The organism is Dyella acidisoli, assembly GCF_030160295.1.
Classification (GTDB): Bacteria; Pseudomonadota; Gammaproteobacteria; order Xanthomonadales; family Rhodanobacteraceae; genus Dyella_B; species Dyella_B acidisoli.
Map to the genome: position 1 here is coordinate 1 of NZ_BSOB01000004.1, position 57671 is coordinate 57671.

The window sequence follows — 57671 nt, forward strand, 5'->3', positions numbered from 1 at the left end:
TTCATGGACTCGCCCTCGCTCGTTACAGAACGGTGGATAGTTTTACTCTCCACCGCTGGCCCATGAGGCCTTATTTAGCGCGGGGGCGAGTCCATGTAATTACATGGGCATTTGCGCGTCCCATAAAGCACGAGTCAAGATGCGCTTTCCGGTTGGCGGGAAACTTGGGAAAGTTTCAGGGCTGGAATCCCCATTTTGTGGACATCGTTCCTAGCGTTTGTCACAGTCATCAGCATCCGTCTTCCACGCTCTTGCCCATCATCCGGTGGTGAAGCACCATCCGAATGCTTCGCATGGCTCATCTACCCAGGGGAAAGGAATATGGCGCAACCGATCGTAACTGGCTTGTCCGGAAATGAGATCTATTGCATGCAGCTGAAGGGCTTGAAACCCAGCGGCATCGTGGTGGGCAATAGCGTTCAATCGATGGGATTTCTTGGCGGCGTATCCTCAGCTTTTCGTGGCGCAATAGGAGGCGAGGTTTCTGCTGTTACCTCGATGATCCATGACGGACGCGAGGCGGCCTTCGAACGCATGGCTGACGAAGCGCGGCGCGAAGGCGTGCACGGCGTGGTCGGCGTTTCGTCCGACCTGCGCAATCTCGCGGGCAATTCCGAATTTCTTTTTGTCGGCTCGGGGGTCGTCGGCAGTACAGGCGCAAAGTCGTTTACCAGCGCAGGCGATGCTCAGGAACTCTATTGCCACATGGATGCGGGCTATCAGCCGCTCCAATTCGTGTTTGGCAACATCGCCTATTCCGTAGGCGCGGTGGGTGGAATAGTCGGCAACCTGAAAACCATGGTTCGCGGCGAAATTCGTGAGTTCAGCGACATCTTCAACGCAACCCGTCATCGCGCGTTGGATCGCCTGGTGAGTCAAGCAAGAAAAGCCGGTGCCAATGCAGTGGTCGGCGTCAGAACCAACGTCATGAAATTCGTCGGATTCCACGAGATGTATATGACGGGGACCGCGTCCTTTCATCCCGACCTGCCTGCCGAATGCAAGACCTACCCCGTTACAAGTGATTTGACGGGTGAAGAACTGTGGTCCATGACGAGCCTTGGCTACGCTCCGATCAAGCTGCTTATTTCGACCTCGGTTTATTCCTTGGGCGCTGTCGGCAGCTTGAAGGCCATGTTCAAGGGATTCGTCAAAGGCGAAATTAGCGATCTGACCACCTTGATCTATGACGCGAGAGAAAATGCCTTCGACCGTTTAAGGAAGGACGCGGCAGCGGTTCACGCTGAGGAAATCGTCGGCATCAAGACCTACATCATCGAACTCAATCCGGGACTGATCGAAATCGTTGCAGTAGGAACAGCCGTACAGAAACTATCAGGCGTCAAAGTCGCCACGCCTTCGCTCCCTGCCCAAGCCATCATTCGCGACAAGGACACCTGGCTGAGCGGTGAAAGCGGATTCGGGCTTCAGTCGACACGCGCCGGTGGCTCGGTAAGTTCGTAAGTTGGGATGAGAACCCCACCATCGCGATGTATGCATGGCAATGTTGGGGTTCTCACCCCAACCTACATTGAACTGAAGTGGGTCAGAGTGCGCTTTCCGACATTATCTGTTGGAAGTCCACGTCGCCTCTGTTTTGCCCCTGTCTTGATTCTCACTCGACTGCAAACAAAGCTCCGCTGCCGTCGCGATATACATGGACGCCGTGATCGTCGGGGACATCCGGCAGATGGAGCGGCTCATCGTTCCAGTAGTCATCTTTCGCGAATGTAGGCGATGAAAAGTCGAAGCCGTGATTGCGAGAAACGTAGAACAGTATCGTGTCGTCGTCAGTCGTGATCGTAATGCCCCAAACATCCAACCGATGACCTTCGCGCTTGCTGTTGTCATGTATGGACCAGAATTCTGGAATCAGCATGCGTGAATACTCCTCGGCTTTCGCCGTGACATCGGGAATAGTCACCCATATGTTGTAGAGCATGGGTTCGACTTCGTTGGCGCATGCTTTGCACGCTTCACGATGCTTGCACTGGACCCAGACCAATCTCTGACCGATTTGATATTCGGATCGGAAATAACCATCTTTGTCGGAATAGGTGCCGAGCAGGCCGTCAAGTCGGAGTTTTTCCATATTGAACAGCACTGAGTTCGTTAAAGAGCGGGGGTAGGTTCGCCTACTGGCAAAACTCAACCCACCCCCGTTTTTAGTTATTACCGGTGCAATCGATCAACAAGCTTATTTCAAGTCACCTAGCAGACCATTCATGCCGGGGGTAACCATCCATTCGGCAATGTCCTCGCCCAGCTCCTTATTCACACGATCAAGAACCCCGCAATTTCCCTTGAACTGACCGAAGGCGCCACCCATCGAGACGCGACGGGCCTTGAAGTTTCCGACCAATTTTCCGTCTTGATACAAACTGCCCTTTACTGACATCGATTTGTGATGCCCGATAAAGGCGTTGCCATCGGATACGGCACTGGTGATTTCCATGGTGATGACACGACCCGGAGTACTGGAGCTCAGATCGGCCATGCGCGTAACCGCCATCCCACGCTTTTGCGCATTCTCCACCACGTATTGGGACAGATTTTCGCCAAGATGGCATTCGGTTTTTACCGAGCCGGAAATCTCGGCATCTTCGTTTAAAGGTATGGCCTGCTGAATGGTCACACTGTCTGCCGCGAAAGCGGAATGACAGAAGAGCGGGAATATCACAGCCAGGAAAAGCAATTTCTTCATTTATGTCCCCTTTTTTCGAGACCGTCGTGGTCTCAAGTCCAATTGTGCCAAAACGGAACCAACTCACTCTTACCTCTATTCTGCCAAAAGGGGCTCCCAAAAGCGGCCGAAAAAAAGGCCGTGGGTAGTTAAGCCACTTTAACTACCCACGACCCCTTTTCGCGTTTGGACCGTCCTTGGAAGTGAAACCCGCTCAATCATTAGCGCCAAAACGCATTGTTGAAGTCATGTTGATACTCGTCGACTTCGTCGTTTGACCACACATGACGATCCACCTTATCAATTAGGAGGCTTGCGCCAGGGCGCTCTTCGTTAGGATAGATTTTGTCGAATATCCAGTACATTGGGTTATGTTCGTCATTGCGCCACGAAAAGACGACGGACACTCCTTCTGGCAAGTTCACAGATGAAGCAACTTGTATAGCTTCATCGGAGCTTATAACAGCTTCCTCTCTATATTTCGTAGGTACGCTTAGGGACGGAACGCGAACATCTCTTAACCGCATAACGGCCATCATCGCCTGCATTCTTCTGATATTTAGCCCAAGAAATCCGCTGTAGTCCTTGTCGATATCTACATTAAAATTGATATCGCGAATGATCTTGAAAGCATCCTCTATCACCAAGCCTTTAGTCACCCGCGGAAGATAAATATCGCAGCTTTGATAATTCATAGTAGATAACCTGGTGTTACGGAGTTTTTATGAATACTGCCTGTCCAGTCATAGACTTATCTAGAGCAGAGACAGGAACAGAATATGATGATCCAACCCCTGGTGGCCATGGATCACGGATAAATGCCATTCCGCCAGAGATCTCATCTACTACCACCGCATGAATTGAACCTGCTCCGGTCTTGACGTTGACAATTGCTGTGCTGCCAGCTGCCGTCTCGGCTGCGATGGAGTCAGCTGTTGCCCCCGTCACGAAAGACGAACTTCCTTGATAGCCCAACTGCTGAAGCCCTCCTGGGATACTAGCCAAGCTAGTGCCATCTGTATTGCTCGTTCCAATCGCTGCACGGACGTATGCTTCTGGCATATCTGAGGTAGCCGCCATCCTCACACAACCCGCGACACAAGAATTACTTTCCAATTGCCCTAGCAAAGGCCCTGTAGGCTGATAAATGCCCTTAACTACATTCGGGAACACTTGCTCTCCATTTCCCGCTATTTGACCTAATGCTGCGTCGTAAGTACTGGATGCTGCCCTCCCAACGTCTAGCAATCCACCCTCAAGCGCAGCCGGTCCGAACAACAGAATCGACTGCCCTGCCGCGTCCATATACTTGCCGTCCGCCAGCGACACGCCAATTGAACCGACCGGATTCAACTGCAGAAGTGGTTTGAGGGCCTGCAAATACGCAACTTGATTCAATTCGCTTTCAGTCAGCGTCTGCCCTTGATCTACTTTTCGATACAACGCTGCTAGCGTCGCATTGTCGCGTATCTGATCTGCAATGCTGGCATATTGATCCAAGTCAAAGCTTGCGCCTGTTTGATCTCCCAACCCATATTTGAGCGTCGTAAAGTGTGAAAGCAGGTAAGACGTCTTGTAGGGATCGGCGTAGAGATTCCAGTTAGCCTTTTCAGCGTCAGTCGCGGTGAACACCTGCTCACCATTGGGCAATGCATATTGCGATGCATTAGCAGCCAACCACGCACGCGCCTCACCATCATCCTGTCCCAGCTGCTGGGCCCATTGATTATCCACCTGCCGTAACGCCTGTTTGATTAACATCGTCTCAGCATCCGTTTGATCGATGGTCGCATCTGGATGGGCTGCGTTGTAAGCGTCGACATACTTCTTTGCGAGATCACCGACGATCAATGACAACTCCGCTGGGTGCAGCTGCCGGTTGTACTGATCGCCCTGAATGGCGGTAGCTGCGCCCGCGCCACCACCGACAGATCCGCCGATGATTGCACTACCCAGTTGCATCAGCGCCTTGCCCTCTGACGAACTTGGATCGATATGATTGCTGAGTAGGTAGTTCTGCATGGCGCCACTGGCTATCTCACCAGCGCTTGCTCCCAGCGCGCCCTGCAAAGCGTTGCCGCTACCTAACGCTGCGGTAGCCGCGCCAACCAATCCGTGTAGCAGAACCTTGTCCGCTCCCCCATCACTCCATGCCTGTAAATTTGTTTGTGCGCTGGTGATTGCAGCTTGGTCCCCACTCTTGCTTGCCTGGGCGAGATTTTCCGCTGCCTGCTTTTGCATGATGTAGGCAATATCGCCTACAGCGGTCATGCCAACCTGTCCGGCCAACATTCCCGCCTGCTGGTTCTGCGCAACCTTGTTGGGATCGAAGGTATTGGCCAGCCCATTCGCATCGCTCAAGCTGGGATTGCGGTTAAGGCCAGAGAGATCCTGTTTCGGATTGTCGCGCACAACGACCGTGCCTTGTGCGATGCCTGCCTGTGTCGTGCTGCTCTTGTTACTGTTTTGCGGAATGCCAATACCGCCGCTGAAACCACTCATGCCCGACATGCTGCCCGTGCTCATGCCACCGCCCACGCTGATGCTTTCGGCGCTCGACTTGGCTTGGTTCTGGATATTGCTGTAGGTGAGGCTGCCGGTATCGAGGATGTTCTTGTCCACACTCGCAGTGCTGGCAACCACCGCGCCTTTCAGGTTGGTGTTGCCGCCAACGAGGAGGTCGAAGCCACCGTTGCCGGCTCCGATGCCGCTCATCTGCGTCACACTGGCGTAGTTGCTGTTCGCTTTGCTCGCAGACAGATTTCCGCTGACGCCCACACCTCCGTCGCTCCAGCCATACACCAACGTGATACCACCCTGGATGCTATGACTGGCGTAATCGTTGGTGTCCTGCTCACTGGCAACGTTGAGATTGCCGCCGATGTTGGCGAGCACGGTGTTGCCAGTGGCTTGTGCACCCTTGATGGTGGTGTCGTTGCCGCTGAGCATGGTCAACGTGTTTTGTGCGCTGACGACACTATCTGTGTGCGTGGTGCCGTTGCCATGGGCGATGGCTTCGCCAGCCGCTGCACTGAGGTAAATGCCGGTGGTCTGACCAATGCTGATGCCCACTTCGCCGCTGGCGTTGTGGCTATCGTTGCTTTGGGTGTGCTGTTCGGCCTGGCTGAGCAGGTTGATGTCGTGCGTGGCAGACAAGGTGACGTTGTTGCCATTGATCTGGCTGCCAACCACATTGAGATCGCCGCCGGTGGCGGCAATGGTGACATCGCCGTTGCTGCTGATCTTGCTGCCGTAGGCCACGTCGTCGTGCGTCTTGCCGGTGGTGGTAGAGCTGCCGCCGCCAATACCGATATGCAGGCTGATGCCTGTGGACTTGCCGGCATCTTCAACCCCGCCGCCAACGCCACCGCCTGTGGCTGTGCTGCTATCCGTAAGCCCTTTTTGATAACCGCTCTGGAGAGCTCCAGGCGTATTTTCCAGCGCGTCCAGACCCGTGCCGTTCACATGCATTGCGTTGCCGGCGCCTGGCGAGAACAAGGTCTGCGCGGCCTGCATCGCGTAGAGCGCCTTCAGGCGTGAATCGCTACTGCTGCTGGTTGCGCCTTGCACATCCGCGGCCAAGGTTTGCGCCGTGCCAGCAACGCCACCACTCAGGCCTAGGCTGATGCCGCCCTGGCTTTGCTTCTGCGTCTGCGTGATGTCCTGGCTGCCCAACGCCGCATCGATCGTGACGTTCTTGCCAACGATCGTTGTAGCCGTCTGGCTGAGCACATCACTGCCTGTAATGTGCACGTTGTTGCCGGCAGTCAGTGTAACGGCACCGTCCGTGCTGCCGACCAGGCTGCCGGTGTAGCTCACTTCCTTGTCGATGCTGGTGGTCTTCTCCGACTTGTTGCCGATCAGCACGCTGAAGCCGCCGCCGTTCATCAGGCCGGTGTGACTGGTGCCGGAGGATTGGGTTTCGGTGTAGGTGTCCTGGCCTGCATTAAGCGTGAGGTTGTTGCCGGCGGCCAGCGTCACATCATGCGTGCCGGCGATCTGCACGGCGGTGCCGGTGAGATCGTGGCCGGCGGCCACGGTGACCGTGTCGCCGGACAGCGTGCTGCCGATGCTGGTGGTCTGGTTGATCGTGGTGCTGCTCTGGTTGCTGCGCCATTCCGGATCGACCGAGCCGAAACGTTTGGTGCTGTCGCTGAAGAAGTTGAAGCTGCTGTGCTGGTAGTCGTGTTCTTCGGTGTGGGTCTGCTCACCGGCGCCGAGCGTGACGTTGTTGACGGCACTGATGCTCAGCGCGTTGTTGGCGGTGAGTTGCACGGCCTGCGTGGCGAGGTTGTTGCCGGCCGCCAGCGTCACGTTGTTGCCGCTGATGCTGGTGCCGATCACATTCGAATCGCTGCTCGCGTCGTACGTGTGCGTGCTGCTGCTGGACAAGAAGCCGCTCGTCCTGGTGAGCGTATCGCGATAGCTGCTGTGATCTTCGTTCGCCGCATTGAGCGTGAGATTGTTGCCGGCCGAAAGCGCGACGTCGCCATTCGCGCTATTGAGCTGCCCCGCGGTAATCGTGAGATCGTGATTGGCCGCGACATTGATGCCGTTGCTCCCAGTGAGCGTGGTGCCGCGCACGGTCTGATCGCTCTGACCGGTGCCGACCAGCATATGGCCCTGGAAGCCTTGCGTGTTGCGCGTGACCGAATCGGTGACCGTAGTGAGCGTGGCGTCGTGGCCGGCGCCGAGGTTGATAGTGCCGCCCGTGAGTTGCGCGCCTTGGCTGATGAGGTCGTTGCCGGCGACCAGCGTTAATGCACCGCCGGCGCTGAGCGTGCTGACAGTGTGCGTGGTGGTCTCCACGCCGTTCATTAGCGTACCGACGCGGTTGGTGCTGCCGGTGGCGATCAGGCTGAGATCACGGCCGGCGAGCAGTTGCGCGTTGCCGCCTGCGCTGATCGCAGTGGCGGTGGCGGTAAGGTCGCGGCCTGCGGCAAGACTGAGATTGCCTCCGGCCTTCACCGGAGCAGTGTCCAGTTGCAGATCGCGGCCGGCGTTGATGGCCAGGCTGCCGCCCGCCGTGATGCCGCCGGGCAGTGCGGTGTTGTTGAGTGCCACCGGGCCGATCGCCGTGCTCAAACCGGGCAATGCAACAGCACCCAGGTTCTGCGCCACGCTTACGCCGCTCAGCACATCACCACCCGCAACCAGCGATACGTTGCCACCGGCCTTGATGGTGCCGCCGTTCAAGATGTTCTGCGCAGCGGTAAGGCTTAGATCGTTGCCGGCGCTGATGGTGCCGCTGTTGAGCAGGTTGCTTGCGGTGAGCTGCGCATTCTGGCTCGCCGCAATGGTGCCGTTGTTGGTGATGTCGCCGCTGGCGTTCAACACCACGTTCTTGCCGGCAATGGTTGCGCCGTTTGCGGCGAGGTTCTTCGCATCGCTCGTGCTGAGGTACACCACCGGTTCCAGCACTTGGTGGCCATCTACGTTCACGTTGACCAGCCACACGATGTCTTGCGTGAGGTTGGCCATCTGCGCGGGCGTAAGCGCTACGCCTACCGACAGGTTGAACTGCTGCGCCACCTGCACCGCGTTGTTCATCAGGTCGCGGTATTGATCCAGCGCATCGGTGTCGTCGGCGAGATAGCGGCGGCCGGTGAGATCGGTGATCTGGTCCAGCACTTGCTGTTGTTCGTAGAAACCGTCGCCCAGGCGCTGCTCGGTCTGGTGCGGATCAAGGCCGAGCTTCTGCAGCATGTAGTCGCTGCTGATGAAGGTGCTGTAGCGGGTGAACTGCGGGTTGGTTTCGATCAGGAACTCGCTGCCCGGTTGCACGTCGATGGCGTACAGGCCGGTTTGTGGCAGCTTGATCGTTGCGTTTGGGCCGACCAGCGTGCTCACAACTTGCGGTGATGCTAGCGAAGGGTGTGCACCTGTCGCTGGAGTCGAAGTGCTGTTGACGCCGGGTGTACTCGCAGCACCTGGCGCAAGGCCCTGTGCCACACCCGGTGCATTGACGGTCGAACCGGTGCCGGTACTGCGTGCGCTGGCGACGCTCAACGAGCTGCCATTCGTTTGGTTGGGGGTATTGCCCACCGCAACGCTGCCCACGCTGCCGCTGGCGCCGCTGGCACTACCTACCGTAGTCGCAGCGTTGCCACCCACAGCCTGACCCGCACTATTGCTGCCGAGGCCGATCGCGTTCTGCACAGGCTGACCGTTGGCGCCGACCGTCGTGTTGTTGATGGTCTGCGCGGTGATCGACACGGTGTTACCCGCGCTCATGACGCCCGGTGCGTCGCTGCCCGCGTTGAAAGTGATCCAGCTTGGTACCGATCCCGGTGCCAGCGAGATCGTGCTGCTGGTACTGCTGGTGCCGTAGCTCATCCACGGGCCATCAACCCATGCGCGGGGGTTCGACTGCAGTTGCTGGGTGGCGCTCTCCTCATTGATGCTGGTTTGCACCGTAGCCGTCGGCGCAAAGGCGATGTTCTGCACCGTATAAGTCGAGGTAGCACCGCCGCCAGCGTTGCCGTTCTGGCCGTTGATGGTCAGGTTGTTGCCGGCTGCGATGGTGGATTTGTCGTTGAGCACCGAGCCATTGATGGTGATGTTGCCGCCAGCAAGCAGTTTGCTCTGCGAGCTGATGGCAGCGATTTCCTGCACCGCGGTCACGGTGGAATTGAAAATGCCCTGGAACGTATTGGGTTGGCCGACACCGAACGGATAACCCGCACAACGCTGGTTATTGGTGTTGTTGTTGAGGTTGTCGCAGAACGATTTGGCCACCGCATATTCGGACGAACTGATCACCTGGTCCGGTTGCACATTGGGCACCTGGTGCGTCGGATCGGTGTCGTAATACGCATAGCGCGACAGCGTGACGCTGGTGCTGTTCTGCGCTTGCTCGGCGGCGGTCAGGTTGTACGTGGTGGTCTGGAATACGCGCCGCTGGTTGGTGAACTGCTGCGCATTCAGCGTCACGCTGCCATTGGCTTCGATGTCGCCGGAAAGATTGGTGATCGACGCGCTCAGGCCACCACTGGCATTGCCAGCCAGCGTGAGGTCGCCAGTGGTGAAGATGGTGGCGTCACGGTTGAGCAGTGCACCGCTCACGTACAGCGCGATGCTGTTGGTGGCTGCGATCAAGCCGCTCTGATAGGGATTGTTGCTGGTGCTAGTACCAAGATCCACGCCGTTGGTCAGCGAACCGGCGGTGGCGGTGATGCTGCCGCCGATGATGTTAGCGGTGTTAGTCAGCGCACCGGCGTTGAGCGTGATGCTGCTGCCATCAATATTGCCTTCGTTGCTGAGCGTGCCACCAGTACTCAGCGTGGTGCTGTTGCTATTGAGCGTGGCACCCGCGGCGTTATCGATGTTCGCCGCACTGACGGTGAGGTTGTTCGGCGCCTGTAGCGTAGCGCCCGCGGCATTGCTGAAGTTGCCGGAGACGTTGAGCGTGAGGTTGTTGTTGGCGCTTAGCTGGTTGCCGACGGCGTTGGTGTAGTTGCCACTGAGGGTCAACGTGAGATTCTGACCCGCAGCCACCTTGCCCACGCCGGTGAAACTGCCCAGGCTCAGGTTACCGCTGCCATTGGTGGCCAGCGTGCCACTTGCGTTATCCAGCGAAGCCAGTGCGAATGTGAGGTTGCCGCCGGATTGCAGCGAGCCTTGTGCATTTTCCAGGCTGGCGCTGCCGTCGTTCCAGGTGAGATCGCCGGCCGCGTATAAGGTGCCGCCAACGTTGCTCATGCTGCCAAGGCTAAGCGTAAGTGCTTGCCCGGCCACAATCTTGCCGCTGTTGTTGTTATCGAGGCTCGATGCCGACAGCGTAAACGCGCCTTGGCCGCCCAAGGTGCCACCTTCGTTCACCACGTTCTGCGCCACCGACACAGTGGTCGTGCCCTGGCCGGTATTGGCGATGCGGCCGTTGGTGTCATCCAGGCTTGCGCCGTTGAGGCTCATGCTGGCCACGCTATTGCCACTGCCCGCTTCGATCGTGCCGGCACGATTGCTGAGGGCGCCATTGCTGCCGAGGCTCAACGAGCCGAGCGCTTGCAGTGCACCACCGTCGTTGATCAGGCTGCTTTGCGCGGTAACACCGAGCGCAGTGCCGGCATAGATTTGCCCGGCATTCGTGAGGCTGCCGGCGTTGATGGTTGCCGCGCCGTTGCCGCCGATGAATCCGCTAGCACCATTGGTCAATGCGCCGTTGATGGTGAGGTTCAACGCTTGCGCGTCGGTCACCTTGATGAAGCCGCCGCTGTTGTCTAGCGCATTGGCGTTTGCCGTCAGCGCACCGCCGGATTGGATCGTGCCGCCGGCGGTGTTGGTCAGCGTCTGTGCAACGGTGAGTCCAACGTTGTTGCCGATCAGCGTGCCGTGCACGTTGCTGAAAGTGCCAGCCTTGGTGGTGACGTTGCCGGATACGCTCAGCAGGCCGCCGTCATTCGTCAGTGTGCTGTTCGTTTGTAGCGAGAGCGCGCCGTTACCCTCGACCTTGCCGTTGCCGTTCGCAAAGTTGCCGGACGTAACAACGCTGAGCGTGCCGCTGCCGGCATCCTGCAACGTGCCACCGGTGTTGTCGACGGACGCGGCGTTGATGGAGAGATTCTGCGCGTTGGTGCTGAAGGTGCCGTTGGCATTTTCGAACGCGCCGCCGAAAGTCAGATTCAGATCGCCGCTGCCGGTCTGGATCAGCGAGCCGTACTGATTGTTCAGCGCAGCCGCTTGCAGCACCAGCGTACCTGCGCTGATCTTGCCGCCTTGTGCGGCGGTCGTTCCGCCGTTGATCAAGCTGCCGGGTGTGGTGATGGTAACTGTGCTGTTGGCGGCCAAGTTGCCGCCCGCATTCGTCACATTGCCTTGGTTCGCAGTGAGCGCAATGGTGTTCGCACGCGTCTGACTGCTCGACAAGTCAATCGTGCTGCCGGTAAAGCGCAGATTGCCCGCCGCCAATGCGCGTCCGTTGTCGGCCAGGTTGCCAGTGGTCGTTACGGTGAGATCGCCGGTGTTGCCGAGCGAACCATTGCTTTGCAAGCTAGCTGCGAGTGTGCCGTTGCCACTGAGGCTGGCGGCAGTGAGCGTGGCATTGCCTGCAGCAGCAAGCGTGCCGGTGTTGCTCAGCGTACCGCCGATGTTCCAGGTTGCGTTACCCAGCGCGTAGGCAGTGCCGCCATTGCTTGCATTGCCTTGCGTGGCGACGCTGAGTGATGTGCCACTGCGCAAGCTGCCGGTGCTGACGAGACTTGCAGCGGTGAGATTGAAACCTTGTGCGCCATACACCGTACCAGCGTTGGTCAACGCTCCACCCAACTGCAGCGTGGTCAGCTGCGTGCCGTAGAGTGTGCCGGTTGCTTCATTGTCGACGACACCCGTACCGGTGATGTTGAGATTGCCGCCGCCTTGGATGATGCCGGCGTTGTCGAGCAGCGAAGACGTATCCGCACTCAAGTCACTCGCAGCGAGGATCGAACCGCCAGTCTGGTTGGTGAGCGTGGCATCGTGTTGGAAGGCGAGTGTGCCACCGGCCTGCAAGCTGCCGCTGTTGGTGACACTTGCTGCCTGCACCGTGACGTTGCTGCCACTTTGGATTTGACCGCTGTTGGTGACGCTGGCGCCGGTAAGCACGAGTGTCTGGCCGGTAACCAGTTTGCCGCTGTTGCTCAGGGTTCCCGTGCTGCCCAGTTGCGTGGCACCCGTGGCGCTCAAGGTACCCTGGTTGGTAAGCGCGCTACCGGCGATGACGAGGTTGCCGTTGTCCGCTTGCAGCGTGCCGCTGTTGCTGGCGCTGCTGTGCGCCGTGATGCTGACCGACTGCTTGGCTTCCAGCGTACCGGTGTTGGCGAAACTGTTGGCGCTGAACGATACGTCCTGACCGCTGTAGATATCGCCGCTGCTGGCAGAGCTGAAGCTGCCACCCACCTGCGCGGAAAGATTGCCACCGATGGCGTACAGCTCGCCACTGTTGCTGAAGTCGCCGCTGCTTTGCAGGCTCAGGGTTTGTTGCGCCTGGATCGCACCGCTGCTTACGACGTTGCCGTTGCTGTCGAGCGTGAGCGTGCCCGCGCTGCGCAGCGTGCCAGTGTTGTTCACGCTGCCTGCCGTGAATGTGGCAGTGCGCGTGGCGTACAGCATGCCGGCATTGGTCAGTGCCTGGATAAGGCCAAGATTGAAATCCTGGCCTGCATACATCGTCGCGCCGGCGGTATTATTGAGCGACGCCGCATGCGTCAGATCGAGATCGCTGCCCGCCTGCAGCACGCCCGCATTGCTTACGCCGCCGGTTTGGCCGAACGTAAGCGTGCCGCCCGCGATCCACTGGGCGCTGCCAGCGTTGGTCAAGGCAGTGCCAAAGAGTGCGGCATTGCCTTTCGCGTTGATGATGCCTTCGTTGCTCTGCGTGGCCGCCGACAATGTCAGATCAGCACCGCTCTGCACCTGGCCACCGGCCTGGTTGTCGAAGCCCGTCGCCGTCAGGTTGATCGCCTGTCCAGTCACCAGCACGCCGCTGTTCTGTGCGGTGCTGGTCAGCTGTGCTTGCAGGTTGTGAGAAGCACTGAGTGTTCCGGAGTTGGAAAGCGTGGTCGCGTTGAGCGTGATGTCAGACTGATCGGACTGCAGCTTGCCGCTGTTGGTGAACGCACCACCCAGCGTGAGGGTATCCGCTTGCTGCGCTTCGATGCTGCCTGCGTTGCTCAGCGAGGCTGCACTGAGCGTGATGCCTTGGCTGCCGTAGATATCGCCGCTGGTCTGACTGGTGAACGCACCCGTTAGCGTTGACGTCCATGCACCACCAAGTGCATACAGCTTGCCGCTGTTGCTCAGCGTGCCGCCGCTCAACGTCAGCGCGCTGCCCGCCTGCACAGTGCCAGCGGTAGTGAGTTGCGCTGCAGTCAGGCTCACGTTGCTGCCGGCGAGTAGTGTGCCGGTACTGCTGAGGCTGTTGCTTGCATTGAGCGTGGCGCTACCGTTGGCACCCAAGGTACCGGTGTTGCCGAGCGTGCCGGTCGCGAGCGTGAGGTTGCCCGCACTGGTCTGCATCGCGCCACTGTTGGTGAGCGATGCGGCGTACAGCATGTTCAGGTCGCCGCCGGACTGCACCACACCGGCATTGCTGACGTTGCCGGTCTGATTGAGCGCAAGTATTCCGGCGGTAATCCATTGCGCGCCACTGGCATTGGTGAATGCGGTGCCGGAGAGCGTCGCGTTGCCTTTTGCGTTGACGCTACCTTCGTTATTCAGCGTGGCGGTCGACAACGTGAAATCAGTACCGCTCTGGATTTGTCCACCGACCTGATTGTCGAACGCGGCAGACGACAGATTGATCGCTTGCCCGCTGACCAGCACGCCGCTGTTCTGTACGGCGCTGTTCACTTGCGCTTGCAGATTACCGTACGCGCTGAGCGTGCCGCTGTTGGAAAGACTGAATGCGCTGAGCGTGAGGTCGGATTGATCGGATTGCAGTTTGCCACTGTTGATCAAGGCACCGACAAGCTTGATGGCATTGCCCTGCTGCGCTTCGATGTTGCCGGCATTGGTCAACGACGCAGCATTCAACGCAAGGTTCTGGCTGCCGTACACGTCGCTGCCGCTCTGGTTGGCGAATGCGCCGCTCAGTGTGGCCGTCCACGCGCCGCCGAGTGCATAGAGCTTGCCGCTGTTGCTTAGCGTGCCGCCTTGCAAGCTCAGCGCACCGCCTGCCTGCACTGCACCGCTGGTGGTCAGTTGTGCCGAACTCAACGACACGTTGCCGCTGGCGATCGCTTTACCGGTGCTGCTCAGCGCGCTGGTTGCGCCGAGTGTCGCGTTGCCATTGGCGCTCAAGGTACCGCTGTTGCCCAGCGAATCGGCGTGGATGACGAGATCGCCGGCATCGGTCTGCAAGATGCCGCTGTTGTCGGCGTGACCGCCGGTCTGCAAGTTCGCGCCTTGCGCTGCTTCGATCGTTCCGGCATTGCCAAACGATGCGCCGCTCAGATTGATGGCGCTGCCGGCGTAGATGCTGGCCGAAGCAGCATTGTTCAGCGCACCGCTCGCCTGCGCGGTGAGTGCGCCGTTTTGCGCTTCGATCTGGCCGCTGTTGCTTAGCTGGCCGTTGGCGGACAACGTCATGGCGGAGCCGCTGTACAGCGTGCCGCTGTTGCTGAGATCCGCGCTGCTGACGTTCACTGCGCCACCGGCGGCAAGCGTGCCCTGGTTGCTCAACGATTGCGCTGCTTGCACGGTGAGGTTGCCGGTGGCGGTGGTCTTGCCGCCAAGCGTCACCTGGCCTGCGCTGGTCAGCGAAAGATCGCCGTTTTGTGCGGAGATCTGGCCCTGGCTGTTCACGCCAAGACCCGCTTCGGTGCCGATCAAACGGATGGCATTCGCATACATGCCACCGAGTGCCGATACATCCAGCGCCACCGCGGGCGTTGCGCCCGTGCCAGCAATGGATTGCGTGGCCAGCGTGGTGTAATCGATGCGATTGCTGCCGGTGATGACGTTGATCTGGTGCGCCCACACGCCGGCGTTGATTTCCACCGCGCGCGCAAGCAAGTCGACCTGATCCATCTGGCTGCCGAGCAGACCTTGCGCGTTGACCGTGATGGTGCCGCCGCTGACGTTGAAGCCGGACAAGCCGCCGTTCGCATCAAGAATCGGCACACCCGTCACCAGCGTGCCGCGCGGCGCGTTGATGAAACCGCAGCCGCCGCAGGTGATGCCGTTGGGATTGGCCACCACCACTTGCGCTGCGTGGCCTGCCACTTCCATTGCGCCGTTCAACACGCTCGGCTGCGTGGATGTGACTTCGTTGAGGATCAGCGTTGCTGACTGGCCGGGGCCAAGATTCGGATTGCCGGTGATGTAACCCGCCAGCTGCGTATTGCTGATGGCACCGCTGTTGTTGAGGATTAGCCCGTTGCTGCTGACGTTGAACTGCTGATACGTGTTGTGCGACACGCCTGCGTTGTTCGGCGCAGCGATGTTCACCACCGGCACGCCGTTGGGTGCAGCGATCACGTTGGTGTGGGTTGCGCCGTCGGGGACCGTTTGGGCATGCGCATTTGGCAGACCCAATGCGAGCGTGAGTGCTGCCCAAAGTGCTTGGCGGCGCAAAGAGTGACGCCATGCTTTTTGTTCCCTCCCCTGCGGGCAGGGGAGGGTTAGGGTGGGGTTGCTTGCGCTTGCCGCGACATGGGCATTCGTCGCAGAGCTGGGGACTTCACCCCACCCCAGCCCTCCCCTACTGCACGTAGGGGAGGGAGCAAGAATTGTGTTGTTTGTGGCGTGGCGTACAGCAGTGTCCTTCATAGCATCGATCCTCGATGTATCCCCTGCATGCCGTTACCGGCATGTCGTTCGAACTGCGACGCAACGCGTCAGTAGGTGTAGATCCATTGCATGCCGGCGGTGGGGCGCCGGACCGGGAAACCGCGTGGCGTCTGCAGCGGCCACCCGGCAAACAGATCCCAGCTCAGGCCCCAGCGCGAACCGCGCACGCCCGTCACCACGCCGCTCAGGCTATGGCTTGCATAAGTGCTCGACACGTTGCCGCCGACATGGCCCACGTCCACGCCGCCGTACAGCGACAAGCCGCTGCCGCCCACTGGCAGGTTGAGCGTGTTGCGCCAGTACGCGCCGTGGTCACCGCCTAGTACGGTGTTGCCGTCGTAGCCGCGCACGGTGTAGCGGCCGCCGAGCGTGAGGTAATCCTCGGCATAGAGACGATCGCCGGTGGCTTGTGCATGCAATTCGGACAGCCACAACCAAGGCGTAGAGAACATTTGGAACGGCGTGCTGAGGCTCGCGTCGAATACGGCGAGCCCGTAACGATTCGTCGGGCCACCGTGTTCACTGGCCTGCCATTGCCCGCCCATCCACGGCACGCCCCAGCGATAAGCCAGGCGTAGATCCAATTGTGATGAACCGATGTAGCGGCGCTGTATCAACGCGAGTTCCGCAGCGCTCACCTTGCGGCGCTGTGTCTGGATTTCCACGCTGTCGATGTAGCTGTGTTCGTGGCGCGTGGTCATCGTCAGCTGCACCGAAGTGTGGCTGTGCTGATCCCGATGCAGCAGGCGCGTGGCGCTGAAGGCGGTGCTGCTGGAGCTGCCGGTATAAGCGAAGGTTTGCAGCGAGCCGAACACCGATTGCCGGTAGGCGTAACTGTTCGCGGCGAGGCTAAAGGTCCAGTCGCCCCACGGTACGCTGTAATTGAAGTTGTTGCCGTGCGTGCCTTTTGCGTGGTCGTAATCGCCCACGCTGTGCGTGTAGCCGATGCTGAGCAGATCGTTGATGCCCAGCGGCTGATCCACCGCAAACGTCAGCCCACCTTGTTCCTTGCCGGTGTTGTACGCGCCGCTATCGTCGAGGCTGGCGATCAATCGCCAGGGCTTGCCGCGCGTGATGGTGAGCACCAGATCCGAGCTGCCCGGCTGTGTGCCGGGAGCGATATCGATCTTCGCATCTTGCGAGGGCACGCGCTTGAGCTGTTCCAGCCCTTGTTCGATGGCGCGCAGGTTCAACACATCGCCAGGACGAATCGGCAAGGCACTCTGCCAATCGGCCTTGGCCGAACCCGGCGCGAAACGCACCGCGCCCAGCGTGCCAGCAAGCAGCACCACACGCAGATGGCCGATGGCGAGGTTCTGCTCCGGAATGACCACGCGACTGGTGATGTAGCCGCGCGCCAGCAGCAAGTCGGACGTGCGATGCGCAAGCAGACGCAAACCTTCCTGGCCGATGCATTGGCTGCGATAGGCATCGAGGTACTTCTGCACGAAACCGAATTCGTGCACGTGCGCGCCTTCCAGCGCGATTGCATCGATGTGAAAGCACGGCGTTTCCGCCGGCACCGTGGTGATGTGATAGTCGGTCTGCTGACCGGTTTGCAGGCGCACGTCAGGCGCCGTGCGCAAAGCTTCGCGCTGTTGCGCCTGCTTTTGCGCTTGCTCGCGCTGTGCCTGGTCGACTGCGGTGTTTTGCGCGCGGGCCACGGGCATATGACCCGCTGCCGCGACGATCAAAGTACACGTTGCCCACGTACGCCACATCGATGTGGCACGGCGTTCGGACGAACGCCGCGTAAATCCCCTGTTTCTACCGCGCATGCCAACAACAACTCCTTGAAAAGCCGTCTCTAGCCCCTGTTCACCGCATTCCTTAGTTCCTGCGGTCTATCGACGAGCCTTGTGCTGACATGGCCGGTCGGTACGCGCTTATTGTAGCGTGACGTGTGTCTCACTCCATCAGACTTTTCCCAGCGACAGCGCAACGCAAGGTTCGCGTAGGTTGACGGTGGATCCTAACGTTTGCGGTACTGATGCATGTCATGTTGGTGTGGTAAGGCCTGCGGCGCTTTCGGCCGCTGGAACGTAGGTTGAGGTGCAAACCCCAACATCGCGATGTGTGCATGCATGGCAATGTTGGGGTTGTCATCCCAACCTGCGCATCGTGCATGACCCTATTGCGATGCGGCATGCTTGCCCTCTAGCCAACTGCTAATGTCCCTGATATAGATCGATCTAAACAGGGACATACCGCGATGTGTCGTCGCTCCTGCGCCAGCGCAGGATTCCATCACTCATATAAATACGGTTGAGCAGCATGCTTGAACGAATCCGTTTGTCCGCGCGCGCACTGCGGCGTCTTCCGAAAATCACCGCGCTGTCGCTGCTGCTGTTACCACTCGCGACCAGCGGCGCCTGGGCCCAGACCACCTCGCAAAATTTGGATAGTGGCTGGCGCTTCCGTCTGCAGGAAGGCGATGCGCATGCGAAGGAGCATCACGACGCCACGCGCTGGCATGCCGCGACGGTGCCTGGCACGGTGCAGACCGATCTGATGGCGGCCAAGCTGCTGCCGGATCCCTACTATCGTGACAACGAAGCTCGCGTGCAGTGGGTGGGCCTGTCCGACTGGCAGTACGAAACCACCTTTACGGTGGACAAAGCCACGCTCGCGCGCGACCACGTGGAACTGGTGTTCGACGGACTCGATACATTCGCGGACGTCTATCTCAACGGTCAGAAGCTGGTCTCGGCGGACAACATGTTCCGGCGTTGGCGGTTGCCGGCGAAAGCAGCGCTGCACGAAGGAAGCAATACGTTGCAGGTGCGGCTGTATTCGCCGATCAAACGCCTGCTGCCGTGGCTGCTCAAGCAGCCCTATGCGTTGCCCGGCGAATTCGATTCCGCTTTTGGTGACGAGCCCAAGGGTAAGCAGACGGCCAATTATGTGCGCAAGGCTGGCTATCAATATGGCTGGGACTGGGGCCCGCGCATCGTTACCGAGGGTATCTGGCAACCGGTGCACCTGGATAGCTGGAACAGCTTGCGCGTGGATGATTTCCATGTGCGGCAGAACTACGTGAGCAGCGAGGCGGCACAAGTAGCTGCTCAGCTGGATGTGATCGCCGACAGCAGCAAGACATTGCACGTCAGCGTGGACGCGATCGATCCGGATGGACAGACAGCGGCACACGTGGAGCAAGACGTGACGGTCGATCCCGGCAGCAATGCAGTCAGCGTGCCGTTGCGTATCGCGCATCCCAAGCGCTGGTACCCGGTCGGCTACGGCTCGCAGGACATGTATACGTTCAAGGTCAGCGTGCGCGACGGCAGCAATGAGTTGTACAACATGCAGCGCGCGACCGGTCTTCGCACTGTGGAACTCCGCCGCGAAAAGGATGCCTGGGGCCGAAGCTTCGCGTTCTTGATCAACGGTATTCCGGTGTTCGCCAAGGGCGCGGACATGATTCCGTTCGACAGCTTTCCACCGCGCGCAACCGATGCGCAAATGAAGCGTGTGCTGCAGTCGGCGCGCGACGCAAACATGAATGCGGTGCGCATTTGGGGCGGCGGTTATTACATGCCGGATTCGTTCTACGAGATGACCGATCGGCTCGGCCTGATGGTGTGGCAGGACTTCATGTTCGGCGGCGCGATTCCGCCGAGCGATACTGCTTTCGTTGAGAACACGAAACAGGAAGCCATCGAACAAGTGAAGCGCTTGCGAGATCATCCCAGCATCGTCTTGTGGTGCGGCAACAACGAAGTGCAGACCGGCTGGGATTCCTGGGGCGATCGCGTGGCGCTGAAGAAGGCGATCTCGGGCGATGAGCGCGAGAAGCTGGTGATCGGCATGGTGAACCTGTTCAGCAATACGCTTCGCAATGTGGTCACCGAATACGATCCCAGCGTGCCGTACTGGGCCAGCACGCCGAGCACGGATTACGAGGGCCCGGCGAACGTGCCGGACGATGGCGATTACCACTATTGGAACGTGTGGTCCGGCGAAGCGAAGCCGGTCACCGAATACCTCAACATTGCGCCGCGCTTTCAGTCCGAATATGGGCTGCAGTCTTTCCCTGAAATGCGCACGATCCGCGCATTTGCCGACCAGAGCGATCTGCAGCCGGAGTCGCCCGTGATGCGCGCGCATCAGAAATTCGACAGCGGCAACGGCAACAAGCGCTTGCTGTTGTACATCACGCGCAGCTATGGCGAGCCAAAGGATTTTGCTTCGTTCGTTTATCTGAGCCAAGTGATGCAGGCCGAGGGCATCCAGCTCGCCGCCGAGCATCTGCGCGCGTCGCGCCCGCAGGCAATGGGTTCGATGTATTGGCAGCTCAATGATGTATGGCCCGGAGCATCGTGGGCGAGCATCGACTACTTCGGTCGCTGGAAGGCACTGCAATACCATGCGCGGCGATTCTATGCGCCGCTAATGATCGCAGCATTACGCAACAACGGCACGACGACTGTGTCGCTGGTTTCGGATCGCACGGCGCCGGCAACGCTGCATTGGCGCATGCGCACGATGGATTTCTCCGGCAAGGTGCTGAGCGAGCATCAGGAGTCGGCCGATCTGCCTGCGCTGAGCAGCACGAAGGTGGCTGCTTATTCCGACGCGCAGTTGCTCAACGGGGCGGATACTCACACAACGTTCGCGGTGTTCGAATTGTTGGATGGCGACAAGGTCGTGTCGCGTAATCTGGTGTTCTTTGATGAAGCCAAGACGCTGGCCTTGCCTGTGCCGCAAGTCCATACCTCATTCGATGCGGGTTCGGATGGCTATACGTTGACGTTGAGCAGCGACAAGCTTGCACGCAACGTGTGGATTTCCTTCGGCGATCTGGATGCGGAGGTGTCGGACAATGCGTTTGATCTGTTGCCGGGGCAGAGTGTGACGGTGACGGTGCGTAGCAAGGTTGCGCTGGATAAGTTGAAACGGGCTTTGTTGGTGCAGGATTTGGCGGGTGTGATGGCCAAGCCGCATAGCTGATCTGCGCCACGAACTGGTCCCCTCTCCCCTCCGGGGAGAGGGCTAGGGTGAGGGGACAATCTTGCGGGAAACTTCTCCTCGCACGCAGTACAAGTAACGGTTTCAAGTAATCACAACCTTTAGCGCAAGCCCCACCCCTCACCCCAACCCTCTCCCCGGAGGGGAGAGGGAGCCGGAGCCTCGCAAGGAGATGTTTTAAGCCATGCTCACACGCCGCGATTTCCTCAAGCTTATTAGCACCGCCACCGCTGCAGGCATGGCCGGCTTCTCATTGCCGACATTGGCCAATAGTCAAGCCAGCTACACGAGCCAACGCCCTCCTCTGGCCAAACGCAAGTTCGTCAGCGAAGCCGTCGAACACCAACTTGCGAACGTCAAAGCTTCCATCGCTGATCCAAAACTTGCGTGGATGTTCGAGAACTGCTACCCCAACACGCTCGACACCACGGTGGAGCTCGGCACGCTCGACGGCAAGCCGGACACGTTCGTGATCACCGGCGATATCGATGCGATGTGGCTACGCGATTCTTCAGCCCAAGTGGTGCCCTATATTCCGCTGGCGAAGAACGACAAGGCACTGCAGCGACTGTTCCGCGGCCTGATCCGCCGCCAGGCACGCTGCATCCGCATCGACCCCTACGCCAACGCCTTCATGCCCGATCCGCATGCGCAGCCGCTGATATGGGCGCGTCACGATCTAACCGACATGAAACCCGGGGTAGGCGAGCGCAAATGGGAGATCGATTCGCTGTGCTATCCAATTCGCCTGGCGCACAGCTATTGGCAGGCGACCGGCGACACCGAGCCGTTCGATGATGATTGGCGCGAAGCCATGCATTTGGTGCTCAAAACCTTCCGCGAGCAGCAGCGCAAGCAGGATAACGGGCCTTACCACTTCCAACGCACCTCGGAGGTGCCGACGGAAACGCAGATGCTCGGCGGCTACGGCAATCCTACTCGGCCGAACGGCATGATCCATGCGATGTTCCGGCCATCAGACGATGCTTGCACGTACCCCTTGTTCGTGCCGGCCAATTTGTTTGCCGTGCTCAGCCTGCGCCAACTCGCGCAAATGAGTCGCGCATTACACAAAGATGCAGAGTTCGCCGGGGAATGCGAAGCGCTGGCGAATGAAGTGGAACAGGCCGTGCACAAAGATGGCCGTATGCACGATGCCGAAGGCCACGAGTTTTGGGCCTATGAAATTGACGGTTTCGGCAACCAGGTTTTCATGGACGACGCCAACGTGCCCAGCCTGCTCGGCCTGCCGTACCTTGGCTGCTGCGATCGCAACGATCCGCTGTATCGCCATACGCGCGAACTCGTGTGGAGCCCACGCAATCCGTATTTCTTCCGTGGCAAGGCTGCCGAAGGTATCGGCGGTCCGCATGAAGGGCTGCGCATGATCTGGCCGATGTCGATCATGATGTATGCGCAAACCAGCCGTGATGTTGCCGAGGTGCGGCAATGTTTGAAGTGGCTGCGTGATACGGATGCGGGCACCGGGTTCATCCATGAGACCTTCGATCAGGATGATCCGAAGCGCTTCACACGCAGCTGGTTTGCGTGGGCGAATACATTGTTCGGCGAGTTGATTATTGATGTGCAGCAGAGATATCCGGCTTTGCTGCGCAGCGAGCTTTGATTTTGTAGGTTGGGGTGCAAACTCCAGCATCCCCATGCTATGCCACAGACGGTGTTGGGTTTTCATCCCAACTTAGACGGCTGAGGGGCGTGGTGGTCAGCAGATTAGGTAGCGTGCTGACCGACTTCCAAGGGCTTCTGCGCGAAAGGCCTTGAATAAAAACCGGTGTCAGCCTTCTCTGGTGCATTCGCAGAATATGCATCGACCCTACACATATCCTTCACAAGGATTTCACGGGCTAGACGGTGGGATCGATCCAATAGAGAGCCTTAGACGTCAGCGAGTTAGGGCACCTCTTCACACGCTTTCATCTCTGGCGATTAGGGATAACATGCGGTTCTACTGCGCCATCCCGCGCACAGGGAAAAAAACATAGCGGGTTACTAGGGGGAGGGGGAGCCGTGTTGAAACGACTTATTCCGGCCGGCAGGGTGACCAGTATTGGAGGGATTTTTCTCCTCCTTGTCAGCTTGCCTTTGCTCGCGAAGTCTTCGACGGCAGGCACTTCTGCGAAAGTCGACACGTTGCTGAGCAACGGCTATCTGATCGGTGCGTTGGTGGTGTTGCTGCTGATACTGGCCACGTGGCTTGTGTATATGCAGTGGCGCTTTCATGTGATGCGGACAAAGATGCTCGGGAGTGTTCGTCTGCTCGACGACATCTTTCAACATTCCAATGTGGCAATGAAAGTGAAGGATCGGGATGGCCACATCCTGCGCATCAATGACGCTGCCGCCAAACTCATGGGTCGGCCCGCCAACGATTTGGTCGGCAACACGATCGACGTTGTAGCCACGCCGGAAACCATCGCCTTGATACGCCAACACGATCACGAAGTGATCGAAAGACGGCACGTTACGGCCCGCGAGGAACAAGTCGATTACCTTGGCGGTTCCCACAGGCTTCTTACAACACGCTTTCCCATTACCGACGCACACGACGCCGTGGCCGGTGTAGGCGTGATTTCGATGGACATCACGGACCGCGTGCAAATGGAACAGGCTTTGCGCCTGACCAAGGCGGAGGCGGAGGCCGCCAATCAGGCCAAGTCGCTGTTCCTCGCAAACATGAGCCATGAGTTGCGCACGCCACTTAATAGCATCATCGGTTTGAGTGAACTGACGTTTGAACAGGCCGAAGAGCGTGAAGACAACGAAACGGCCGAGATCATGCAGCGCGTTGTCAATGCCGGACGCCATCTGCTCTCCTTGATCAACGATATTCTGGATATCTCGCGGGTCGAATCCGGACGCATCGAACTTCACGCCGAAGTGGTTCACGTACAGACCCTGGTCGAAAGCGTGATCAATTCCATGCAGACACTGGCCAGAGCCAACGGCAATAAACTGCTATTGGAGGTTGCGCCCGGCGTGGGCATGGCCTGCGTTGACAGCACGCGGCTACGGCAGGTGGTACTCAACCTTATCGGCAACGCGATCAAATTCACCCGCAATGGCGAAGTGAAAGTGGCGCTTTCCAACCGCGGCGACCAATTGCATATCGCCGTTTCCGATACCGGTATTGGTATGACCACTGAGCAAATGGAGCGCATTTTTGAACCGTTCGAGCAGGCCGATCGCTCCATTTCGCGACGTTTCGGCGGCTCCGGACTGGGCCTTACCATCTCGCGGCAGCTGCTGGGCTTGATGCGCGGACGCATCGACGTCACCAGTGACATTCAATCGGGTAGCGTATTTACCGTGACGGTGCCGGTGGGCGACGTCGATAACCCCGAGGTTCGACCCTTGACCAAGGGTGCTCCACCCGCTCACGGGCGTAATCCTGTGGTGCTGATCGTGGACGACGATCCCGATGCGTGCGACCTGGTCCGTAATGCTTTACAGCGCAATGGCATCAACGTGGTCGCCGCTTCATCCGGCCAGGAAGCGCTTGCCCTCACACGCTCGCTGCGACCAGCGGTCATGGTGCTGGATATTCTGCTTGGCGATATGACCGGATGGGATGTGCTCGCTGCCATACGTGCTGATCCGGAACATGCCGAATTGCCGGTCATTCTCTGCACGGTCACAGATCCGGACCAACGCACCGGCGTGCTTGGCGTGGTTGAACATCTCACAAAGCCCTTTGACCGCGATCACCTGAGTCGCCTGGTGCAACGTTTCGTGGGCAGCCCGAAGAGCAGCTCTCTGCTGGTCGTGGATGATGATGATTTCTATCGCGACTCGATTGCCAACGTGCTTCGCCAAGCAGGACACAAGGTGGATACAGCACCCAATGGCGAGCACGCTCTGAACATCATGCGTAACAGTCCGCCTGATCTGCTGCTGCTGGACATGATCATGCCCGGCATGGACGGCCTGGCGGTGATCGAAGCCATGCGTATTGATCCAACACTGGCCCCCGTGCCCATCATGCTGGTCACAGCGGCAGACATTACACCGGAAGTGTCGCGGAATTTGTACGAACGCGCTGTGTTGCTGGTCCGCAAGGGCGAGGCTGATCTCGCGGACGTCGTGCGCGAGGTACACCGTCTGCTGGATCGGTTGCAGATACCGACGAACGAGAGGGAGGTGAAACAAGCGACATGACCACCCTGCTCTACGTCGAGGACGATGACGATAACGCCTTCATGCTGGGTCGGCGGTTGCAGCGGCACGGTATCCAGATACGTCACGTCGAAGATGGGGAAAAGGCGTTGATTGCCGCGGTCTGGAAGCGCCCTGACGCGGTGCTTTTGGACATCAATCTGCCCGGCATCAGCGGGTTGGAGGTCTTGCAGAAACTGCGCACCAATCCACTCACCCGCGACGTGCCAGTGATTGTGCTCTCTGCGCATGTGATGGAGGACGACATCCTCAACGCCATGCAAGCAGGTGCCAATGCATTTGTTCCCAAACCGATCGACTTTCGGCAACTGCTCGATGCCTTGCAACGCGTCATCAAGCGCGACAGCCTGGAGGACAGTACATCGTGAGCCTGGACGCTCGAATCCTCGTCGTAGACGATGACGAAAACAGCCGCTTCATGCTGCGCAAGCGGCTCAAGCAATTGGGCTTTCAGCATTTGGCCGAGGCGCACGACGGCGTGACCGGCCTCGCCGAAGCCCTGCGAGAGCCCCCCGACATCATGCTGCTGGATGTCATGATGCCCGGCACCGATGGTGTGTCGGTCCTGCGTGCCATGCGCGAGGACGAGCAGCTACGCAACATCTCCGTGCTGATGATCTCGGCTCATGACACCCTGGCCATGGCCGCGCAGTGCATCGAACTGGGCGCCGAGGATTACCTCGCCAAGCCCGTTCCCATGCCGTTGCTGCGTGCGCGCATCTCTTCTGTGTTGGAGCGCCGTCGCCTGCGCGCGGTCGAGCATGCATTCCTCTCGCATTTCGACGCGCAAACCGGTTTGCCCAATCGCGCTGCGCTGCTCGAACGGACCGAACGCATGATGGCTTCCGGCCGGCCGCTCGCACTGATTGCAGTCGCCTGTAACAACCACGCCAACATCGCGCTTGGCACGGACGAGGGCCAGGCTGCAGCCATTCTTCGTGAACTGGCCACTCATGTGACATCGCAGTGGGAACAAGTCGACACCGTTGCACGTGTGGCCGAAAACATGCTGGGTTGGTTGATACCGGATGCGCAAACCGGGCAGCAACTCATCCTGGAGGTGCAATCCGCCCTTGGCATGACGCCGCATGCATCGTCGTCCGTAAACAGCTCGATGCATGCACTTACGGCGAGCATCGCCATGTGGTCAACCGAAGGCACAGTGATTGAAGCCGCTGAACTGATGCGCCTGGCCATGAACGAAGCATCCCGTATCGATCCCTTGGGCGATGAGCGTGTAATCCTGGCCGATCCGGCGCTTCGCACGCGTACCCGCACCGCGCTAGCCGTTCATCAGCAACTGGAAGAAGGACTTGAGCGCGGCGAGTTGGAGCTCTATTTCCAGCCGATTTTTGCCGTGCAAAGTGATCCGCGTCCGGTTGGTGCCGAAGCGCTGCTGCGCTGGAACCATCCACAGCGTGGCGTGCTCGCTCCTGGCGCGTTTCTCGATGCCATCGAGCACACGCCACTGATGACTCGCATCGACGCCTGGGTCATGGAACGCGCCATCGCCAGTTTGGCAGCATGGAGCCCGGGGCTGCCATCCATGTTCCGCCTGCATGTGAACATCACTGCGCGCAGCCTGGCATCGGGACGAGTGACGGAGATTCTTACTTCCAACCTGTCCGAGTCGGTGCGCAAGCATCTGGCCGTGGAACTCACCGAACGCCTGTACGTATCGGACATGCCTTCGTGCGTCGCCGCTTTGCAATCGTTGCGTGCGTTGGGCGTGCACGTGGCGTTGGATGATTTCGGCACCGGCTTCTCATCGCTGAGCCACGTGAGCTTGCTACCTTGCGACACGATGAAAATCGACCGCAGCTTCGTCACCGGCATTGGGGCCAATATGCAAATGCGTCGCCTGCTCGAATCCATGGTCAGCATGGCTCGCTCGCTCGGATTGACAGTGATCGTGGAAGGCGTCGAGCGGGACGATGAACTGGCCGTGCTGCGCGAACTTGGCTGTCCGTTTGTGCAGGGTTATCTGCTTGGGCAGCCGCGGCCGGAAGCGGATTTTTTGCAGCACTTGCATTGAGCCATAACCTCCGAGGTTATTGCTTCCCCATAGCGACTTTGAAAACGTAACGCCGATCCCCTTCCCCGCCCTACCGATCCTCAGGAGTCAACGCGTTATGCGATTCGCTTCTCTGTTATGCGGGCTGGTGCTGGCCGCAGGCACGACCGTGCCCGTCGCCGCCTCCGAAGCACCGGCCGCTCAAACCACCCAGATCGATCACATCCTGCTGTGGGGGCGTAGCATTGATCAAATAAATGGTGTCATGTCGGTGAAGCTCGGATTCCAGGTACTGCCGGGACGCGATCCGAACGGCGTTGCCAATCATTTTGTACGGATGCCCGATCGCAGCTATGTGGAATTGCTCGGCATTACGCAGGCAAATCCGAAGTTGGACCCGGGCATGGATTCGGACCAAGCCGTCCTGCATGGCGGGCCGGGTTCGCGAAGCTGGGGTTTGCGGTCGTCGGCGCTTGACCAGATACGCGCCTTCTTGCAAGAGCAAGGCTTCAAACCCACACAGATGTTTTCGGCATCGCCCACGGATCCGGACGGTGCAGGCCCATCGAAACCACCGCGCTGGCGGCTTTTCGCCTTCACTACGCAGCCGCTTTCGACCACTCTTTTCATCATCGACTACCCGCCTGAGGGACTCAAGCCGCACCCGGCGATCGACGACAAGGTCATGCGCGAGCATCCCAATGGCGCAAAAGAAGTGTCTGCCTTCTGGCTACTCTCGGCGAATGCCGACTCAGAGCGCAAGCAATTCGAGCGCATGGGTTTTGCAGGTTCGGTTCCTGTGCGCATGCCTCAAGTAGCGGCGAGCGGCTTTTGTGTTCCCGTCGGCAGCAAGCGCATTTATGTGCTGCAGCCGGATGGCGCAGGCACGGCTGCCGATGCCTTGCACAGCGGTGGCCCGCAAGTGTTCGGTGTAAGCATCGGTGTTGAAGATCTGGCTCTGGCTAAAAGACGTGTCGAGCGTGGATATGAAACGACACTTGCGAATTACAAGGGATTGATGGGCGATTCATTCCTGGCTCCAACGCAGAATGATCTCGGCGTGTGGATGGAATTCCACGCCATGGCCGCCGATAGGCCGTGTGGCTGAAGAAGGTCAGGCAGCGGCCAGCTTTGCGCAAACCGCTGCCGTGTGGGCGTCGGCGGGAAAGGACGATTCGATGCGAAGTTCAGCCAATGTCACATCGCGTGGCATGGAGAACGTTGTAATGGTTTCGAAGAAGCGCAACTCGCCTTCGCTGCTTTGAAAAACGAACGTGAACACGGGTGTTTGCGTTCGCTGCAGATCGCGGAAGCGCCAATGTTCGGGTACGTCGGGATACTGCATCACTTGCTGCAATAGATGCTGCGTTATCTGATCCGATGGCGCCATGGCGATTTCGTCATGCAGATGGCGAATGAATTTCTCTGCAACCTCCGGCCAGTTCAGCATGACGGAGCGAACGTCTTCCGGATCGAACACCTGATGCAACAAGTTCGTATGCTTGCTTTGACGCCCCTGCATCAGCAAATTACCGATCCGGACGGCGGCCTGGTTGGTCATCAACACATTCCAATGGCGATCGAGCACGAACGCCGGATACGGTTCCTGATGCGTGATAGTGAGGTCGACGGCCTGCCGCATCCATTCCAGCGCAGGCGTCGCCAGCGGATTTTCCGGGTATTGCGGCGCATAGCCGCCGGTCAGCAATAACACATTGCGCTCACGCAGCGGCATCTCCAGCACGTCAGCGAGACGACAAAGCATGTCTCGGCTCGCTTGCGCCTTGCCCGTTTCGACATAGCTGAGATGTCGAGCAGACAGATTTGCTCTCAGCGCGAGATCAAGCTGACTTATACGCCGAGCTTCCCGCCATGAACGCAATAGCACGCCGATAGGTGACTTGTTATCGCCTGCGGTTTCTTGTGACTTCATGTACCGTGCTCTCGATCAGGTGAGTTTGCGGCCTGCAACGCGCGCTTGTTGATGCAGACGTCAGCGCGGTCTGCTCACGACAGGTTATTGCCACACGGCTCACCCGACCATGTGACGAAATGCATGTTTGCATGCGTAGACCTTCAAGCTAAAGCGACACAGCTCCAGGTAACTCAGTCGCAAGGTGATCAAGGAAGGCATTGACGGAAGGCAAGCGGCCATGGCGATAGGGCATCAGCGCCGTCAAGGTGGAATCTCGAGCTATCCACTCGGGCAGCACTCGGCGAAGGGCACCGGCTTTCACTTCCGCGCGACATGTATATCCCGGCAGTGCGACGATACCAAGGTCATTCCGGGAACGGATCGAAACAAGCTGATCTTCGCCGGCATCTCGCTGGAAGTTTGCGCCGCATTTCCGGCCATCACCGCGGTGGGCAAAGCACTCGACGCGTACGTCGCCGTCGATGCATCCGGCACGTTCTCCGAAACCAAGCGCCAGGTTGGTCTGATGCGTATGCAGCAGGCGGGTGTGATTCTTTCTGACTACGCGACGCTCATGGTCGAGATCTTGAAGGACAACGCGCGACCGGAAGCTCTCGAAGTCTATGCGGCCATGGATATGGGCTGGGCGAAGCTGGTTGGGCAACTCGCTCAAGCCTATGGCAAGTAACCAGGTGGTGAAGGATGACTAATCATCCTTCATAGCGGCGCCTCGTATGAGAGTCGGCCATTTGAGGTAATGCGGCGTGTTCTTGCTCCATCGCAGAGAAGAGTAGCCTCCTAGCAATCTATGGCCGACCCATCTTGAGTCCACGACCGGTTCGCGATTTGGAATATTGCCTAAAAGCAATCGCCCCATTAGGTGCACCCATTGCGTCTCAGAAATGGGGCGAACTCCGTATGCGTGAAGCGATCGACCGCTATCGAAAAAATCCAGGTCAATACCAAGATAGCGATCAGCCCACCTTGTCACTTCACCAATCTGTCCAGGTTTCACGACAAGATCGGCCATAGGTATGTGTCTTACTCGGCGCCCCTGCGTGAGGATCGAATGCATGGCCAACTCTTCATTGGGAGAAAGTCGGGCCAGCTGATCTCTAAACCACGCATGCGTAACTCCTGCCAGAGGAACTCGAACAGGTGTACGCAGATCCTCAACGGACTGCGGTACATAAACGTACCTTGAAAAGTGAGCGTCCCAGCCATCTCCCACATCGGCTAGCCATCTAGGCACGAGACTGATGGGATGTACGTCTAGATTCATGTCTTTCATATGTATCGAGGGCCGCCGGCATAAAGGCGCTGAAAGCTGGCAATTGCGTAGTCGTCGGTCATACCTGAGACATAGTCAACCAGAAGGTGTGTACGCGCAAACCATTCCCCAAACTCGCGCTCCTCGCTGGTTCCACTATTCACGTCCGTCGCGTACCGATAAGCGAGAACCTGTTTCTTACCCAGGAAACTACATAGGGTTGGAGCAAGGATGTGCTCCGGATTTTTCACATGCTTCCCTGTGATCAGTTCATACGCTTGATTGGATGGCAGATCCAAAAGTGCACCAAACCGGTCAAGAATGCCGGTGATGACCTCAAACGCCAAAAGCTCCCGCTGGCGGACAACACGACTCGTATATAGATGCTCCGTGGAGAAATCTTTGACGGCACCGAGTATCTGTTTCGCCGTGTCACATCTGTCGAGCAGATCAAAGTATAAACCTTTGAGTATGTCTTCCTGATGTTGGATGAATAGATTTGCCGCTTCGTTGACCAACGTGTTAGTTACGTCGGTCCTGAACTTCACGTACCAGGCAAATCGTGATTCATTTTCTACCGTGGCATCGGCGTCTTCAGGAAGATTCGAGAGAATTTTGCTGACAGCTCCGCTTGTTGTTCCACCAAGTTTTTTGCGTAACCAGTCGACAAAATCGTGGCCTCTGATGACGTTCTTTTCGAAAGCATCTTCTATATCGCTGAGGCAATAGGATATATCGTCAGATGCTTCCATCAGGTAAGCGAGAGGGTGTCGCGTACCAACATTCATCTCCAATGCGGAGTACACCCCCTTAATAACCTCTTCTTCACTATAAAAAGCCCCAGCCTTTTTAATGGTTTTGCCATCGCGTTTCTGTCCAACATGATCCGGCGTCCATGGATATTTGAGCATCGCGGCTAGCTGGGTATGGGTCAGATTGTAGCCATGCTCGTCCTTGACCCATTGCAATTTTGTCGCAATTCGAAAACCCTGGGGATTGCCATCGAAGTGTCGAAAATCACGGTAAAGCGATTCGAATTTGGTCCGCTTGTTCTTTGAGAACTTAGCGCAAAACTTGTCCTGGTGATTTTCGAACCAAGCTTGCAGGGTGCTCTCGCCGAAATGGCCAAATGGCGGATTGCCAAGATCGTGCATGAGGCAGGCAACTTCAACAAAGGTCACCACAGCGCTCGACACATCCAATGTCTCTTCATTCCCCAATGGCCCAAGCCAACCTTTTTTCAGCATTTCTCTAGCAGCGACATCTGCGAGATAGCGCCCAACAGATGCAACTTCCAGTGAATGAGTCAGGCGTGTTCGAACCGACGCATTCAACTCTTGATCGAAGACCTGAGTCTTTGATTGAAGGCGTCGAAATGCATTGGAGAAAAGAATACGGCCTCGATCGCTCGCTGCTTCAATCGAAAGCGTCTGGTTGCGATTGGACTGCGATGGTCTGAAGCGGGTGACTTGAAGCAACTTTTGATACCGCGCAGCGATATCCTGCTCTGGATTTTTCTTTGCACGCGCCATCGAATGACCCCTTTGACGTGATAGGCAATGAGTGATTCCACAATTGGCGAAGTTGTACACCCCATCCGAAAATGTCCATTTCAGCGAAGTCGCCAATGACTCTGTTTTTCGGCCAGCACGCACTGCAAAGCTTAACGAATATGACCCTCTTCCGAACGTCTCGTCCAACGCTATCGTTCGGCGTTACGACTTATCAGCCACTTTTTTACCGAATCGCGTCAGGCTGAGCTAAATAATGATGAGACAACATTCCCCCGGGCATTCGCATTCCGACGAAGCCGCTTTCGACGTCCCGTTAACGTGATTTACGCCATACTACAAAAACAAGTGAGTCGCCAAACTCAACGTGTACGGGGTCAACTAAGTTCTATTAGTGGTGCGAAAGGGCTCCCCTTTCGCGGGGTGAGTGAGTGCGCCGGACAATAAGGGATTGTATGTGGCGCTGTAGGTAAGCGAATTTGCGTCCGACGCGCATTGCCTCTAGCGGTCGCTAGAGCTGCGCCAAACGAAGGAGTGCAGATTATGGCCTTCATACTTTCTCCCGCTGTCCAAGTAGAACGCGACTCGACCGGCACCGTGAGGGGCCTCATGCATCTTGGGCAGCCCTATGTTGCTTCAGCACTCGTGCTGAACGCTCAAAGGCTCGCGGAAATATACCTTCAAGACGTAGCAACTATCTTTTCGATAGATCCTTCGTGGCTGACAGCCCTGTCCGCGACACCGTCCGATGCACTTGAAAACGTCGGCACTGAACTGCGATTCGGCCGTCAGGACACGATAACGGGCACGGCAACCGTAAGTTACCAGCAGACCCATTTCGGTCTGCCAGTCTGGGAAGCTGGGTTTACGGTGGCTATGCTGAGTACACCTCTGCGCGCTACATCATCCCAAAGCGCGCTGCATGCAGTCATCGACGCCAGCAAACCGAACGCCGATGCAAAGTGCCTGCGCGGCCGCATCACTCCAGAGGAACTGTCAAAGTTGCTCAATATCGAGCGCGACAAGGAACAGGTTGTCATCAGCGCGGAAAGGCTGTGGATCTATCGCTACGACGCGGCGAAGCGCGTTCCGTCAGCGCCATCCAAGTCCAGCAATGGATTGCGCCCTGAGAAATCACCAACGCTGCCCTTGACTCCTCCTGATCCAGGCCTCGTCGATGGGCGGCATTACGTCGTGAAGGAGCTGCTGTTCGAATTGCCAGTGCTTCCGCGGTTTCCCCGCCTGCTATGGCGCGCGTTCATCGAAGTCACTACATGCTCTGTGGTCTATCTGCGGGCGATGGCCGAGGCTTGGACAGGTAGCGTCTATGTCGCAGATCCGATCACAACAACCGGTGACACGACGATCACCGCCTGCTCCGCTGCGAGCGTTCTGGACCCGTTACGCACCAGTGTGACGTTACAGGGGCTCGTATCCGCAACGCCCCAAGGGCTCAATGGAAACTACGTTACAGTCGTGCAGCTCAGCGGGCCTAGTGCACCGCCGACCGTTACCCCGCCGCCGACCGACTTCACCTATTCGGTGCCAACTTCCGACTTCGCCGCTGTCTGTGCTTACTATCACATCGACGAACTGTTCCGGTTGGTCGAGAGTTTTGGCTATTCGCCAATCACGAATTTCTTCTCTCAAAGAACGACATTTCCGTTGCCTGCAGGTTTCCTCAGCGAAACCGACGTCAATTCGCATTTCGTGCCCACTAGTAACGGTTGGGAGATAACCAGCGGCATAGAGCAGACTGGTTGCCCGGTTGGGATCGCAACAGACTGGCGCGTAACGATGCATGAGTTCGTCCACGGCATGTTGTACGAACGCACGGGGGATGCGGACCTCGGGTTTGCGCACAATGGCGGAGATGGGTTTGGTTCTATCTACATGGATCCGGGCTCGAAAGCACCGGACCGTGGCCTGTCCTTCCCATGGGTTCCTGAAGTTCCTCGGCGGCACGATCGCGATGTCTCGCTGGGATGGGCGTTTGGGGGGACGCAGGACGATGGTGCGGGTGGGTATCAAGCCGAAGAGATTCTGGCAACCGCGCTATTTCGCTTGTATCGATCGACTGGTGGTGATTCGCCGTATTTCGACAAGCAGACGCTTGCATCGCGGTATGTGCTGCTGGTGATGACACACGGAATGGCTAGCCTGCCGCTTGCGTCCTCAACACCGACAACTGCCGAATCGTATGCTCAGGCACTGATGAATGCGGACGCAGGCCTCACGATACCGTATCAAACGATCGTATTTGGTGGGATGGTGAGCGTGCCCGGAGGCGCTATCGGAAAGGTCGTGCGCTGGGCCTTCGAGCAGCAGGGTCTCTACCAGCCAACCGGCGCTCCGACGCCGGTGAGTACACCGGGTGCACCGCCCGACGTGGATGTCTACATCGACAACGGTTTTGGTGGTCAATACAACTATCTCGAGGATTTCTGGGAGAACACCAATATATGGAACTTGCTCGCTCCGAATCCCTCAACGACTCCGACTGATCATCAGACGCCCATCGTGGGACAGACCAATTACGCGTACGTCAACATTAGCAATCGCGGCACTCAGCCGGCGAGCAGCGTGGTGGTGAGTGGGTACCATTGCAAACCATCAGCCGGCTTGCTTTGGCCAGATAACTGGCAGGCGATGACGACTACCTCGATCACGGTACCGGGAACCATCGCGCCAGGGGCGACGGTACTTGTGGGACCATTTGAGTGGACACCTTCGGAAATCGGCCATGAGTGCATGCTCATGTCTGTCTCCGCATCGGGTGACCTTAGCAATGCTGATCCCGCTTCAGGCCTTCCTTGTGCGACAGGACCGACACCTCATTGGCGGCTGGTGCCATTCGACAACAACATCGGACAGCGCAACGTCGCGCCGGTCGCGGGAGGCGGCGGCATCAAGGGCCTCATCGATTCTTTCAATCCGCGCCACTTCTGGGTGAACAATCCGTACGGTTTTGAAAGCAGGATGCAACTCGAAACCTTGATTCCGGATTGGCTGAGTCGACGTGGCTGGAGTTTTGCCTACGAAAACCCAGGTGGCAGTTCATTCTCGCTGCCATCGTACGGCAGCCGTGAGGTGCTTTTGCGGTTGCGAGCTGGATCGGATTTCTCTCCGTCAGACGTACCTCGCACAGGAACCGGGTCGCGCATCGTCGTGCGCTTGATCGCCAATGGCATTCCAATTGGTGGGATGTCATATCTGATCGATCCGAACCTTATATCTCCCCCGCCCGAGACAAAAGGCAAAGGGGACAAGTGTTGCGCAGAAGAGGCGGAGGAGTTACTGAAGTGCTTGCGGATTTCAGCCCATGATGTCGAATCAGTTCGGATCAAACGAATCACTTTGGACATCAAGTTACGGGACGATTGCGATTGAACCACCAAAACTTATCTAAGATTCTTGTGCAATGCGTATAAGCCGGTGAAATTGGCTACGTGATGTGCAACAGCGATGCGCTTAGAGAACGAATCCAGGGGCACCTTCTGGAAAAGGGCATCGCTTAGGATCGAGATTGGTACTGCGGTCAATACCCGCAACGCCACGCACTCAATTTGATGCGTTGGATCTCGAATGTCGGTGTGCAATGGCAGGTGTTGCCGCACCGAGCCGAAGCAAATGGCACGTCTTGTTTGCGCGTCCTCGAAACTACGACACTGCGTTGGCTTTGGCACTAGTGGAATGGTCGACCCTGACCCCAGCTTCCATTCGCTGTATTTACGAGCATTGAGGGACTTCCCTTTGTTTAACATGTAGCAAAATGCCGATTTCTTCGGTTTAGATGCCTGCTTCGAAATCCGATCATGACAATCACCGTGCGTCCTGCCATCGCAGACGATCTGCCGGCATTGCGAGCGCTGTTCTTGAATTCACGTCGTGAGACCTTCGCCTGGCAGCCGCCGGACGTGTTCCAGCTCGCTGATTTCGACACACAAACCCAGGGCGAACTGCTGCTCGTCGCTGAAGACGGCAGCGGGCGACTCTCCGGCTTCATCTCGGTATGGGAGCCTGACGGTTTCATACATCACCTGCACGTCGACCGGCAATTTTTTCGGCGTGGTGTCGGCCGTGCGCTGCTGCGCGTGCTGCCAGGCTGGCCTGAAACACGCTACAGGCTCAAGTGCCTGCGTTTGAACGAAGTGGCGCTGGCTTTCTATCGCACATGCGGCTTCGTCGAGATCGGCTCAGGCATGTCGGGCGACGGCGAGTACCTGCTACTGGAGTCGGGTAGCGAGAGCGATTCAATTGTCTGAAAGCCAGTGGGCGATCCACCGTTGGAGTGAACGCAGCGCGCCGTGATGGCGTTACGCAGTTGTCCGTGTCGTCTTACCTTGTCGCACCAACCAATACCTTGATCTACAAGGAAAAACTTTCCGAAGAATGCTCTCGCTTGTCAGTCTGCGACAGGGTTATGGGGTTTTCTACGCTCCGCGACAAGGACAGATGACAAGAATGGTCAGATGCCCGGCCTCTCCTTGGCTATGCAGGCATCACTGCCAGGCGGACATACTCAAAGCTTAATTGTGGAGAGGACCAATTCCTGAAGGATTTTGAGCACGACTAGGCGCAGATGAAGCAAGCGCGGCCTCTGAATTGGCCAATGATTGAATAATCGACTCGCTTTATCTCTTTCTCCAAGAGAATCTATGGCACGCACGACTAATAACACAAAATACCGTTGTTATATTAACTATATTTTACCGGCGGATTCACATCGAAGCAGGATCTTGTGTGATACCTAACTCACAGGCTTGACGTCAGTCTCGCCGGAGGGGAGTTATCAGTCTCAATTGCTATACGCGTTCCGACATCCCGTCGGAGGCAGATTGATGCGGCTGCATCCTTATCCAAAAAGGGGAAGGAAATGGCTACACGGCGAGACTTCTTATCCTGGTCAGCGTTTGCATTTGGCGCATTTGCACCACCCTTTCGCTTCGCAAACGCAGAAGCACATTCCAATCACGCATCTACCCGCGTCCCTGATCCAGCATCATTCCAGGCTGGTGACCTGATTTGGCCACGAAAGCCGGACGAATGGATTCCCTACGATTCGGATTACTACGAAGAGGGACAGGATGCCGCCAAACAATGGCAGCAAGCTCGTGACGAATTTATCGATTCAATAAAACGCAAAGGACAGCTGGCCACACCACAAGAACGAGCCGCGGTAAACAACGTGAGCGATTTAACTTATGAACAATTTACAAAACTTTACTTGCAAGCGCAAAACAAAGATGATTTTTATAAACGGGGCTCATCTTCGGCTTTCTCTGTCGGCCATGTTGCGATCATTACAGAGACGAAGCGAGACCCTATCGTTGTAGAGGCTCTTTGGGGCAAAGTTAATAAGGTACACACTGTTCAATATAGCAAGTGGATAGAAGGACGCGCCAATGAACTTGTCTGGCAAGGACGTTTGAGAGGATTCAATTCGGACCAACGTACCTCTTTCGCAAAAGAAGCGCTGGGACACGAAGGGACACCCTATGATTTCTGGAATTTCGATCTGAATGATCCGAGTGGATTCTATTGCTCAAAGTTGGTTTGGCTCTCAGTATTTCGATCACTTCATGTCGCACTTGATGGAAATAACGAACCAAGAAGATCCATCTGGTTCTCGCCAAAGCAATTGATGAATTCGACCGAAGTCGTACTCATTAATGATCCTGTGAACTATACCTTCGGACATTAGATCAGAGGCAGCGCCATGCACCTTGCATCGCTTAAGGGGCTCGTGTTTATTGCGCTTGGCTTCTGTGTGGTCCTATCCGCCAAAGCGCAAGATTCAAATTTGGCAGCAAGCCTGGTCGCGAAAGACAAGGACGCCATTGTCTATATCGACGCCGCGTTCACACAAGACGACGATCCTCAGGCTGCAGAATCTCACGAGCACGGCATTGGTTTTGTAATCACCGACCAAGGGTACATATTGACCGCTGCGCACGTGATTACGCCGCCGCGAGCAGGGCAAAAACTTAGCGGCATTACGGGACGCATGCGAACGTCTCAAGGTTATCCGCTAACGTTAAGCTTGGTAACACCGATCACGGGGCAAGATGGGGACGTCGCGTTACTTCAGTTGCCCGATGTTCAAGATTCCTTCAAACACGTTGAAGTAGAAAGAGAATTAAAGGGACTTAGCGTGGGAAGCGAATTAATAGCTCTAGCCATCCCGCCTCAACAAACCACAGTAATTCCTATAGCGGGATCAATCAAAAGCATCAACGCAGCGGAATACACTGACATTGCCACAAATATCCCATTTGTTTCTGGTGAAAGTGGCTGCCCAATATTTAATACATACGGTCGAGTTGTAGCACTTTGCGAATCAGGCGCATCAGAGGATCCTTTACTTACCCACATAACTCCAATATTTATGGCCGACCGCCTCGTAGACATTGCGAAAAAATTTACCGAATTGAAGCACGAATCAATGCAAGACACGTCAGCACCCTTGGCGATTCCTACTACAAATGACACGACTTCCTCGAGAACTATCGTGCAAAAGTATTGCTCTAAGTATGCGGAAAAGTTGGTAGTAGATAACATATCTACTTTCCACGATGAAAATTCTGCGACAGTTCAAAACGTGATGGTTGATCCGAATCACCCGAACTGCGTCGACATTGTGGTCTCACTTGCTGGCAATCAGGTATCCATCTCAGAAGGCGATAACTCGTCAAATTTAGATGGCGCTTCGTCTCAGTCCAGCTCTCCTGCGCAAGAAACAAAATCAAGCCCTCAATCAATAGCGCAAAATACAGGTTACACGGGGGAAATCACCGATGGGAATAATTCGCCCCCTGGCAGACCAGTGACCGGCACTCGTGCTTCTTGGATCGGATTAAAAGTACAAGCCACTCGAATCGTTACCGATGATGGCGGAAACGAAATCCACATGCCCGCCAAACACCTAAGCCTCGATCTGTCGCATGCAAATGCAAAAAACTAGACGTTTCAAAATGTGTTATTTGGCATGCAAGCTGGTATCGGATGCGCTCTTGGTGGTGATCTGCTTCTTTTGAGCAACGGACCGCAACATGAGTGAGCGTCACCAATTAGTCACAATCCCACCCAACAATTTCAGTTGCCCTAAGCCACCGGAACCCAGTATGAAACGGTTACCTGCCAAGCTGGTCGTCCTGGTGCTACTCATCTGCGGAGCGCTCTCCGCCATGCCAGGGATAGCGGCTGAGCCGACACGCAATGTGATTCTTTTCGTTGCCGACGGCCTGCGACACGGCATTGTGACACCGGAGACCGGCCCCACACTCTCACGTGTGATGCAAGAGGGAGTCACCTTCTCCAATAGCCATTCGATATTCCCAACGTTCACCACCGCTAACGCCTCGGTCATAGCGACGGGTCACTATCTGGGTGACACCGGGGACTTTAGCAACACCATCTACACCGGCAAGGAGCCGCTGCCCGCCGCTAAGGGCAGCATCACACCCTTCCTTGAAGCAGACCCGATACTCGGCGACATCGACCAACGCTTCAACGGCAACTATCTGAATGAAGAGTCGGTTTTGGCGCTGGCACGAGCGGCCGGCTACGACACCGCCACGATTGGCAAGCAGGGACCTGCGCTAATTATGGATCACACGGATCGCGGCCAGAACTCGATCGTTATTGACGACTCCACTGGCCAGCCAGCCGGAGTACCGTTGCCATCCGCCGTGCAGGAAGCCATGAAGGCGGCGGGTCTGAGCCTGGTGGCCCCCGCGCGCGGGGTCAACGGCGACCATGGTTCGTTCAATGTTGCCGGCACGATGGCTGCAAACGTCAATCAGCAGGCATATTTCGTTTCGGCAGCGACGACGGTGGTACTGCCCTTGTTCAAGCGGCAGAACAAACCCTTCCTACTGGTTTTCTGGTCGCGCGATCCCGATGGCACACAGCACAACCAAGGCGACAGCTTTCTGCGGCTGACGCCGGGTATCAACGGGCCAACGTCGCTGGCCGCGGTGCGCAATGTCGACAACAACTTGGCGACCATCCTGTCGGCGTTGAAGTCGCTCGGTCTGGACGCTACCACCGACGTCATTGTTACAGCAGACCACGGCTTCTCCACGATCTCGAAGCAAAGCGACTCTAGCCCGGCCACCAAGACGAACTACAGCGACGTACCTGCACACATGCTGCCTCCGGGTTTCCTAGGCATCGACCTGGCTACAGCCCTGCAACTCCCGCTCTTCGATCCGGATAACGGGAACGCCGCAGTGCCGGCGGGCGCCCATCCAACGCCTGGCAATGCGTTGATCGGAGTAGATGCCAGCCATCCAAGCGTCGTGGTGGCCGCGAACGGAGGGTCCGATCTCATTTATCTGCCAGGAGAAGATCACGCTGCCATTGCCCCAAAGGTGGTCGACGCGCTACTCGCTCAGGACTATGTCAGTGGAGTCTTTGTCGACGATTCCCTGGGCCGCTTCCCCGGAACGCTGCCACTGTCTGCGGTCAACCTGTCAGGTAAGGCTGTGACGCCGATACCGGCCATCGTCGTGAACTTCAAATCGTTCCATGTAAGCAGTCCGGCGTGCCCTACTTGGCTGACTTGCACTGCAGAAATTGCCGACAGCACACTGCAGCAAGGTCAAGGCATGCATGGTAGCTTCAGCCGAGCGGACACCTTCAACTTCACCGCCGCAATCGGGCCATCATTCAAGCATGCCTTTGTGGATCGTATGCCGATAAGCAACGCTGATGTGGGGCGGACCATTGCTAAGCTGTTGCAATTGCCGATCGCGGAAAATCAAAAGGGTCCGCTGATGGGCCGTGTTCTCAATGAGGCACTGCTAGGTGGCCGCGAGGCTCCCTTCAAGCAGGGACAATTGGTATCCACAGCTGCGACCAACGGCCTCAAAACGGTGGTGCATTATCAACAAGTCGGCGAGACGCGCTACTTCTCGGTTGCCGGCTTCCCTGGTCGCACAGTCGGGCTCGATGCCTCCGGCAAGCCTGAGCATCTAGACGATGCACCTAACAAGAAGAATTAAATTTCCGATCACTGAGCGGGGTACTCACAGCGAGTCTCTGAGCGTGGCCACATCACGCCGAGGCATAAGGAGTATCTACAACTTAGCCAAAGGATAAGCCTCAACCTCAACAACAGGAGTGGCATCCGTGCGGGCATGATTTGGTTCTGTCCAAACCGATCGACGCTGCAACTCGCTGGGAGTGTTTGCCGCTTCTTCCGCTCTTGGGGCGGTGAGGCCGTCTATGTTGGTCATGAAACGGAAAAAAATACTGCTGAAATTCTCGCAACCGTAGGCACGCCAACGATAGTGAAATATGCGATTCCGTTTCCTTGCGATGATCCCTACTAACCGAAATTCGCAGCGCGCTTTCTTTCCTGGCTCATCGCCGACGAAATTGAATATCCGGAGCCGCCAGCATCCTTCGATCTTAATACGAAGCGCAATCTCGAGGGAGCCTAAATGGCATGCAATTGATCATCCCCTTGCTTGACTCAGCGGAGGCAATCAATTCAAACGCCATTGTTCTTAGAATCTTCTTTCCGGGCATTGGAGGCCTCAAGCGGCGATACCTCATAAATAAGGATGAGCTCGGGACGCCCTAGCTGTACGTACTTAAGGCTGTCCGCCATTTCCATTCGATCATCAAACCAAGCGTGAATATCGCGCACGGGTTTTTTAATGATCGAGCTCAAACGGCGAAATAGATTGGTCAGCCACTTCTCCTCACGCGAATTGATGTCCATATTGGTTTTGACTCGCACTTGAGCCAAAAATCCCGTGCCAAAGTCCCTTTCAAATTGGTCCATCAGTTCTGTTGCGTAGCTCATACGCAACATGCCAGACATCAGGTATCTCCAGTCGACACCAAGATCACGACCCCGAGTGACTATTGGAAGGAATTTGGCTATGCGATATATCAGACGTGCGATGAAAGTAGCTGAACGTCTGGAGCGAACCGGCAGCATTGTGCATAGCACGGTAACTGCACCAAGTGCGAGCATTCCCACAGCCGACGAACCATGACTTCCGTCAACAGGAAGCGTGTCACATGCACTAAGTAACACGATAGGAGGCATGCTAACTCTATGCTTCAGTTCCCATACGTCAATTGCATTGCCACCAATTACTATCGAGCCAACGCCAGTTTCTTTATCCCGAGTGCCATGACCATCAAAGATGAGAACAGCGCCGTGAAATGATTCTATTGCGTCCACAAATTGATCGACTGTTGATACATCAACGAACTGGACGTCTGGTAATTGGGTGCCATCTTTATGCCAATTAGGTGAAGTAATCGCAATTTCAAGGTCTTCCGCAATTGGATCGCCATCTTCAAAGCATCGAATGACGAGAATCTTCTGAAAGTCACTTAGACCAAGTCGAATGCGATCGCTCATGGCAGATTGAGCCAACATGACATTACCGGGCGTTGCCGGAACACGACTTACGTCATGAAGCACAGATAGTGGAATGCCATTGATCTCCAGCCATTCAAGTGGCATATCCGTTACCAAACACACCGAACCAACAGCCGCAGTGTTTCGCCTTATCTCATTGATGATCTTTCTGTCTAGCTTCTCTTCAATCGAAGATGATAGACGACGAATCAGCTTCCTAGTTTTGAAATTGTGATGAGGCCCATTTCCGCGCGCGCAATCTGCAATTTGAGCCAGAGATCCTCGGAGTCGATTGAGACCTGGATTTAGCCTAATCGTTGTCGTGAAAGTTGAAGTTGCGAGTAGCGTTAGTGCTGCTGTGAACGCCCTCAACTCGGCCGTTCGAGTACCGACGAACGCTTTCACCTCTGGTGATTGCAGCAGCTGCTGTACGTCCTCTCCTTCTTGAAGGGGAATTTTGCTCTGATATCCATCGCGAAGTATTACAGCATTTACAATGCGCGCTTGCGATTTTGTAAGACCAATTTTCTCGGCAATTTTTTTTGCCCCACTGCGAAAGAAGGGCCAAGTTAGGGAGTCCACAGCAAGAATTAAGTCATGTCTGACTGCACGGAAATTATGTGGCTTTAAAAGCGCTCGCCGCAGCTTCCGAATAGTTTCTGCTGAGCGAGCAACGGCGTCGATGTATTCGATCGTTTTATTCGGATCAATTGACTTTAGCGATCGCTGCTCAATATGCAGCGTTCGTAAGATCTCATCGTTCGGTGTAGTTAAATTGTGCAGATAAATAGGGCAATCCGTCGACATTGGAGCATCTTTGAATAGATCGCTACGTGCGTACCCAGAAAAAATGCGTTTGACTCGTTGATCATTGTTCCTTTCGACCATGTCTCTTAGGAACTGAGCGAAGTCTTCGCACTTCAAGTCTTCGAACGAAATCCGAGCCGCGGTTCCTTTTGGTCCAACGTGCAACCATGGTCGCTGTGATTGCTCAATAATTTTCTCTATCGGATCAACCATGTCTTCGGTCGACAGTATGCAATTGAGAAGGTATGGCGACTCTCGGACCAGGTCGGGTACGGCCTCAATCATTATCGGCCAAACTGACGGCTGCACTATCCCGGCTGCGCGCGAAAACAAGACGTCCGATCGATCGGAATACATTTCACGGATGTCCATCGGCAATTGTGCAGCAAACATCAAGAGATGCGTGGAACGCAAAACGCCGGAAGCGAATCCTTGAATTGGGCTGGCTTCGTGATCAGCACCATCAGCGTGCGGAACCCAATACGCGATGCTCCACATTTTGCTTGAAGCTCCCAATTGATACTGCATCTCTCGTATTGCTCGCGACCTGGTGTGCCTGTTCAATGATCATTCTCCACCTGACCGATATGGGATTCCCGAGCGACATACCTGAGATCGACCTCAATCGACCCGACGTTGCAACGCAGAGCTAGACTATTCCAAAATCGTAAAGCGAAACACCTAAGGAACGCACTCATGGCCAGACTCGAAAAAAGGAAGTCGCCCGAAGCGCGCGAATATTCCATATTCACCAAGTGGTTCTTTGCTGGAGCGGTGTTGTCGGAAACCAAAGTTGTTTTGCATGTCGGAACATTGAGCGTCATGGGGTGCCCCCTCTTCGATAATCTGAGGTGAAGTCGAGTCCGTTTTTGCATCAGCCTGCTGCAACATTTGGGAGGGCCTGGGGACATTCTCGGATTGGGCGACACCTATTGCCCAACTGCCTAACAATCCAGGGACCATGGTGCGCTCTAGCTCCCAGCGAACAACTCCCGCTCAACTGAGCGCGCAAAACAATGGTGCCAGAAACTGTCACTATGGTGACCTAGGCTGAGTTTCCTCACTCAATAGAAGGAAACCGTCATGACCAACACCAACGGCACCGCGCTGGAAATTGCTCGCACTTACGTCGAAGCAATGGCGAACAAAGATGTCGATACGATCGTTTCGATCTCGGCCGACGACGTGGTTTGCACGTCACCCCTTGGACAAACGACTGGTGTTGAACGATTCCGTGCCTTCCAGGACGGCTTCGCCAAGATGATCACTAACCTTGTCACTCTCGCCGTCTATGGTGATGACGAGCAGGCAATTGTGGTCTACGACGTGGAAACCCACCCGGTTCCACACGCCGTCGTCGCTGAACTCATCAAAGTCAAAGACGGCAAGCTCGGCTCCACCCATGTGATCTACGACGCCACGCCGTTCGCTGCTTACGCTGCAACCGTTCAGCCGCACTGATCGGCTAGAGCAGCTTGCCATGAAGCGCATTCAATACAACAAATACGGTGGCCCAGAGTTGATGCAACTCCAAGACTTCGCGCTGGCTGAGCCAGGCCACGGCGAGGTGACGGTGAAGATCAGGTTTGCTGCCATAAATCCCATCGACTGGAAGGTGCGCAACGGGCATCTGAAGATGGTGACGGGAAAAGCGTTTCCACGCGCGATGGGAAGCGATTTCTCTGGGATAGTGATCTCGGTTGGGCCCGGAGTTACACGCTTCAAGCCCGGTGACGCCGTGTTTGGTCTTGCCCGCCTCAAGGAAAGCGGTGCCCTCGGTCATGCCGTAATCACTAGCGAAACCTTTCTTGCCAAAAAACCTGACAACGTTCCCTTCGAAGATGCAGCTTGCCTGGGAACGCCTGGCGTTACGGCGTGGAACGGCTTAGTGGACAAAGCGAAACTAACGGCCGGCAAACGTGTTTTCATCAATGGATGTGCTGGTGCTGTGGGCGAGGCGGCGGTACAGATGGCGCGGATGTTGGGTGCTACCATCTCGGGTAGTTGCAGTGCCGGGTCCATGGAAAGGGCGCGGTCCATCGGCGTTCAAACTGTCTACGACTATCGGACAACCGCTCTACTAGAACTCAGCGAACGTTTCGATGTGGTCTACGACACCGCCGCGACCATGGCGACCGACGTTGGCCTCGGCTTGCTGCGGCAGGATGGCGTGTTCCTGGATATCAATCCAACTCCGGGCAAGTTCCTTCGTTCAATCTTCAACCGGCAGTTGAAGCCGATCGTCTGCACACCGAGCACCGACATTCTCGATGCCCTTGCTCGTGCCGCCGAGGAAGAAAAACTTCGACTCCCTGTCGCGGAGATTGTCCCCCTGAGCGGAGCGATCCGACTGATGACTGCTCTTGAGGCGGGCCGTAAGCTTGGAGGGAAAGGACTCGTAGTGATGGACTGAGCGTGTCGCGAAGCCACCGGCTATTCGATCTCATGCAGGTACTACGCCGACACCGCGGAACGGTGTCCGGCGAAGTGCTTGCGCGCGAGTCTGGCGTGTCACTACGCACCATCCGTCGTGACATCGCTACGTTACAGGCGATGGGTGCCGATATCGATGGCGCGCCCGGCGTCGGATACATTCTGCGGCCGGGATTCCTTTTGCCACCGCTGTCGTTCACAGAGGAAGAGCTGCAAGCACTCGTCGCAGGTGCGCAGTGGGTCAGCCGCCAAACAGATGACGCTCTGGCCCTTGCTGCACACAATGTGCTCGGCAAAATAAGCGGCGTTCTTCCGCCTGAGATGAGACGCGCCCTGGACGACAATGCACTTTATGTCGGCCGCAAAAAAGAGGACACGTCAGGACTCGACCTGGCACGGGTCCGACAAGCTATGCGAGAGCAACGCAAGATGCGCATCGTATACAAGGATCAGAAAGGGGCGGTATCGGAGCGGACCATTTGGCCCATCATGCTTGGTTTCGTCGAATCACGGCGGTTCATTGCCGGATGGTGCGAGTCGAGCAGTGACTTTCGCCTATTCCGCGCGGACCGCATTATCAAGGTCGAATTCTTGAACGATCGCTACCTGCGCAATCGCAGACAGCTCGTCAAGGAATGGCGCACGCAGGAAGAGCTTCGGCGCAAATAGTGAGGGCTGCATGAGTCTGAAGAATCGAGTCAAGATCATGCGCGAGGCCCGTGCGTAGTCTCTTAAATTGCTTGTCTTGCAAAGCGGCACAACAAACCAACAGATCAGTTTGCTCGAGGTGGGTAAACGCCGCCTCACCGTAAAGTGGCTACTTCGTCTGAGTGATGCCTTGAATTGGCATCCTTGGTAAGTGGCTGCGACACAGATATGCAGCGATATGCAGCACCGACATTAAGCAACGCCGGTAGCAGCAGCATTTTGCACCGCCGCAAAATTTGGATAAAAGTCTTTTTAATTAATTGCTTAAGCTCGACAAAGAAAAATTTGGATCGAGGCAAATTTTTCGTTTACAGTCGACTAGTGAGCAAGGTCCGACGCGGGGCCGCTGCTCCCATTTAAGTGAGTGCGTTCCACATGCGATCGGGAAATGTTTCCCGCAAGCATCGCTGACGCATTCGCTTTCACCACAACGAGAAAATCTGGGGAGTAGCAGCAATGGTGTCACGTCGAAGGTTCTTGCAGGGCTTGGGTGCGGCGGCTGCGTTGGGTGCGCCGCTGCCGGCGTTGGCGCGGTTGGCGGATGGTTCGGGCGCTGCGCAAAAAGCTGCAGGTGGTGCGGCGGCCAAGGCGGGCGGTGTGTCGAAGTATGTGGATGTGTTCGTTGGTACGGGCGGTCACGGTCATCTGTATCCGGGTGCGTCGCTGCCGTTCGGCATGGTGCAGTTGAGCCCTGATACCAACGACACCGGCTGGGATGCGTGTTCGGGCTATCACCAAGCCGATGGTTCGATCATGGGCTTTTCGCATACGCATCTGAGCGGTACCGGCGCGTCGGACATGCTGGACGTGCTGGTGATGCCGGCGCAGGGCGAAGTGTTGCTGCAGCCGGGTGATCGCGGTTTGCCGAATGTGAACTATCACTCGCGTTTCGATGGCGCGGCCGGACCGGGACCGCAGCTGACGGAGCACAGCAAAGCGCACCCTGGGCATGGTTATCGCTCACGCTTCACCGCAGAGCACGCGCGCCCTGGTTACTACAGCGTGCATTTGACCGATCACAACATTCTTGCCGAGTTGACGACCACGCTGCGTGCGGGTCTGCATCGCTACACCTTCCATAACGCCGGCAGCGGGCACCTGCTGGTGGATTTCGCGCACGGTTACCACTTCGATTCAAAGAATCCGCTGAAAGTAAGCGATGTGGAATTGCGCCTGATCGGCAATGACACGCTGGTCGGTGGCCGGCGTGCTTATGAATGGGCACCGGGCCGTTATATCTATTTCGCGCTGAAAGCGTCGCGGCCGTTCTCGCAGGTTACGTTGTATTCCGAAGACGTCGCGGCACCCAGTGGCACGAGCGAACTCAAAGGCGTGCATCTGAAGGCGGCCTTGCATATCGACGACATCGCGAAAGAGCCGTTGTTCGTGAAGGTGGGTATTTCGGCGGTCGATATCGACGGTGCGCTGCGTAACCTCGACACGGAAATTCCGGGTTGGGATTTCGATCAGGTGCGCCAGACGGCTGCCGAAACCTGGGAACGCGAGCTGAGCCGTATTCGTGTGGAGTCATCGTCCGAGCGCACGCTGCGTGTGTTCTATAGCTCGCTGTATCACACGATGCTGGCGCCCACGCTGTTCAGTGATGTGGATGGTCGTTATCGCGGCATGGATCTGGGCATTCACCAGTTGCCGCAAGGGCAGAACAACTACAGCACGTATTCGCTGTGGGATACCTACCGCGCATTGCATCCGCTGTTTACGTTGTACCAGGCCGACCGCGTGCCGGATCTGGTCAACGGTCTGGTGCGCATGGCAACAGAAAGCCCGGAAGGTCCGCCGGTATGGCCGCTACAAGGTGTGGAAACCGGTTGCATGATCGGCTACCACTCCGCAGTGGTGCTCGCCGAAGCGCAGGCCAAAGGTTTCACTGGCATCGACTTCGCGCACGCGTGGCCGATCTATCGCAAGCGCGCGATGGACGACGATTACCGCGGCCTGACGTATTACCGCAAGCTCGGCTACATCCCCAGCGACAAGGAAGGGGAAGCCGCCAGCAAGACGCTGGAATATTCCTATGACGATTGGGCGGTATCGCACATGGCGGATGCCGCGGGCGAGAAGGAACTCGCCGAAGCTTTGCGCCATCGCTCGCGCAACTACCGGAACGTGTTCGACACCAAGATGAACTTCATTCGCCCGCGCGGCGAGAACGGTGACTGGCTGGAGCCGTTCGATCCCCGCGGCATGGGCCATTCCGACCAATGGCGCGATTTCACGGAATCCAATTCCTGGCAGGCCACGTTCCTCAACCAGCACGATCTCTATGCATATATGGGGTTGTTCGGCAGCCCGGATGTCTTCGAACGCAAGCTGGATGAGTTGTTCACCACCAGTCCCAAGCTGCCGGCCGACGCGCCACCGGATATCGCCGGCATGGTGGGCCAGTATGCGCACGGTAACGAACCCAGCCATCACGTGGCTTATCTCTATGCGTATACCGGTGCGCACTACAAGACGCAGGCACGCGTACGCATGCTGATGGATACGATGTATCCGCCGGACCCCGATGGCCTGGCCGGCAACGAGGACTGCGGCCAGATGAGTGCGTGGTATGTGATCAGCGCCCTGGGTTTGTATGCGGTCGACCCTGTAAGCACCAACTATGTGTTCGGCAGTCCAGTGCTGGACCATGCGGAAATCGCGCTGCCTGGTGATCGCAAGCTGGTGATACGCACGTTCAACAACGGTGCGAATCGTCCGTATATCAAGTCGATAACGTGGAACGGCACGCCTTGGACGAAGAGTTGGATCAGCCACGCGGAACTGGCTGCGGGGGGCGTGTTGGAGTTCCATATGTCGGAGACGCCGAATGTGGAGTTCGGGTCGAAGTTGGAAGATCGGCCGCCTGCGTTTGGTAAGGCGGCGAGTGACGTGATTGCGTTGTGAGTTGAGCGCGCGACGCAGTTGAGGTTAGAAGCCCGGTACGACGTATGGTCGTGCCGAGCTTTTTGTTTTTCTCCCCAATCCACATTCACCCTCACGACCGTCATTCCCGCGCAAGCGGGAATCCATATTGCTCTGATGTGTAAAAAGCAAAGATGGATTCCCGCTTGCGCGGGAATGACGGCCGTGAGGAGTGCATGGGCTTTCGCGAGATTGGCCCCTCACCCCAACCCTCTCCCCAAAGGGGAGAGGGGGTAAAACGCGCGTGTAGTCGTCCAACTTGTCGAAGCAGGCCACTTGCTTGATGTTTGAGGCCATAGATGCGCACAACGCTTCTTACGCACGAACTTCATAGCAAACTGACCACACTAAGGTCTTGCATCGCATGTGGGGCGATGCAAGGTGACATGATCCCAGCATGTCACCAAACGGGTCTGTTTCCTGCACTCCCTCCAAGAAGGGAAATCCGACCCTTGAAGCCCCGGCAACCAGTCCCCGGTTGTCGGGGCTTCATTCTTTTCATCATTCGCATCGTCTTTGCAAAGCGAAATGAAACGCCGCTTGTCATCGTGAGCCAACAACTTGAGGTCACGGGCCAAAAACGTTAGGCGAAGCGCCGCACGTCATTACGCGCGGTAATGTGAAAAAAACATTCGTCTTACACACGCGTTTTTCAGCACTTGCCGCTGGGCTTTGCCCGGCGTGGCCTTTTACTGCTCATTGTTGGGGAGAAAGTTCGCATGCAGCATCGTGACAATAAGAATTTGCGATACAAGAAAATCGCCTGGGCGATTACGTTCGCTTTCAGTGCAGGAACCGGCGCTGTGCTCGCGCAGAGTACGTCGGGTTCGATTTACGGCACGGCCGATTCCGGCGCGCAAGTATCGGTGATCAACGAAGGCAACGGCTCCACACGTACGGCAACGGTGAGTACCGACGGCCGCTATCAATTCAACTCGCTTCTACCCGGCAAGTATCAGGTCAACCTGATCGAGAACGGCAAAACGTCCAGCCAGGAAGTGGTGGTGCTGGCCGGCCAAGGCGCCAATGTAAATCTCGCGACCGCGGCGGCCGCAAAGAACCTCAGCACCATCAGCGTGACGGCCAATTCCATGCCGTCGATCGATGTGTCCTCGGTGCAGACCAATACAGTGGTCACTGCCGATCAGATGAAGTCGCTGCCGATCGCCAAGAACGTCGAAGCCGTCGCCATGCTCACGCCGGGTGCAGTGAAAGGCGATGCCGCGTTCGGCAATCTCGTGTCGTTCGGCGGCGCATCGGTTGCCGAGAACGCGTACTACGTAAACGGCTTCAACGTCACCAACCAGTTCGACTCGTTGAGCTTCTCGCAGGTGCCGTTCGAGGCGATCGATCAGGAATCGATCCAGGATGGTGGTTACGGCGCTGAATACGGCAACGCCACCGGCGGCGTGGTGTCAGTCACCACCAAGCGCGGTACGAATGACTGGAAAGGCGGTGTGGATATCACCTGGAATCCTGCCGAGACGATGGCCAGTGAGCCGAACGTCTATTTGAACAATGGCAACATGTCGTACTCCGCGCGCGGCAACAAGAATGCGTCGGTCGGCAATAACGGCAGCTGGAATCCGATCGACTTCACCTCGCGCTGGAATGCTTGGGTCGGCGGCCCGCTGATCAAGGACAAGCTGTTCGTGTTCGCCCTGGTCAGCCAGACCAAGACGGATTCCGATTACTACAACCCGATCACCCAGGCCGGCAGCGGCGGTTACCAGCAGCAGACGGAGAAAGATCCGTACTGGCTGTTGAAGGTCGACTGGAACATCAACGACAGCAATATTCTCGAATTCACCGGCTTCAACGACACGCGCCACTACAGCACCGATGTCTACAACTCGGGCTTCACCGCCGACAACACGCCGTACCACTACGGCTACCAGGGCGTGGTGAAGACCAAGTACGGCGGCCAGAACAACATCCTGAAGTACACCAGCTACATCACGGATGACTTCACACTCACCGCGCAGTACGGCGAGAACAAGAACAAGCGCTACAACACCGCCGTAGCGGCGGACGGCACGGTGGAGAGCTACGACGGCACCATCACCAACGAAGCCTCCGGTTGCCCAGTGATCGCGGACAACCGCAATCCGGTACTGGCCGGTACGATTTCGCCGTATACGCATTGCAACTTCGTGCCAGGCAGCTTCCTGACTGCGTACAACAGCCAGGACAGCCGCAAGTCGTTCCGCCTGGATCTGGAGTGGAAGCTCGGCGATCACGACATCACCGGCGGCTGGTCACGTGACGTCACCACGTCTTCGTATGGTCAGGCTTACGAAGGTGGTGCGGAGTGGGAGTACCTGCCGGATAGCTCAACGTCGGGCGCCGCCGCGAACGAGAACTACGTCGAAAAGATTGTGTTCAATACCGGCGCCAAGGTCAGCATCATTCAGCGCGCCGAGTATCTGCAAGACAACTGGCACATCACCGACAATTTCCTCGCGCGCTTTGGCCTGCGCAACGACCAGTTCAACAACAAGAACGCAACGGGCCAGACCTTCGTGCGGCAGGACCACAACCTGCAGCCGCGCCTGGGCTTCGCCTGGGACGTGCACGGCGATTCCTCGCTGAAGATCTACGGTAGTGCGGGCGACTATTCCTTGCCGATTGATGCGGGCGTGGCCATTCGCGGCGCGGCGGCATCGATCTACAGCTATCAGGCTTTCAGCTACACCGGCGTGGATTCCGCGAGCGGCGCACCGACCGGGCTTACTGCTTTGGGTCCAGTGCAATACGCAAACGCTGAGGGTGGCGTGGCGCCGGCGGCTTCGTCTTATGCACCGTCAGGCCTGAAGCCGTTCAAGCAACGCGAGTTCATTCTCGGTGCCCAGCAACAGTGGAACGATTGGACACTGGGCGTGAAGGGCATCGTGCGTCACGTGCTCACCGGCCTGGATGACGAGTGTGATTTCCGTCCGATCGCCAAGTATGCCGACTCGGTGTATGGCTTCGACTATTCCACCACGTCGCTGAGCCCGGCCTTGAACAGTGGCGCTGCGGTGGCTTCCAACCTCAACGGCTGCTTCATCAACAACCCGGGCAGCGGCGCGACGCTGTATCTGCCGTTGGATCCGAACAACCCGAGCAAGCTGTACAAGGTGGTGTTGAGCGGCAAGGACATCGGCGAGCCGGCGTACAAGCGCAACTACTACGCGCTGGAGCTGACCGCCGCACGCAACTTCGGCAACAAGTTCTACCTCAATATGTCGTATACGCTCGCGCGCTCCTACGGCAACACCGAAGGCCTGGTGGATTCCAACAACGGCCAGGCGGACACGGGTACGTCCGAGCTGTTCGACTATCCGGAAATCATGATCGGCAACAATGGCAACCAGACCAACGATCATCGTCATACGGTCAAGGCTTACGGTGCGTGGCGCTTCAACGACGAGTGGCAAGTGGGCGCCAACCTGATCGGCCAGACCGGTCGTCCGAAGAACTGCTACGGTGATGCCCCGATCGATTCGCAAATCAGCGGCTATGGTTCGACCGGCGGTTCGCCGTACTTGTACTGCTACATCAACGGTGTTGGCACTTACGTTGCGCGCGGCTCGGCCGGCACCACGCCGACGCTGTGGCAGCTGGATCTGAGCGGTGCGTACCATCCGCATTGGATGAAGGGCCTGACCTTGCGCGCCACGGTGTTCAACGTGTTCAACAAGCACACGGTGTTGACGGTGAACGAAAACCAGAATGCCAACAGCGGAGCGTCGCTGTACACCACGACGACGTATCTGACGGCGACCGGTTATCAGACGCCGCGGTATCTGCAGTTGAATGCGGAGTATGACTTCTGAGGTTGGGTGACTAGGTCCCTCTCTCTTTGGGAGAGGGACCTACCTGTTTGGTTTCATGGCAAAAAAGGCCGCGGGATGCGGCCTTCTTTTTTGCATCGGAATGTATGGCTTTCGTCGGGAAAATTTGACGTTCGTTGCGTTGCCCCCTCTCCCCTTCGGGGAGAGGGCTGGGGTGAGGGGGCGGATCTCGCGCAATAGTTAGAGCTATACGAGATTCAAAGGGCAAAACTTGTATGTACGCAGGGAGTTTCCCGCAAGCCCAGCCCCTCACCCTAACCCTCTCCCCGAAGGGGAGAGGGGACTGGTTTTCAGCAAGATTGATCCGAGACCGCTTTCAGGTCCCCGTCGACAGCAACCGCGCCCGGTACTTGCTCGGCGACTCTCCCGTCCACCGACGAAACGCACGCGTAAGATTGGCCGGATCCGCGTAACCCATACGCACCGCGATTTCATCCATGCGCAACACCGGATTCAACACGTCGCGCAGCACGGCATCCTTGCGCGCATCGTCAACCAGGCCGCGAAAATTCAGACCCAGGCGTTGCAGTTTGCGCTTGAGCGTGCGGCTGGACATGCACAGCATCTTGGCGGATTCCTCGATACCTGGATAACCGCTGCGTTCGTGGCTTTGCAGGAGATCCATCACGCGCACCACCAGATCGTCCGAGCGGCGCAGACGCGCACGCTCGCGTTCGCATTGCGCTTTGATGTAGCGCAAGGTCGAACCGTTGGCGTTGGTCAGCGGAGTATCCAGGTCCGCAACGGGGAAACGGATCAGGCTGAGATTAGTTTCGAAGCGCGTCGCCACCACGCGCTTGCGATAGCGCGCGTAGTGCAAGGGTTCCAGACCGCGGTGCCAGATTTCCATGCCGGGCAGCAGGCGTTGCGACAGTTGCTCGCACAGACGCGTGGTCATGGTCATCAGGCGATCGACGGCGCAGAAGCGCATCGGTGCGCGCGGTGCAAGATCATGGACGATGAGTTCGGCGAAGCCGTCACGTTCAATCAAGCGCAGGTTGAACGTGGTGGTGCGCAGATCCAGGAAGTTCGTCCACAGTTCGAGTGCATCGCGCAGCGTGGCGCAGCTCATCAGCCCATAGCCCAACATGCCGTGCCAGGTGACCGTGCTGTGCAAGCCGATCTGGTAGCCGATGCCGGGATCGTTGGTCAGGCGTACGGCGTTGGTCAGCAACAGCGCGTCCTGGTGCGTGGTCAGGCGGCCGCCGTCTTCCAGTTGCTCGTCGCGAATGCCGGTGCCGGCCAGCGCCTGCTCGTGGGAAATGCCCTTCTGCTCCAGCAATTGAAGTAAAGCCACAGCGTATTCCACGTGGACATCGTCTTTGTACAACTTGTGCATACCTCTACCCCACAAAAGTGCAATCGCGTTTGAGTCTTAGCGGTGGCGTCCATGCAAGAGCCTGTGATCAGGCTCTAAGGCGCGCTCGCGCCCAATCGAGCGTGGCGTGCATCCATACGCCACAGGTATCCAGTTCGCGCAGTAGCCGGCCGGCCTCGCCCGCAACGACCAGTTCGTCGGCGGTCTTGCTGCCGCACTGTTCGATCGGTGCGTTGAAGTACCAGTCGATGGCCTGGTTCAAATCGCGTCGTTGCAGCTGCGCCGCGTCCAGCACGCTGAGCAACTCGTCCGCGAACTGCTCCCACGACACGCGCACGCCGCGGCGAAGCCAGCGACGGCGCAAGGCGGTTTCGGTCATGCCGAGGCAACCGGCCAGCCGCATGCACGACACGGCGCCGGTGGCCGGGTCATAGATGTCGGCCAGGAACTGCAGAAATTCGGTGGCCAGCTTGCGTTTGCCTGTTGCCATGAGCGCTTGTCCGTCGGCGCCCTGGTGGTGCCGCATGAGGCCACCTTGGAGCAGGACTGTGCAGGAAATTTGGAGATTCCGTGGAATCGCGCGGTTGCGCTTGCAACTGTCCGGACAACCCGCCTTAATTCCAAAAGGGACACCCACATCACAATTTCTTGCCGACACCATGCGACCTGGCCTGACCGCCAAGCTTTTCCTCGCGATGCTCGCCGTCGCCGTATTTGCCGTAGTGGCGATGGGCGTTGCTGCGCGCCTCAGTTTCAACCGCGGATTTCTTGGCTACCTCTCCGAGCAGGAAACCGAGCGCATGCAAAGCGTGGCGTCTTCGCTCGGTACCGCTTATCGCAAACATGGCAGCTGGGATTTCCTGCGCAACAATCCGCGCGCCTGGATGGAGGTGATGCGGCAAGGCCATTTCGCCGGCATGCCGGCACCGCGAAATCTCGTTGACCTGGGACCGCCCGATCAACAGCCGCCTGATGCGCCGGATGGCCAGCCTCCACCCGATCAATCACCGCCGGGCGGACCGCCGCCGGGTCAAGGCGATCATCCGCCGCAAGGACCGCCGCCCGCTTTGGATCGCATGCACGGGCCGGCGTCGGTTTCGGAGCTCACCGGTACCGACTTCCGGTTTGCCTTGCTGGATGAGCAGAACCAGATCTTGTTCGGTAACCCTTCCGCAGTCACCGCCACGCACGCGTTGAAGCAGGCGATCGTGGTGAATGGGCGCACCGTTGGCTGGTTGACGATGCTGCCCTTGCGCGACGTCACCGAAACCGGTGATCTGCGTTTTGAGCAGGGACAGTACCGGGCTAGCTGGGTCATTGGCGCCATCGCGCTGTTGGTCGCTGCGTTATTGGCGGTATGGCTGGCGCGTACCCTGCTCACGCCAGTGCATCGCATTGCCAAAGCCACGCATTCGCTAGCCAAGGGTGATTACGCAGCACGCGTGGAAACGCATTCGCGGGACGAGCTGGGCCAGCTTGCGCGGGACTTCAATCAACTCGCGGTGGTGCTGGAGAAGAACGAGCGCACGCGCCGCCAATTCGTTGCCGACGTATCGCACGAACTGCGCACGCCGTTGGCGATCATCCGCGGCGAACTCGAAGCGCTGGAAGATGGCATACGCCGCTTCGACAAGGACGCCATCGGGTCGCTGCAGAGCGAGGTGGCTCTTCTCAGCAAGCTGATCGACGATCTCTATCAACTCTCGCTCGCCGATGTGGGCACCATGATCTACCGCAAGGTGGAGGTGGATCTGCGCAAGCTGCTGGAGAGCGTGGCCGACACGTTCCGCGATCGTTTCCGCCGTGCGGAGATCGATCTGCAACTGAGCTTGCCCTCCTCGCCCGTGCTGGTGACGGCGGATGAAGGACGCCTGCAGCAGCTGTTCGTCAACCTGTTCGAAAACAGCGCGCGCTATACGGATGCGGGCGGTGTGTTGCGCGTCAGCTGCCGGATGATGGCCGACAGCGCCGTGGTCGATCTGATGGATTCCGCGCCGGGCGTGGAAATGGCCAACCTGCCACGCCTGTTCGAACGCTTTTATCGCAGGGAAGCTTCACGCAATCGCGCCAGCGGCGGCGCGGGGTTGGGATTGGCGATTTCGCGCGCCATCGTCGAAGCGCATGGCGGTACGATCGATGCGCATCCCTCACCGCTTGGCGGCTTGTGGCTGACGGTGCGACTGCCGTTGGAGAATGCGTGACATGGAGACCACACCGCAGGCACTCGCACGCATCCTGATTGTGGAAGACGAACCAAAGCTCGCCGCATTGGTAGGCGATTACCTGCGCTCCAGCGGTTACGAATCGAGTTGGGTAGCCGATGGCCGCGAAGCCGTCCCCGCCGTCAAGGCGAGTCAGCCCGATCTGGTGCTGCTCGACTTGATGCTGCCCGGACGCGACGGCCTGGATATCTGCCGCGAACTGCGCAGTTTCAGCGACGTGCCCATCATCATGCTCACCGCACGCGTGGAAGAGATCGACCGTTTGCTGGGCCTGGAACTGGGCGCAGACGATTACATCTGCAAGCCATTCAGTCCGCGCGAAGTGGTCGCGCGCGTCAAGGCGATTTTGCGACGTGCGCGTGCTAGCGGCGAGCAAAGCAGCAGCATTGCTCTGCGCATTGACGAAGCTACGCACAGCGCCATGTTTCATGGCACGCCGCTGGATTTGACGCCGGTGGAATTCCGCCTGCTGAAAACACTGGCCGCCAATCCGGGACGCGTGTTCTCGCGCGATCACCTGCTGGACAACCTGTACCTCGACCATCGCGTGGTCACCGACCGTACCGTCGACAGCCACATCAAGAACCTGCGTCGCAAATTGGAGCAGGCCGCTCCCGGACAGGATCCGATCCGCTCGATCTATGGAGTAGGCTACAAGCTGGAAATCGAGTGACGATTGTGCAGTCCGCGCACTTACGAGGTGTACGCCATGCGCAGCGATGTTCTGATCAGCGGAGCAGGTCCGACGGGTTTGGTGCTCGCACTGTGGCTGACCAAACTGGGCGTCAACGTCCACATCATCGATAAAACATCCGCAGCGGGTACTACATCCCGCGCGCTAGCCGTGCAGGCACGCACGCTCGAGCTTTACCGCCAGCTCGACCTGGCCGATGCGGTCGTCGCGCAAGGCCATAAGGTGCCTGCGGTGAATCTGTGGGTTAAGGGCGAAAAGAAGGCACAGATACAGTTCGGATCGCTCGGTTCGGATCTCACGCCGTTTCCGTTCCTGCATATTTTTCAGCAAGACCAGCACGAGTGTCTGCTGATCGAACGACTTGAAGAGATGGGCGTGTCGGTGCAACGACAGACCGAGCTGCTCGGCTTCGTCGACGAAGGCGAACGCGTGGTCGCACGCCTGCGCGGTCCTGACGGCATCGAGCAGAATTGGGAAGCGCGTTACCTCGCCGGCTGCGATGGGGCACGTTCGCTGG

General features: G+C 57.5%; 33 protein-coding genes (1 of these 33 running past the window's edge). 22 read left to right on the forward strand and 11 right to left on the reverse strand.

Annotated elements, in window-relative coordinates; genetic code table 11:
- The first annotated feature begins 321 nt into the window (after positions 1 to 321).
- On the forward strand, positions 322 to 1464 hold the full coding sequence (locus tag QQJ86_RS01030; RefSeq protein WP_284319035.1) for a heavy metal-binding domain-containing protein: 1143 nt from the start codon (positions 322 to 324) through the stop codon (positions 1462 to 1464).
- Between the two features lie 151 nt (positions 1465 to 1615).
- Here QQJ86_RS01030 and QQJ86_RS01035 read toward each other — a convergent pair whose 3' ends face one another.
- The 5 genes from QQJ86_RS01035 to QQJ86_RS01055 form a co-directional block, all read right to left on the reverse strand.
- Positions 1616 to 2092, reverse strand: coding sequence for a hypothetical protein (locus tag QQJ86_RS01035; RefSeq protein WP_284319036.1), 477 nt, complete (start codon positions 2090 to 2092; stop codon positions 1616 to 1618).
- A gap of 105 nt (positions 2093 to 2197) precedes the next feature.
- Complete coding sequence (locus tag QQJ86_RS01040) at positions 2198 to 2704, reverse strand: hypothetical protein (protein WP_284319037.1); 507 nt, start codon at positions 2702 to 2704, stop codon at positions 2198 to 2200.
- 200 nt (positions 2705 to 2904) lie between these two features.
- On the reverse strand, positions 2905 to 3378 hold the full coding sequence (locus QQJ86_RS01045) for a hypothetical protein (RefSeq protein ID WP_284319038.1): 474 nt from the start codon (positions 3376 to 3378) through the stop codon (positions 2905 to 2907).
- A gap of 16 nt (positions 3379 to 3394) precedes the next feature.
- Complete coding sequence (locus QQJ86_RS01050) at positions 3395 to 15733, reverse strand: two-partner secretion domain-containing protein (RefSeq protein ID WP_284319039.1); 12339 nt, start codon at positions 15731 to 15733, stop codon at positions 3395 to 3397.
- 263 nt (positions 15734 to 15996) lie between these two features.
- Positions 15997 to 17727: a ShlB/FhaC/HecB family hemolysin secretion/activation protein gene (locus tag QQJ86_RS01055; protein WP_284319040.1), complete on the reverse strand. Its 1731-nt coding sequence runs from the start codon at positions 17725 to 17727 to the stop codon at positions 15997 to 15999.
- 496 nt (positions 17728 to 18223) lie between these two features.
- On the opposite strand from QQJ86_RS01055, the gene QQJ86_RS01060 reads away from it, so the two are divergent.
- The 6 genes from QQJ86_RS01060 to QQJ86_RS01085 all read left to right on the forward strand — a co-directional run bounded on the left by QQJ86_RS01060 (position 18224) and on the right by QQJ86_RS01085 (position 28236).
- Positions 18224 to 20902, forward strand: a complete 2679-nt coding sequence (locus tag QQJ86_RS01060; RefSeq protein WP_284319041.1) for a beta-mannosidase — start codon at positions 18224 to 18226, stop codon at positions 20900 to 20902.
- Positions 20903 to 21104: 202 nt separating this feature from the next.
- Complete coding sequence (locus QQJ86_RS01065) at positions 21105 to 22547, forward strand: glycoside hydrolase family 125 protein (RefSeq protein WP_284319042.1); 1443 nt, start codon at positions 21105 to 21107, stop codon at positions 22545 to 22547.
- 401 nt (positions 22548 to 22948) lie between these two features.
- Positions 22949 to 25096 (forward strand): response regulator, encoded by a 2148-nt coding sequence (locus QQJ86_RS01070; RefSeq protein WP_284319043.1) that lies wholly within the window; start codon positions 22949 to 22951, stop codon positions 25094 to 25096.
- A complete protein-coding gene (locus tag QQJ86_RS01075) occupies positions 25093 to 25482 on the forward strand; it encodes a response regulator (RefSeq protein WP_284319044.1) in 390 nt (129 codons plus the stop codon). Before QQJ86_RS01070 ends, QQJ86_RS01075 begins: the two co-directional genes overlap by 4 nt.
- Positions 25479 to 27149 (forward strand): EAL domain-containing protein, encoded by a 1671-nt coding sequence (locus tag QQJ86_RS01080; protein WP_284319045.1) that lies wholly within the window; start codon positions 25479 to 25481, stop codon positions 27147 to 27149. Before QQJ86_RS01075 ends, QQJ86_RS01080 begins: the two co-directional genes overlap by 4 nt.
- A gap of 97 nt (positions 27150 to 27246) precedes the next feature.
- Positions 27247 to 28236, forward strand: a complete 990-nt coding sequence (locus tag QQJ86_RS01085) for a VOC family protein (protein ID WP_284319046.1) — start codon at positions 27247 to 27249, stop codon at positions 28234 to 28236.
- 6 nt (positions 28237 to 28242) lie between these two features.
- On the opposite strand, the gene QQJ86_RS01090 is transcribed toward QQJ86_RS01085, so the two are convergent.
- Positions 28243 to 29061, reverse strand: a complete 819-nt coding sequence (locus tag QQJ86_RS01090; protein ID WP_284319047.1) for a helix-turn-helix domain-containing protein — start codon at positions 29059 to 29061, stop codon at positions 28243 to 28245.
- Positions 29062 to 29245: 184 nt separating this feature from the next.
- Between QQJ86_RS01090 and QQJ86_RS01095 the strand changes: the two genes are divergently transcribed.
- A complete protein-coding gene (locus QQJ86_RS01095) occupies positions 29246 to 29731 on the forward strand; it encodes an isochorismatase family protein (protein WP_284319048.1) in 486 nt (161 codons plus the stop codon).
- 18 nt (positions 29732 to 29749) lie between these two features.
- Here the strand turns inward: QQJ86_RS01095 and QQJ86_RS22770 are convergent, their stop codons facing one another.
- Both QQJ86_RS22770 and dgt read right to left on the reverse strand, forming a co-directional pair.
- Entirely contained in the window at positions 29750 to 30334 is a 585-nt protein-coding gene (locus QQJ86_RS22770; RefSeq protein ID WP_423372868.1) for a primase 1D-like protein, read from the reverse strand.
- Entirely contained in the window at positions 30331 to 31845 is a 1515-nt protein-coding gene (gene dgt / locus QQJ86_RS01100) for a dGTPase (RefSeq protein ID WP_284319049.1), read from the reverse strand. Before dgt ends, QQJ86_RS22770 begins: the two co-directional genes overlap by 4 nt.
- Positions 31846 to 32367: 522 nt before the next feature.
- On the opposite strand from dgt, the gene QQJ86_RS01105 reads away from it, so the two are divergent.
- The 5 genes from QQJ86_RS01105 to QQJ86_RS01125 all read left to right on the forward strand — a co-directional run bounded on the left by QQJ86_RS01105 (position 32368) and on the right by QQJ86_RS01125 (position 40832).
- Positions 32368 to 35214, forward strand: coding sequence for a hypothetical protein (locus QQJ86_RS01105; RefSeq protein ID WP_284319050.1), 2847 nt, complete (start codon positions 32368 to 32370; stop codon positions 35212 to 35214).
- Positions 35215 to 35639: 425 nt separating this feature from the next.
- Positions 35640 to 36089, forward strand: a complete 450-nt coding sequence (locus QQJ86_RS01110; RefSeq protein ID WP_284319051.1) for a GNAT family N-acetyltransferase — start codon at positions 35640 to 35642, stop codon at positions 36087 to 36089.
- Positions 36090 to 36700: 611 nt separating this feature from the next.
- The gene (locus tag QQJ86_RS01115; protein WP_284319052.1) at positions 36701 to 37528 is read left to right on the forward strand and encodes a YiiX/YebB-like N1pC/P60 family cysteine hydrolase; all 828 of its coding nucleotides are present in this window, start codon (positions 36701 to 36703) and stop codon (positions 37526 to 37528) included.
- Positions 37529 to 37543: 15 nt separating this feature from the next.
- Positions 37544 to 38788, forward strand: a complete 1245-nt coding sequence (locus QQJ86_RS01120; protein ID WP_284319053.1) for a S1 family peptidase — start codon at positions 37544 to 37546, stop codon at positions 38786 to 38788.
- A gap of 160 nt (positions 38789 to 38948) precedes the next feature.
- Positions 38949 to 40832: an alkaline phosphatase family protein gene (locus tag QQJ86_RS01125; RefSeq protein ID WP_284319054.1), complete on the forward strand. Its 1884-nt coding sequence runs from the start codon at positions 38949 to 38951 to the stop codon at positions 40830 to 40832.
- Between the two features lie 491 nt (positions 40833 to 41323).
- On the opposite strand, the gene QQJ86_RS01130 is transcribed toward QQJ86_RS01125, so the two are convergent.
- The gene (locus QQJ86_RS01130) at positions 41324 to 43546 is read right to left on the reverse strand and encodes a hypothetical protein (protein WP_284319055.1); all 2223 of its coding nucleotides are present in this window, start codon (positions 43544 to 43546) and stop codon (positions 41324 to 41326) included.
- Between the two features lie 168 nt (positions 43547 to 43714).
- On the opposite strand from QQJ86_RS01130, the gene QQJ86_RS01135 reads away from it, so the two are divergent.
- The 6 genes from QQJ86_RS01135 (at position 43715) to QQJ86_RS01160 (ending at position 52902) form a co-directional block, all read left to right on the forward strand.
- Positions 43715 to 43873, forward strand: coding sequence for a hypothetical protein (locus QQJ86_RS01135; protein ID WP_284319056.1), 159 nt, complete (start codon positions 43715 to 43717; stop codon positions 43871 to 43873).
- 228 nt (positions 43874 to 44101) lie between these two features.
- On the forward strand, positions 44102 to 44479 hold the full coding sequence (locus tag QQJ86_RS01140; RefSeq protein WP_284319057.1) for a nuclear transport factor 2 family protein: 378 nt from the start codon (positions 44102 to 44104) through the stop codon (positions 44477 to 44479).
- A 19-nt stretch (positions 44480 to 44498) separates the two neighbouring features.
- Positions 44499 to 45431 (forward strand): NAD(P)-dependent alcohol dehydrogenase, encoded by a 933-nt coding sequence (locus QQJ86_RS01145; protein WP_284319058.1) that lies wholly within the window; start codon positions 44499 to 44501, stop codon positions 45429 to 45431.
- Positions 45432 to 45433: 2 nt separating this feature from the next.
- Complete coding sequence (locus QQJ86_RS01150) at positions 45434 to 46120, forward strand: helix-turn-helix transcriptional regulator (protein WP_284319059.1); 687 nt, start codon at positions 45434 to 45436, stop codon at positions 46118 to 46120.
- Positions 46121 to 46615: 495 nt separating this feature from the next.
- Positions 46616 to 49066 (forward strand): GH92 family glycosyl hydrolase, encoded by a 2451-nt coding sequence (locus tag QQJ86_RS01155; protein ID WP_284319060.1) that lies wholly within the window; start codon positions 46616 to 46618, stop codon positions 49064 to 49066.
- A gap of 737 nt (positions 49067 to 49803) precedes the next feature.
- The gene (locus QQJ86_RS01160) at positions 49804 to 52902 is read left to right on the forward strand and encodes a TonB-dependent receptor (RefSeq protein ID WP_284319061.1); all 3099 of its coding nucleotides are present in this window, start codon (positions 49804 to 49806) and stop codon (positions 52900 to 52902) included.
- Between the two features lie 334 nt (positions 52903 to 53236).
- On the opposite strand, the gene QQJ86_RS01165 is transcribed toward QQJ86_RS01160, so the two are convergent.
- Positions 53237 to 54259: an AraC family transcriptional regulator gene (locus QQJ86_RS01165; RefSeq protein ID WP_284319062.1), complete on the reverse strand. Its 1023-nt coding sequence runs from the start codon at positions 54257 to 54259 to the stop codon at positions 53237 to 53239.
- A 67-nt stretch (positions 54260 to 54326) separates the two neighbouring features.
- On the reverse strand, positions 54327 to 54728 hold the full coding sequence (locus QQJ86_RS01170; RefSeq protein WP_284319063.1) for a hypothetical protein: 402 nt from the start codon (positions 54726 to 54728) through the stop codon (positions 54327 to 54329).
- 169 nt (positions 54729 to 54897) lie between these two features.
- On the opposite strand from QQJ86_RS01170, the gene baeS reads away from it, so the two are divergent.
- The 3 genes in view from baeS to QQJ86_RS01185 are tightly spaced (at most 36 nt apart) and all read left to right on the forward strand, a layout consistent with a single transcriptional unit that may run on beyond the window.
- The gene (baeS, locus tag QQJ86_RS01175) at positions 54898 to 56439 is read left to right on the forward strand and encodes a sensor histidine kinase efflux regulator BaeS (protein WP_284319064.1); all 1542 of its coding nucleotides are present in this window, start codon (positions 54898 to 54900) and stop codon (positions 56437 to 56439) included.
- A gap of 1 nt (position 56440) precedes the next feature.
- The gene (locus QQJ86_RS01180) at positions 56441 to 57133 is read left to right on the forward strand and encodes a response regulator (RefSeq protein ID WP_284319065.1); all 693 of its coding nucleotides are present in this window, start codon (positions 56441 to 56443) and stop codon (positions 57131 to 57133) included.
- A gap of 36 nt (positions 57134 to 57169) precedes the next feature.
- Positions 57170 to 57671: the 5' end (the start) of an FAD-dependent monooxygenase gene (locus QQJ86_RS01185; protein ID WP_284319066.1), read on the forward strand. Its footprint extends 1085 nt past the window's final position; 502 of the gene's 1587 nt are visible here — the first part of the coding sequence; it begins with the start codon at positions 57170 to 57172; its stop codon lies off the right edge, out of view.

What these genes read in the sequence shown, in the direction of transcription:
- QQJ86_RS01030 (WP_284319035.1), top strand. Translation starts at nt 322, where the DNA reads ATGGCGCAACCGATCGTAACTGGCTTGTCCGGAAATGAGATCTATTGC.
- QQJ86_RS01035 (WP_284319036.1), bottom strand. Translation starts at nt 2,092, where the DNA reads ATGGAAAAACTCCGACTTGACGGCCTGCTCGGCACCTATTCCGACAAA.
- QQJ86_RS01040 (WP_284319037.1), bottom strand. Translation starts at nt 2,704, where the DNA reads ATGAAGAAATTGCTTTTCCTGGCTGTGATATTCCCGCTCTTCTGTCAT.
- QQJ86_RS01045 (WP_284319038.1), bottom strand. Translation starts at nt 3,378, where the DNA reads ATGAATTATCAAAGCTGCGATATTTATCTTCCGCGGGTGACTAAAGGC.
- QQJ86_RS01055 (WP_284319040.1), bottom strand. Translation starts at nt 17,727, where the DNA reads ATGCGCGGTAGAAACAGGGGATTTACGCGGCGTTCGTCCGAACGCCGT.
- QQJ86_RS01060 (WP_284319041.1), top strand. Translation starts at nt 18,224, where the DNA reads ATGCTTGAACGAATCCGTTTGTCCGCGCGCGCACTGCGGCGTCTTCCG.
- QQJ86_RS01065 (WP_284319042.1), top strand. Translation starts at nt 21,105, where the DNA reads ATGCTCACACGCCGCGATTTCCTCAAGCTTATTAGCACCGCCACCGCT.
- QQJ86_RS01075 (WP_284319044.1), top strand. Translation starts at nt 25,093, where the DNA reads ATGACCACCCTGCTCTACGTCGAGGACGATGACGATAACGCCTTCATG.
- QQJ86_RS01085 (WP_284319046.1), top strand. Translation starts at nt 27,247, where the DNA reads ATGCGATTCGCTTCTCTGTTATGCGGGCTGGTGCTGGCCGCAGGCACG.
- QQJ86_RS01090 (WP_284319047.1), bottom strand. Translation starts at nt 29,061, where the DNA reads ATGAAGTCACAAGAAACCGCAGGCGATAACAAGTCACCTATCGGCGTG.
- QQJ86_RS22770 (WP_423372868.1), bottom strand. Translation starts at nt 30,334, where the DNA reads ATGAAAGACATGAATCTAGACGTACATCCCATCAGTCTCGTGCCTAGA.
- dgt (WP_284319049.1), bottom strand. Translation starts at nt 31,845, where the DNA reads ATGGCGCGTGCAAAGAAAAATCCAGAGCAGGATATCGCTGCGCGGTAT.
- QQJ86_RS01105 (WP_284319050.1), top strand. Translation starts at nt 32,368, where the DNA reads ATGGCCTTCATACTTTCTCCCGCTGTCCAAGTAGAACGCGACTCGACC.
- QQJ86_RS01110 (WP_284319051.1), top strand. Translation starts at nt 35,640, where the DNA reads ATGACAATCACCGTGCGTCCTGCCATCGCAGACGATCTGCCGGCATTG.
- QQJ86_RS01115 (WP_284319052.1), top strand. Translation starts at nt 36,701, where the DNA reads ATGGCTACACGGCGAGACTTCTTATCCTGGTCAGCGTTTGCATTTGGC.
- QQJ86_RS01120 (WP_284319053.1), top strand. Translation starts at nt 37,544, where the DNA reads ATGCACCTTGCATCGCTTAAGGGGCTCGTGTTTATTGCGCTTGGCTTC.
- QQJ86_RS01125 (WP_284319054.1), top strand. Translation starts at nt 38,949, where the DNA reads ATGAAACGGTTACCTGCCAAGCTGGTCGTCCTGGTGCTACTCATCTGC.
- QQJ86_RS01130 (WP_284319055.1), bottom strand. Translation starts at nt 43,546, where the DNA reads ATGCAGTATCAATTGGGAGCTTCAAGCAAAATGTGGAGCATCGCGTAT.
- QQJ86_RS01135 (WP_284319056.1), top strand. Translation starts at nt 43,715, where the DNA reads ATGGCCAGACTCGAAAAAAGGAAGTCGCCCGAAGCGCGCGAATATTCC.
- QQJ86_RS01140 (WP_284319057.1), top strand. Translation starts at nt 44,102, where the DNA reads ATGACCAACACCAACGGCACCGCGCTGGAAATTGCTCGCACTTACGTC.
- QQJ86_RS01145 (WP_284319058.1), top strand. Translation starts at nt 44,499, where the DNA reads ATGAAGCGCATTCAATACAACAAATACGGTGGCCCAGAGTTGATGCAA.
- QQJ86_RS01155 (WP_284319060.1), top strand. Translation starts at nt 46,616, where the DNA reads ATGGTGTCACGTCGAAGGTTCTTGCAGGGCTTGGGTGCGGCGGCTGCG.
- QQJ86_RS01160 (WP_284319061.1), top strand. Translation starts at nt 49,804, where the DNA reads ATGCAGCATCGTGACAATAAGAATTTGCGATACAAGAAAATCGCCTGG.
- QQJ86_RS01165 (WP_284319062.1), bottom strand. Translation starts at nt 54,259, where the DNA reads ATGCACAAGTTGTACAAAGACGATGTCCACGTGGAATACGCTGTGGCT.
- QQJ86_RS01170 (WP_284319063.1), bottom strand. Translation starts at nt 54,728, where the DNA reads ATGGCAACAGGCAAACGCAAGCTGGCCACCGAATTTCTGCAGTTCCTG.
- baeS (WP_284319064.1), top strand. Translation starts at nt 54,898, where the DNA reads ATGCGACCTGGCCTGACCGCCAAGCTTTTCCTCGCGATGCTCGCCGTC.
- QQJ86_RS01180 (WP_284319065.1), top strand. Translation starts at nt 56,441, where the DNA reads ATGGAGACCACACCGCAGGCACTCGCACGCATCCTGATTGTGGAAGAC.